The organism is Mycetohabitans sp. B8, assembly GCF_021991875.1.
In the GTDB taxonomy this organism is placed as follows: Bacteria; Pseudomonadota; Gammaproteobacteria; order Burkholderiales; family Burkholderiaceae; genus Mycetohabitans.
On record NZ_JAHLKR010000011.1, the window covers coordinates 1 to 56112 of the forward strand.

General features: G+C 61.0%; 60 protein-coding genes, 4 tRNA genes and 1 pseudogene (1 of these 65 only partly in view). 59 read left to right on the forward strand and 6 right to left on the reverse strand.

Annotated elements, in window-relative coordinates; translation table 11 throughout:
• Window positions 1-701 precede the first annotated feature (701 nt).
• The 12 genes from KQH60_RS04360 (at window position 702) to rplL (ending at window position 7011) form a co-directional block, all read left to right on the forward strand.
• Entirely contained in the window at window positions 702-1610 is a 909-nt protein-coding gene (locus tag KQH60_RS04360; RefSeq protein ID WP_237575351.1) for a hypothetical protein, read from the forward strand.
• A 211-nt stretch (window positions 1611-1821) separates the two neighbouring features.
• Window positions 1822-1907, forward strand: a tRNA-Tyr gene (locus tag KQH60_RS04365).
• Window positions 1908-1943: 36 nt separating this feature from the next.
• Window positions 1944-2017 (forward strand) — tRNA-Gly (locus KQH60_RS04370).
• Between the two features lie 15 nt (window positions 2018-2032).
• Window positions 2033-2107 (forward strand) — tRNA-Thr (locus KQH60_RS04375).
• A gap of 62 nt (window positions 2108-2169) precedes the next feature.
• A complete protein-coding gene (tuf, locus tag KQH60_RS04380) occupies window positions 2170-3360 on the forward strand; it encodes an elongation factor Tu (RefSeq protein ID WP_237575352.1) in 1191 nt (396 codons plus the stop codon).
• 55 nt (window positions 3361-3415) lie between these two features.
• A tRNA-Trp gene (locus KQH60_RS04385) sits at window positions 3416-3491 on the forward strand.
• A 39-nt stretch (window positions 3492-3530) separates the two neighbouring features.
• Window positions 3531-3911, forward strand: coding sequence for a preprotein translocase subunit SecE (gene secE, locus KQH60_RS04390; protein WP_237575353.1), 381 nt, complete (start codon window positions 3531-3533; stop codon window positions 3909-3911).
• A 1-nt stretch (window position 3912) separates the two neighbouring features.
• Complete coding sequence (nusG, locus tag KQH60_RS04395; protein WP_237575354.1) at window positions 3913-4470, forward strand: transcription termination/antitermination protein NusG; 558 nt, start codon at window positions 3913-3915, stop codon at window positions 4468-4470.
• Between the two features lie 145 nt (window positions 4471-4615).
• Window positions 4616-5047 carry a 50S ribosomal protein L11 gene (gene rplK, locus KQH60_RS04400; protein ID WP_237575355.1) on the forward strand — a complete coding sequence of 144 codons (432 nt, stop codon included), beginning with the start codon at window positions 4616-4618 and terminating at the stop codon, window positions 5045-5047.
• Window positions 5048-5743 carry a 50S ribosomal protein L1 gene (rplA, locus tag KQH60_RS04405; RefSeq protein WP_237575356.1) on the forward strand — a complete coding sequence of 232 codons (696 nt, stop codon included), beginning with the start codon at window positions 5048-5050 and terminating at the stop codon, window positions 5741-5743. It abuts the gene before it with no gap.
• Between the two features lie 313 nt (window positions 5744-6056).
• Window positions 6057-6554, forward strand: a complete 498-nt coding sequence (rplJ, locus tag KQH60_RS04410; RefSeq protein WP_237575357.1) for a 50S ribosomal protein L10 — start codon at window positions 6057-6059, stop codon at window positions 6552-6554.
• A gap of 76 nt (window positions 6555-6630) precedes the next feature.
• The gene (gene rplL / locus KQH60_RS04415; RefSeq protein ID WP_237575358.1) at window positions 6631-7011 is read left to right on the forward strand and encodes a 50S ribosomal protein L7/L12; all 381 of its coding nucleotides are present in this window, start codon (window positions 6631-6633) and stop codon (window positions 7009-7011) included.
• A gap of 40 nt (window positions 7012-7051) precedes the next feature.
• Here rplL and KQH60_RS04420 read toward each other — a convergent pair whose 3' ends face one another.
• On the reverse strand, window positions 7052-7255 hold the full coding sequence (locus tag KQH60_RS04420; protein ID WP_237575359.1) for a hypothetical protein: 204 nt from the start codon (window positions 7253-7255) through the stop codon (window positions 7052-7054).
• A 124-nt stretch (window positions 7256-7379) separates the two neighbouring features.
• Here KQH60_RS04420 and rpoB point away from each other — a divergent pair, with 124 nt between their 5' ends.
• From rpoB to dsbD, 40 genes are all read left to right on the forward strand, one after another.
• Complete coding sequence (gene rpoB, locus KQH60_RS04425; RefSeq protein ID WP_237575360.1) at window positions 7380-11492, forward strand: DNA-directed RNA polymerase subunit beta; 4113 nt, start codon at window positions 7380-7382, stop codon at window positions 11490-11492.
• A gap of 21 nt (window positions 11493-11513) precedes the next feature.
• Window positions 11514-15764, forward strand: coding sequence for a DNA-directed RNA polymerase subunit beta' (rpoC, locus tag KQH60_RS04430; RefSeq protein ID WP_237575361.1), 4251 nt, complete (start codon window positions 11514-11516; stop codon window positions 15762-15764).
• A 499-nt stretch (window positions 15765-16263) separates the two neighbouring features.
• Window positions 16264-18168: a type III effector HrpK domain-containing protein gene (locus tag KQH60_RS04435; RefSeq protein ID WP_237575362.1), complete on the forward strand. Its 1905-nt coding sequence runs from the start codon at window positions 16264-16266 to the stop codon at window positions 18166-18168.
• A gap of 20 nt (window positions 18169-18188) precedes the next feature.
• Entirely contained in the window at window positions 18189-18686 is a 498-nt protein-coding gene (locus tag KQH60_RS04440; protein WP_237575363.1) for a GNAT family N-acetyltransferase, read from the forward strand.
• Between the two features lie 118 nt (window positions 18687-18804).
• On the forward strand, window positions 18805-20655 hold the full coding sequence (gene recQ, locus KQH60_RS04445) for a DNA helicase RecQ (RefSeq protein ID WP_237575364.1): 1851 nt from the start codon (window positions 18805-18807) through the stop codon (window positions 20653-20655).
• A gap of 285 nt (window positions 20656-20940) precedes the next feature.
• A complete protein-coding gene (gene rpsL / locus KQH60_RS04450; protein WP_237575365.1) occupies window positions 20941-21321 on the forward strand; it encodes a 30S ribosomal protein S12 in 381 nt (126 codons plus the stop codon).
• 163 nt (window positions 21322-21484) lie between these two features.
• Window positions 21485-21955 (forward strand): 30S ribosomal protein S7, encoded by a 471-nt coding sequence (gene rpsG / locus KQH60_RS04455; RefSeq protein ID WP_013434778.1) that lies wholly within the window; start codon window positions 21485-21487, stop codon window positions 21953-21955.
• Between the two features lie 132 nt (window positions 21956-22087).
• Entirely contained in the window at window positions 22088-24190 is a 2103-nt protein-coding gene (gene fusA, locus KQH60_RS04460; RefSeq protein WP_237575366.1) for an elongation factor G, read from the forward strand.
• Between the two features lie 46 nt (window positions 24191-24236).
• Window positions 24237-25427 (forward strand): elongation factor Tu, encoded by a 1191-nt coding sequence (tuf, locus tag KQH60_RS04465; RefSeq protein ID WP_237575352.1) that lies wholly within the window; start codon window positions 24237-24239, stop codon window positions 25425-25427.
• Window positions 25428-25553: 126 nt separating this feature from the next.
• Window positions 25554-25865 carry a 30S ribosomal protein S10 gene (rpsJ, locus tag KQH60_RS04470; RefSeq protein WP_013434780.1) on the forward strand — a complete coding sequence of 104 codons (312 nt, stop codon included), beginning with the start codon at window positions 25554-25556 and terminating at the stop codon, window positions 25863-25865.
• 209 nt (window positions 25866-26074) lie between these two features.
• Window positions 26075-26731 (forward strand): 50S ribosomal protein L3, encoded by a 657-nt coding sequence (gene rplC / locus KQH60_RS04475; protein ID WP_237575367.1) that lies wholly within the window; start codon window positions 26075-26077, stop codon window positions 26729-26731.
• 2 nt (window positions 26732-26733) lie between these two features.
• Window positions 26734-27354, forward strand: a complete 621-nt coding sequence (rplD, locus tag KQH60_RS04480) for a 50S ribosomal protein L4 (RefSeq protein WP_237575368.1) — start codon at window positions 26734-26736, stop codon at window positions 27352-27354.
• A complete protein-coding gene (gene rplW / locus KQH60_RS04485; protein WP_237575369.1) occupies window positions 27351-27665 on the forward strand; it encodes a 50S ribosomal protein L23 in 315 nt (104 codons plus the stop codon). Before rplD ends, rplW begins: the two co-directional genes overlap by 4 nt.
• Window positions 27666-27667: 2 nt before the next feature.
• Window positions 27668-28495 (forward strand): 50S ribosomal protein L2, encoded by an 828-nt coding sequence (rplB, locus tag KQH60_RS04490; RefSeq protein WP_237575370.1) that lies wholly within the window; start codon window positions 27668-27670, stop codon window positions 28493-28495.
• Between the two features lie 10 nt (window positions 28496-28505).
• A complete protein-coding gene (gene rpsS / locus KQH60_RS04495; RefSeq protein WP_237575371.1) occupies window positions 28506-28781 on the forward strand; it encodes a 30S ribosomal protein S19 in 276 nt (91 codons plus the stop codon).
• A 12-nt stretch (window positions 28782-28793) separates the two neighbouring features.
• Window positions 28794-29123, forward strand: a complete 330-nt coding sequence (rplV, locus tag KQH60_RS04500) for a 50S ribosomal protein L22 (protein WP_013434786.1) — start codon at window positions 28794-28796, stop codon at window positions 29121-29123.
• An 11-nt stretch (window positions 29124-29134) separates the two neighbouring features.
• Entirely contained in the window at window positions 29135-29935 is an 801-nt protein-coding gene (rpsC, locus tag KQH60_RS04505; protein WP_237575372.1) for a 30S ribosomal protein S3, read from the forward strand.
• 2 nt (window positions 29936-29937) lie between these two features.
• A complete protein-coding gene (rplP, locus tag KQH60_RS04510; protein WP_013434788.1) occupies window positions 29938-30354 on the forward strand; it encodes a 50S ribosomal protein L16 in 417 nt (138 codons plus the stop codon).
• A gap of 11 nt (window positions 30355-30365) precedes the next feature.
• Window positions 30366-30560: a 50S ribosomal protein L29 gene (gene rpmC, locus KQH60_RS04515; RefSeq protein ID WP_013434789.1), complete on the forward strand. Its 195-nt coding sequence runs from the start codon at window positions 30366-30368 to the stop codon at window positions 30558-30560.
• Window positions 30557-30829, forward strand: coding sequence for a 30S ribosomal protein S17 (gene rpsQ, locus KQH60_RS04520; RefSeq protein WP_237575373.1), 273 nt, complete (start codon window positions 30557-30559; stop codon window positions 30827-30829). Before rpmC ends, rpsQ begins: the two co-directional genes overlap by 4 nt.
• A 298-nt stretch (window positions 30830-31127) precedes the next feature.
• Window positions 31128-31496, forward strand: a complete 369-nt coding sequence (gene rplN, locus KQH60_RS04525) for a 50S ribosomal protein L14 (protein WP_013434792.1) — start codon at window positions 31128-31130, stop codon at window positions 31494-31496.
• Between the two features lie 9 nt (window positions 31497-31505).
• On the forward strand, window positions 31506-31814 hold the full coding sequence (gene rplX, locus KQH60_RS04530; protein ID WP_237575374.1) for a 50S ribosomal protein L24: 309 nt from the start codon (window positions 31506-31508) through the stop codon (window positions 31812-31814).
• A 14-nt stretch (window positions 31815-31828) separates the two neighbouring features.
• Complete coding sequence (gene rplE, locus KQH60_RS04535; RefSeq protein ID WP_237575375.1) at window positions 31829-32368, forward strand: 50S ribosomal protein L5; 540 nt, start codon at window positions 31829-31831, stop codon at window positions 32366-32368.
• Between the two features lie 7 nt (window positions 32369-32375).
• Complete coding sequence (rpsN, locus tag KQH60_RS04540) at window positions 32376-32681, forward strand: 30S ribosomal protein S14 (protein ID WP_013434795.1); 306 nt, start codon at window positions 32376-32378, stop codon at window positions 32679-32681.
• Window positions 32682-32693: 12 nt separating this feature from the next.
• Complete coding sequence (gene rpsH, locus KQH60_RS04545; protein WP_237575376.1) at window positions 32694-33089, forward strand: 30S ribosomal protein S8; 396 nt, start codon at window positions 32694-32696, stop codon at window positions 33087-33089.
• Window positions 33090-33110: 21 nt separating this feature from the next.
• Window positions 33111-33644 carry a 50S ribosomal protein L6 gene (gene rplF, locus KQH60_RS04550; RefSeq protein WP_237575377.1) on the forward strand — a complete coding sequence of 178 codons (534 nt, stop codon included), beginning with the start codon at window positions 33111-33113 and terminating at the stop codon, window positions 33642-33644.
• 12 nt (window positions 33645-33656) lie between these two features.
• Window positions 33657-34022 (forward strand): 50S ribosomal protein L18, encoded by a 366-nt coding sequence (gene rplR / locus KQH60_RS04555; RefSeq protein ID WP_013434799.1) that lies wholly within the window; start codon window positions 33657-33659, stop codon window positions 34020-34022.
• A gap of 15 nt (window positions 34023-34037) precedes the next feature.
• Window positions 34038-34556 (forward strand): 30S ribosomal protein S5, encoded by a 519-nt coding sequence (gene rpsE / locus KQH60_RS04560; protein ID WP_076785633.1) that lies wholly within the window; start codon window positions 34038-34040, stop codon window positions 34554-34556.
• 15 nt (window positions 34557-34571) lie between these two features.
• A complete protein-coding gene (gene rpmD / locus KQH60_RS04565; protein ID WP_237575378.1) occupies window positions 34572-34754 on the forward strand; it encodes a 50S ribosomal protein L30 in 183 nt (60 codons plus the stop codon).
• 26 nt (window positions 34755-34780) lie between these two features.
• Window positions 34781-35215, forward strand: coding sequence for a 50S ribosomal protein L15 (rplO, locus tag KQH60_RS04570; protein ID WP_237575379.1), 435 nt, complete (start codon window positions 34781-34783; stop codon window positions 35213-35215).
• 44 nt (window positions 35216-35259) lie between these two features.
• Window positions 35260-36594: a preprotein translocase subunit SecY gene (gene secY / locus KQH60_RS04575; protein ID WP_237575380.1), complete on the forward strand. Its 1335-nt coding sequence runs from the start codon at window positions 35260-35262 to the stop codon at window positions 36592-36594.
• Between the two features lie 11 nt (window positions 36595-36605).
• Window positions 36606-36824 carry a translation initiation factor IF-1 gene (gene infA, locus KQH60_RS04580; protein WP_004521905.1) on the forward strand — a complete coding sequence of 73 codons (219 nt, stop codon included), beginning with the start codon at window positions 36606-36608 and terminating at the stop codon, window positions 36822-36824.
• Window positions 36825-36844: 20 nt separating this feature from the next.
• Window positions 36845-36961, forward strand: coding sequence for a 50S ribosomal protein L36 (gene rpmJ / locus KQH60_RS04585; protein WP_041754149.1), 117 nt, complete (start codon window positions 36845-36847; stop codon window positions 36959-36961).
• A 34-nt stretch (window positions 36962-36995) separates the two neighbouring features.
• On the forward strand, window positions 36996-37361 hold the full coding sequence (gene rpsM, locus KQH60_RS04590; RefSeq protein WP_013434807.1) for a 30S ribosomal protein S13: 366 nt from the start codon (window positions 36996-36998) through the stop codon (window positions 37359-37361).
• A gap of 28 nt (window positions 37362-37389) precedes the next feature.
• Window positions 37390-37794, forward strand: coding sequence for a 30S ribosomal protein S11 (gene rpsK / locus KQH60_RS04595; protein ID WP_237575381.1), 405 nt, complete (start codon window positions 37390-37392; stop codon window positions 37792-37794).
• Window positions 37795-37942: 148 nt separating this feature from the next.
• Complete coding sequence (gene rpsD, locus KQH60_RS04600) at window positions 37943-38566, forward strand: 30S ribosomal protein S4 (protein ID WP_237575382.1); 624 nt, start codon at window positions 37943-37945, stop codon at window positions 38564-38566.
• Between the two features lie 122 nt (window positions 38567-38688).
• On the forward strand, window positions 38689-39666 hold the full coding sequence (gene rpoA / locus KQH60_RS04605) for a DNA-directed RNA polymerase subunit alpha (protein ID WP_013434811.1): 978 nt from the start codon (window positions 38689-38691) through the stop codon (window positions 39664-39666).
• Window positions 39667-39824: 158 nt separating this feature from the next.
• Window positions 39825-40223, forward strand: coding sequence for a 50S ribosomal protein L17 (gene rplQ, locus KQH60_RS04610; RefSeq protein ID WP_237575383.1), 399 nt, complete (start codon window positions 39825-39827; stop codon window positions 40221-40223).
• Between the two features lie 156 nt (window positions 40224-40379).
• Window positions 40380-40730: a divalent-cation tolerance protein CutA gene (gene cutA, locus KQH60_RS04615; RefSeq protein WP_237575497.1), complete on the forward strand. Its 351-nt coding sequence runs from the start codon at window positions 40380-40382 to the stop codon at window positions 40728-40730.
• Entirely contained in the window at window positions 40723-42582 is a 1860-nt protein-coding gene (gene dsbD / locus KQH60_RS04620) for a protein-disulfide reductase DsbD (protein ID WP_237575384.1), read from the forward strand. The genes cutA and dsbD overlap by 8 nt, the downstream gene beginning before the upstream one ends.
• Window positions 42583-42800: 218 nt before the next feature.
• On the opposite strand, the gene hemB is transcribed toward dsbD, so the two are convergent.
• Window positions 42801-43802, reverse strand: coding sequence for a porphobilinogen synthase (gene hemB, locus KQH60_RS04625; protein WP_237575385.1), 1002 nt, complete (start codon window positions 43800-43802; stop codon window positions 42801-42803).
• Window positions 43803-43996: 194 nt separating this feature from the next.
• The gene (yihA, locus tag KQH60_RS04630) at window positions 43997-44665 is read right to left on the reverse strand and encodes a ribosome biogenesis GTP-binding protein YihA/YsxC (protein WP_237575386.1); all 669 of its coding nucleotides are present in this window, start codon (window positions 44663-44665) and stop codon (window positions 43997-43999) included.
• Window positions 44666-44881: 216 nt separating this feature from the next.
• Here yihA and KQH60_RS04635 point away from each other — a divergent pair, with 216 nt between their 5' ends.
• The 3 genes from KQH60_RS04635 (at window position 44882) to ccsB (ending at window position 49184) form a co-directional block, all read left to right on the forward strand.
• Complete coding sequence (locus tag KQH60_RS04635; RefSeq protein ID WP_237575387.1) at window positions 44882-45541, forward strand: cytochrome c; 660 nt, start codon at window positions 44882-44884, stop codon at window positions 45539-45541.
• Window positions 45542-45651: 110 nt separating this feature from the next.
• Window positions 45652-47931 (forward strand): cytochrome c biogenesis protein ResB, encoded by a 2280-nt coding sequence (locus KQH60_RS04640; RefSeq protein ID WP_237575388.1) that lies wholly within the window; start codon window positions 45652-45654, stop codon window positions 47929-47931.
• 5 nt (window positions 47932-47936) lie between these two features.
• A complete protein-coding gene (gene ccsB / locus KQH60_RS04645; RefSeq protein WP_237575389.1) occupies window positions 47937-49184 on the forward strand; it encodes a c-type cytochrome biogenesis protein CcsB in 1248 nt (415 codons plus the stop codon).
• Window positions 49185-49409: 225 nt separating this feature from the next.
• On the opposite strand, the gene lysA is transcribed toward ccsB, so the two are convergent.
• Together lysA and KQH60_RS04655 are read right to left on the reverse strand one after the other, a co-directional pair.
• Window positions 49410-50672 carry a diaminopimelate decarboxylase gene (gene lysA / locus KQH60_RS04650; protein ID WP_237575390.1) on the reverse strand — a complete coding sequence of 421 codons (1263 nt, stop codon included), beginning with the start codon at window positions 50670-50672 and terminating at the stop codon, window positions 49410-49412.
• Between the two features lie 180 nt (window positions 50673-50852).
• Window positions 50853-51014: pseudogene (locus tag KQH60_RS04655) on the reverse strand (lipoprotein); the annotation flags it as partial.
• A 35-nt stretch (window positions 51015-51049) separates the two neighbouring features.
• Between KQH60_RS04655 and cyaY the strand changes: the two are divergent.
• Window positions 51050-51385, forward strand: coding sequence for an iron donor protein CyaY (gene cyaY / locus KQH60_RS04660; RefSeq protein WP_237575391.1), 336 nt, complete (start codon window positions 51050-51052; stop codon window positions 51383-51385).
• Between the two features lie 51 nt (window positions 51386-51436).
• Here cyaY and KQH60_RS04665 read toward each other — a convergent pair whose 3' ends face one another.
• Entirely contained in the window at window positions 51437-53845 is a 2409-nt protein-coding gene (locus KQH60_RS04665) for a penicillin-binding protein 1A (RefSeq protein WP_237575392.1), read from the reverse strand.
• 227 nt (window positions 53846-54072) lie between these two features.
• Between KQH60_RS04665 and pilM the strand changes: the two genes are divergently transcribed.
• The 3 genes from pilM to KQH60_RS04680 all read left to right on the forward strand — a co-directional run.
• Complete coding sequence (gene pilM, locus KQH60_RS04670; RefSeq protein WP_237575393.1) at window positions 54073-55053, forward strand: pilus assembly protein PilM; 981 nt, start codon at window positions 54073-54075, stop codon at window positions 55051-55053.
• 113 nt (window positions 55054-55166) lie between these two features.
• Window positions 55167-55769, forward strand: a complete 603-nt coding sequence (locus KQH60_RS04675; protein ID WP_237575394.1) for a hypothetical protein — start codon at window positions 55167-55169, stop codon at window positions 55767-55769.
• Window positions 55766-56112, forward strand: partial view of a type 4a pilus biogenesis protein PilO gene (locus tag KQH60_RS04680; RefSeq protein ID WP_237575395.1) — the beginning only. 700 nt of this gene lie beyond the right edge of the window; 347 of the gene's 1047 nt are visible here — the first part of the coding sequence; it begins with the start codon at window positions 55766-55768; its stop codon lies off the right edge, out of view. Before KQH60_RS04675 ends, KQH60_RS04680 begins: the two co-directional genes overlap by 4 nt.

The window sequence follows — 56112 nt, forward strand, 5'->3', positions numbered from 1 at the left end:
CCCTTGCCCCCCAACGCCCGCTTCCAAATCGAAGCGGGCGTTGGGCTTTTAAGGGCCCACCCCCCGCTTAAGTCCACCCGCTTGCCCAACCCGCGCTCGAGCACCGCCTGGAGCGCGTGGCGTGCTCCGCTGCCCGTTCGCTCCAGTGCCTCCCGTATGGACGAGCTTGATCCAATAAGCCGCGCTAACCCCCAGCAGCGTGTTATGGCCGTCATCGCTGGCGGCACGGGTCCAGTGCGCATTCCACGGCGCGATGAGCGCCGCTTCCATTGCTGAGAAACGCTTGCCGGTCCAATGCCGGCTCGATTGCGATATTCATTGGGGGCGCGATTCGTATCACACTAGCTCGCAATGAGTATGACGTAACCTTCCATGCCACGCGACGTGACGGCCTATTACCCCAGAACCTAACAGCGCTCGTTCCTGCCTGGACATTCCCACTTTCTCACGAAGCGCTAATCAGACGACGCGAAGCCGACATTGAATAAACGAACACGACCCGAGGCGCCGAGCTCCGCATGCATTCCCATTCGTCGCGGCGAGTGCCTTATCAGATAAGCCTGTGGGCCTATACCGTAAGCGGTTGTCCCCGTGTTTCCCGTCGAGTCCCCAAATCTTTGTGCGTTAGCAGACCGAGGTCGCGAAGGCGGTTAAGCAACGATCTGTATCGGATAGCGTAAATCCGGCTCAACGAAACGGAGATGAGAAAAATGAAGGCGGTGTCAATTGCGATTGCGGCCATTTCTGTTGGAATCCTAACAGGATGCAACAGTGGGCTGACGGAAGTTTCACCGGGCGCCTATGCCGGAAGCGGCCCGAATGGGGGGCAGTTCGGTGTGCCGCAGCCCGGTACAAGTGCGAGCAACGCCGATAACGGAGGCAAGGGTACGGGCGGGCGTCCAGGTAATGACGGCAATCGGCCGGTAGCGAGCCTTGCGCAAGGCTACTACGTGGGCATGGCGACACCGGACCAGCGCGAGGTGGGTATTGTTCGGGATGATGGCGTGTTCTGGATCGCCTATGAGCGCGGCACGCCGGGATTGGGCGGCTTCGTCAGCGGCACCAGTACGACGAGCGGCACGCAGGCCAGCGGCACGCTCGTCTCCACCGACGCGATTCGCTATGACTTCGCGCAGCGCACGAGCGACGCGGAACGGGTGGACGCAAATTATGTGTACAAGGACTGCTTGTGCGGCCGCAGCACGAATGCGTCAGGCACGGTGGGGGTGGAGTTCGGCTCGACCTACCAAGGGCTGTATGAGCGGCAGCCGACGCTCGCGGCGTTAGCTGGGACGTACAGTGACGGGGTCGCGCAAACGCTGGTGGACGACCAGGGTGTCACGTTGCAGATCGATGCGGGCGGCACGCTGAACGCCCGGACCACCAATGCTTGCACGCTGACGGGTGTGTTTCGGCCGCGTACGGTGGGCAATCTGTACGACGTGACGGTCACGGCCGGGCCCGCGCCTTGCGCAACACCCGGTACGGTGTACGCGGGCGCGGCGGTGCTGGACGGCAGCAAGCTGCTGGTGATGGCCACCGATGCATCACGCCAGGCTGCGCTGGTGCTCGGCGGCACGCATTCGCCGGATAAGCCCGGTTTTCAGTAATCCTGCCCCAAAACGGTGCGCCGCTACAGCGATTTCGCCGCTTAGAGGCGGGTATTGGCCAGCGATGAGTATATCGCTTGCCTTCGGGGCCCACGTAGTTGACAATTCCTATCTTGCCAGAAGGCAAAGGACTGACGGTCGCTAAGTCGGCGGGTAGTGGCACAGATGTTGACACTCGCACCTAATTAGCCGATAATCGTCAGTTCTCTGCGGAGGGGTGCCCGAGTGGCTAAAGGGGGCAGACTGTAAATCTGTTGGCTTACGCCTACGTTGGTTCGAATCCAACCTCCTCCACCAGAATTTTGCGGCAGCGGTACTGGGTGGAAGCACCTCGCGGGTGTAGCTCAATGGTAGAGCAGAAGCCTTCCAAGCTTACGACGAGGGTTCGATTCCCTTCACCCGCTCCAGCGTTTTAGATGTTCGCCCATGTGGCTCAGTGGTAGAGCACTCCCTTGGTAAGGGAGAGGTCGGCAGTTCGATCCTGCCCATGGGCACCAGCAAGTGTCGGTGATGCGTTTGCGCGCGGCGCAACGGACCAAATTCCTGTTAGGAGTCGAATATGGCCAAAGGCAAGTTTGAACGGACCAAGCCGCACGTGAACGTGGGCACGATCGGTCACGTTGACCATGGCAAGACCACGCTGACGGCGGCGATTGCGACGGTGCTGTCGTCGAAGTTTGGCGGCGAAGCGAAGAAGTACGACGAGATCGACGCGGCGCCGGAAGAGAAGGCCCGTGGCATCACGATCAACACGGCGCACATTGAGTACGAAACAGAGCAGCGTCACTATGCGCACGTGGACTGCCCGGGTCACGCGGACTACGTGAAGAACATGATCACGGGCGCGGCGCAGATGGACGGCGCGATCCTGGTGGTGTCGGCCGCAGACGGCCCGATGCCGCAAACGCGTGAGCACATTCTGCTGGCGCGTCAGGTGGGCGTGCCGTACATCATCGTGTTCCTGAACAAGTGCGACATGGTGGACGATGCGGAACTGCTCGAGTTGGTAGAAATGGAAGTGCGCGAGCTGCTGTCCAAGTACGAGTTCCCGGGCGACGACACGCCGATCATCAAGGGCTCGGCGAAGCTGGCGCTGGAAGGGGACAAGGGCGAGTTGGGCGAGGCGGCGATCATGAGCCTGGCCGATGCGCTGGACACGTACATTCCGACGCCGGAGCGTGCGGTGGATGGTGCGTTCCTGATGCCGGTGGAAGACGTGTTCTCGATCTCGGGTCGTGGTACGGTGGTCACGGGTCGTGTGGAGCGCGGGGTGATCAAGGTCGGCGAGGAAATCGAGATCGTGGGCATCCGTGACACGACGAAGACGACGTGCACGGGCGTGGAGATGTTCCGCAAGCTGTTGGATCAGGGTCAGGCCGGGGACAACGTGGGTATCCTGCTGCGTGGTACCAAGCGCGAGGATGTGGAGCGTGGCCAAGTGCTGGCCAAGCCGGGCACGATCACGCCGCACACGCATTTCACGGCGGAAGTGTACGTGCTGAGCAAGGATGAGGGCGGACGCCACACGCCGTTCTTCAACAACTACCGGCCGCAGTTCTACTTCCGCACGACGGACGTGACCGGCTCGATCGAGTTGCCCAAGGACAAGGAAATGGTGATGCCGGGCGACAACGTGTCGATCACGGTCAAGCTGATCGCGCCGATCGCGATGGAAGAAGGTCTGCGTTTCGCGATCCGTGAAGGCGGCCGTACCGTCGGCGCCGGTGTCGTCGCCAAAATCATCGAGTAAGCCAGTTATTTGACGACTGCGATAGGGGTGGCGATGGCCACCCCGACAGGGTTTTAGGGGTATAGCTCAACTGGCAGAGCGTCGGTCTCCAAAACCGAAGGTTGGGGGTTCGATTCCCTCTGCCCCTGCCAATACAGCGCCGCTTATGCGGCGCGTTCGTTTAGGGTGTTATGGCGAATCCATCCGTCGAAACTGTGAATACCGGAAGCGACAAGCTATTGCTTGTGCTGGGCGTATTGCTCGTCATCGCCGGGATCGCCGGGTTCTACTTGTTGGGCACGCACGAGTGGTATGTGCGTGGCACGGCGCTGGTGGTCGGCATCGCCGCGGGTATCGCAGCGGCGCTCGCCTCTGCGTCAGGCAAAGGTTTTATTGGATTCGCGAAGGACTCGTACCGCGAGGTGCGTAAGGTCGTATGGCCAACCCGCAAAGAGGCTGGTCAAACGACATTGGTCGTGTTCGGTTTCGTGCTGGTGATGGCGATCTATCTTTGGGTTAGCGATAAGACCATCGAATGGGTCATCTTTTCGCTAATTCTAGGTTGGAAATGATATGAGCGATAGCGCAGCATCATCGGGTGGAAAGCGTTGGTACGTCGTGCATGCCTACTCTGGCATGGAGAAAAGCGTGCAACGTGCGCTTCAGGAGCGCATTGAGCGTGCTGGCATGCAGGATAAGTTTGGCCAGATCCTGGTCCCGACCGAAGAGGTGGTCGAGATCAAGGGTGGGCACAAATCGGTCACCGAGCGTCGGTTCTTTCCAGGCTACGTGCTGGTTGAGATGGAAATGACTGACGATACATGGCATTTGGTGAAAAATACCGCCAAAGTGACCGGATTCGTCGGTGGGGCGCGGAATCGTCCGAGTCCTATCTCGCAGCGCGAAGTCGACAAGATCATGTCGCAAATGCAAGAGGGCGTCGAAAAGCCGCGGCCGAAGACGCTGTTCGAGGTCGGTGAGTTGGTTCGCGTCAAAGAAGGCCCATTCACGGATTTCAACGGTAGCGTCATGGAAGTCAACTACGAGAAGTCGCGCGTACGTGTCTCGGTGACGATTTTTGGTCGCGCGACGCCGGTCGAGCTCGAGTTCGGCCAAGTCGAGAAGGTCTGATAGGGGTTTTATGCGTGACGCGTGCGGCGCGTCACGCAGCAAAGTGTTGACAGCCCGCTTTATTGGCTGTTGAGGAGCGCGGGTACGGTTTGCCGGAAAGCGCGTTATCACTCACCGAACGCCAAGCGTTCACCCGGGGTTTCAAATGGCAAAGAAAATCATCGGCTTTATCAAGCTGCAGATTCCTGCAGGTAAAGCCAATCCGTCGCCGCCCGTTGGCCCAGCGTTGGGTCAGCGTGGCCTGAACATCATGGAGTTCTGCAAGGCGTTCAACGCGCAAACGCAGAGCCTTGAACCCGGTCTGCCGACGCCGGTCGTGATTACCGCCTATGCGGACAAGAGTTTCACGTTTGTCCTGAAGACGCCGCCGGCAACCGTGCTCATCAAGAAGGCGGCGAAGATCGACAAAGGCTCGAGCAAGCCGCACACGGACAAGGTGGGCAAGATCACGCGCGCGCAAGCCGAAGAAATCGCCAAGACGAAGATGCCGGATCTCACCGCAGCTGACCTCGATGCGGCGGTTCGCACGATCGCTGGCAGCGCTCGTTCGATGGGCATTACCGTGGAGGGTGTGTAAATGGCCAAGATTTCGAAGCGCCTGAAGGCCCTGGAAGATAAGGTCGATCACCTGAAGCTGTATCCGGTGGACGATGCGCTCGCGCTCGTGAAGCAATGCGCGACCGCCAAGTTCGATGAGTCAATCGATGTCGCGGTGCAGCTCGGTATTGACGCGAAAAAGTCGGACCAAGTGGTTCGTGGCTCGGTCGTGTTGCCGGCCGGCACCGGCAAGAGCGTGCGTGTTGCTGTGTTTGCGCAAGGCGACAAAGCGGAGCAGGCAAAGGCCGCGGGCGCTGACATCGTTGGGATGGACGACCTGGCTGAGCAAGTCAAGGCGGGAAATCTGAATTTCGACGTCGTGATCGCGTCGCCGGATACCATGCGCGTGGTCGGCACGCTCGGCCAAATCCTGGGTCCGCGCGGCTTGATGCCGAACCCGAAGGTAGGCACCGTCACGCCAGATGTGGCGACCGCGGTGAAGAATGCGAAGGCGGGGCAGGTGCAGTTCCGTGTCGACAAGGCGGGGATCATCCATGCAACAATCGGCCGTGCATCGTTCGAACCGACCGCGTTGAAGTCGAATTTAACGGCGCTGGTTGACGCGTTGCAAAAGGCGAAGCCGGCGACAAGCAAGGGCGTTTATCTGCGTAAGATCGCGGTGTCGAGCACGATGGGCGTGGGTGTGCGCGTGGACTCGAGCACGGTTGTCGCGTAACGATCAATAACGCGGCGAGACGCAACGGTGGTTGCGCCTCGCCACACACAAGCTTTGGGCGGCTGTGTCGTTGCTGTTAAACGATGCGGCCGGTTGTCAAAGACCGTTGGCGGAAGGGTGACGAGTATGACCCGACCTTAATTGTAAGCCAACGCAGATGGCGAACCCGAAACAGTTTTGCAGGATGGAAGCAGGACACGGTGACAAGTGTACCGGCGGAAATACTCCTAACAACCTCGGACGCCGTTTATGAAACGCGGTATGCGATGTGGTCGGAAACGACCCCCTAGCATACCGAATCTGGAGGTTAAACGTGCCACTCAGTCGTGAAGATAAGCAGGCCGTCGTGGCTGAGGTTTCCGCGCAAGTCGCGAAAGCTCAGACCATCGTGCTGGCCGAATATCGTGGGATTGCGGTTGGCGATCTGACCAAGCTTCGTGCGAAGGCGCGCGAGCAACAGGTGTACCTACGCGTGTTGAAAAACACGCTCGCGCGTCGCGCGGTCGAGGGTACACCGTTTGCCCCGCTCGCCGAGCAGATGACCGGTCCCTTGATTTATAGCATGTCGGACGACGCAGTCGCGGCAGCCAAGATCATCCATGATTTTGGCAAGACGACCGATAAGCTTGTGATCAAGGCCGGCTCCTACGAAGGCAAGGTGATGGACAAGGCTGACGTGCAAGCGCTGGCTTCCATCCCAAGCCGCGAGGAACTGCTCGCGAAGCTGCTGGGCGTCATGCAGGCACCTGTTTCCGGCTTCGCGCGTGCTCTGGCCGCGCTGGCCGAAAAGAAGCAGGGCGAGGCGGCCTGACAGGCGGCCGGGCGGGAGCCTGGTTGGCCACGGATCGTTGGCTGAGGATTCAAATTCCAAGTTAGGAGTATTTTAAATGGCAATCGCAAAAGAAGACATCCTGGAAGCCGTTGGCGCGATGTCGGTTCTGGAACTGAACGAGCTGGTCAAGGCGTTCGAAGAGAAGTTTGGCGTGTCGGCCGCTGCGCTGGCCGTTGCGGGTCCGGCGGGTGCCGGCGGTGGTGCTGCCGCTGCGGCGGAAGAGCAGACCGAATTCACGGTCAACCTGCTCGAAGCCGGTGCGAACAAGGTGTCGGTCATTAAGGCCGTTCGTGAACTGACGGGCCTGGGCCTGAAGGAAGCGAAGGACCTGGTCGACGGTGCACCGAAGCCCGTGAAGGAAAGCGTGCCCAAGGCCGCGGCTGAAGAAGCGAAGAAGAAGCTCGAAGACGCTGGCGCGAAAGCTGAAATCAAGTAACTTTCGGCATTTTGCGCGAAGGGCTGGCGGTTTCGGACCGTCAGCCTTTTTGCGCTTTCTGGATCAGGCGGGCGCCTTGCAGGTCGGGCACCGCGATGATCGCCGGAGAAGCCAAAGAAAAGGCCACCGTGCACGGCACATGCCCTTTTCTTTGTCTTCTGAAGCGACTGCAGAAGGCAAGTTTGGTCGGGTAGCGGGCAACATGGGCATCCGCTGCCGTCAGCCAGCGGTTGGTAGCGGCCAACCACCAAGCTTCTTGGTCCGTTCGAGCGTCTGGACGGCCACAGGGTCTCAGTCGGTGAACACTCGGGCAATCCGGTTCACTGCTGTTGGAGCAATGAACCATCCCGCCGTGATTCGGAGATCGTATGCACTATTCCTTCACCGAGAAGAAGCGTATTCGCAAGAGTTTCGCGAAGCGCCCCATCGTTCACCCGGTTCCTTTCCTGCTGGCCACCCAGCTTGAATCATTCAGCACTTTCCTGCAAGCGGATGTGCCCGCCCCGCAGCGCAAACCGGAAGGGCTGCAGGCTGCGTTCACATCGGTCTTCCCGATTGTCTCGCACAATGGTTTCGCCCGGCTCGAATTCGTCAGCTATGCGCTGTCGCCGCCGGCGTTCGACGTCAAGGAATGCCAGCAGCGCGGCCTGACCTATTGCTCCGCGTTACGGGCAAAGGTGCGCCTGGTGATCCTCGACAAGGAATCGCCGACCAAGCCGGTCGTCAAGGAAGTCAAGGAGCAGGAAGTGTACATGGGCGAGATTCCGCTCATGACGCCAACCGGCTCGTTCGTGATCAACGGCACCGAGCGCGTGATCGTCTCACAGTTGCACCGTTCGCCGGGCGTGTTCTTTGAGCATGATAAGGGCAAGACGCACAGCTCGGGCAAGCTGCTATTCTCGGCGCGGATCATTCCGTACCGCGGCTCGTGGTTAGATTTCGAATTCGACCCGAAGGACATCCTGTACTTCCGTGTCGATCGCCGCCGCAAGATGCCGGTGACGATCCTGCTGAAGGCCATCGGCTTGACGCCTGAACAGGTCCTGGCGAATTTCTTCGTGTTCGACAACTTCACGTTGATGAACGAAGGCGCGCAGATGGAGTTCGTGCCGGAGCGGCTGCGAGGCGAGGTCGCGCGCTTTGATATCGCCGATCGGGACGGCAAGGTCATTGTCCAGAAGGACAAGCGGATCAACGCGAAGCACATCCGTGACCTCGAGAATGCGAAGACGAAGTACATCTCGGTGCCAGAGGACTACCTGATCGGTCGCGTACTCGCGAAGAACGTGATTGACGGGGACACTGGCGAAGTGATCGCCAATGCGAATGACGAGATCACCGAGAGCGTGCTCGAGAAGCTGCGCGAGGCGAGCGTGAAGGAAATCCAGACGTTGTACACGAACGATCTGGACCAGGGGCCGTACATCTCGTCGACGCTGCGTATCGACGAGACCACCGACAAGACCGCCGCGCGCATCGCGATCTACCGGATGATGCGCCCGGGTGAGCCGCCGACGGAGGAAGCGGTCGAGGCGTTGTTTAACCGTCTGTTTTATAGCGAAGATGCGTACGATCTGTCGAAGGTCGGCCGCATGAAGTTTAACCGTCGTGTCGGTCGTGATGAGATTCACGGTCCGATGACGCTGACCGACGATGACATCCTCGCGGCGATCAAGATCCTGGTCGAGTTGCGTAACGGTAAGGGCGAGGTCGACGACATCGACCACCTCGGCAACCGTCGCGTGCGCTGTGTCGGCGAGCTGGCCGAAAACCAGTTCCGCGCTGGCCTAGTGCGCGTGGAGCGGGCGGTGAAGGAGCGTCTCGGCCAAGCCGAGAGCGAGAACCTGATGCCGCACGACCTGATCAACTCAAAGCCGATTTCGTCGGCGATTCGCGAGTTCTTCGGCTCGTCGCAGCTGTCGCAGTTCATGGATCAGACCAACCCGCTGTCGGAGATCACGCACAAGCGGCGTGTGTCCGCGCTGGGTCCGGGCGGCTTGACGCGTGAGCGCGCTGGCTTCGAGGTGCGCGACGTGCATCCGACCCACTACGGCCGCGTGTGTCCGATCGAGACGCCGGAAGGTCCGAACATCGGTCTAATCAACTCGCTCGCGCTGTACGCCCACCTGAACGAATACGGCTTCCTCGAGACGCCGTATCGAAAGGTGATCGACGGTAAGGTGACCGATCAGATCGACTATCTGTCCGCGATCGAGGAAGGTCGGTACGTGATCGCGCAGGCAAATGCGGCGATCGACGACGAAGGCAAGCTGATTGATGAGTTGGTTTCGGCCCGCGAAGCGGGCGAAACGCTGATGGTCACGCCGGATCGGATCCAATATATGGACGTCGCGCCGTCGCAGATCGTGTCGGTGGCCGCGTCGCTGATTCCGTTCCTTGAGCACGATGACGCAAACCGTGCATTGATGGGCTCGAACATGCAGCGGCAGGCGGTGCCTTGCCTGCGACCGGAAAAAGCAGTGGTGGGCACGGGTATCGAGCGTACGACTGCGGTGGACTCCGGCACCACGGTGCAGGCGTTCCGCGGTGGCGTGGTCGACTATGTCGACGCGGGCCGCGTGGTGATTCGCGTCAACGATGACGAAGCGGTGGCGGGTGAGGTCGGCGTCGACATCTACAACCTGATTAAATACACGCGCTCGAACCAGAACACGAACATCAACCAGCGCCCGATCGTGAAGGTCGGCGACCGTGTCGCGCGTGGCGACGTGATCGCCGATGGCGCGTCGACGGACCTGGGCGAGCTCGCGCTCGGCCAGAACATGCTAGTCGCGTTCACGCCGTGGAACGGCTACAACTTCGAGGACTCGATCCTGATTTCCGAGCGTGTCGTCGCCGACGACCGCTATACGTCGATCCACATCGAAGAACTCAATGTCGTGGCGCGCGACACGAAGCTTGGGCCGGAAGAAATCACGCGCGACATCTCGAACCTGGCTGAAGTGCAACTGGGCCGCCTGGACGAATCGGGCATCGTCTACATCGGCGCCGAAGTCGAAGCGGGCGACGTGCTGGTCGGCAAGGTGACGCCGAAGGGCGAGACGCAACTGACGCCGGAAGAAAAGCTGCTGCGCGCGATCTTCGGCGAAAAGGCATCCGATGTGAAGGATACGTCGCTGCGCGTGCCGTCGGGCATGACCGGCACCGTGATCGACGTGCAAGTGTTCACGCGCGAAGGGATCCAGCGCGATAAGCGTGCACAGCAAATCATCGATGACGAGCTCAAGCGCTATCGGCTGGATTTGAACGACCAGTTGCGCATCGTTGAAGGTGACGCATTCGAGCGGCTGGCGCGGATGCTCGACGGCAAGGTTGTGAACGGCGGTCCGAAGAAGCTGGCGAAGGGTGCCAAGATCACGCGCGAATACCTGGATGACCTGGACCATTATCACTGGTTCGACATTCGGCTGGCCGACGAGGACGCAGCGGCGCAACTGGAAGCGATCAAGGAATCGATCGAGCAAAAGCGCCATCAGTTCGACCTCGCGTTCGAGGAAAAGCGCAAGAAGCTCACGCAAGGCGATGAACTGCCCCCGGGTGTACTGAAGATGGTCAAGGTGTACCTGGCGGTCAAGCGTCGTTTGCAGCCGGGCGACAAGATGGCGGGCCGCCACGGGAACAAGGGCGTGGTGTCGAAGATTGTTCCGGTCGAGGACATGCCGTACATGGCGGACGGCCGCCCGTGCGACGTCGTGTTGAATCCGCTTGGCGTGCCGTCGCGGATGAACGTCGGCCAGATCCTCGAGACCCACTTAGGCTGGGCCGCAAAGGGCTTAGGCTGGCGTATCGGCGAAATGCTGCAGGCCAAGAAAGCGACGCTCGTGCAGGATCTGCGATCGTTCCTGACGAAGGTCTATAACGAGTCGGGTCATCCGGAGTCGATCGACGAGATGTCCGATGATGAAGTTATCGAGCTCGCGCAGAACCTGAGGGAAGGCGTGCCGTTCGCGACGCCGGTGTTTGACGGCGCGCACGAGAAAGAGATTTCGCGCATGCTCGATCTCGCGTTCCCAGATGAGGTGGCGCAGCAGCTTGGGATGACGAAGTCGAAGAACCAGGTGGCGCTATACGACGGGCGCACGGGCGAGGCGTTTGAGCGTCCGGTGACGGTCGGCTACATGCATATGCTGAAGCTGCACCACTTGGTGGACGACAAGATGCACGCGCGCTCGACCGGCCCGTACTCGCTGGTGACGCAGCAGCCGTTGGGCGGCAAGGCGCAGTTCGGCGGCCAGCGCTTCGGGGAAATGGAAGTGTGGGCGCTGGAGGCGTACGGCGCATCGTACGTGTTGCAGGAAATGCTGACGGTGAAGTCGGACGACGTGACGGGCCGCACGAAGGTGTACGAGAACCTCGTGAAGGGCGACCACGTGATCGACGCGGGGATGCCGGAGTCGTTCAACGTGCTGGTGAAGGAAATCCGGTCGCTCGGTATCGATATCGACCTGGACCGGAACTAATCGGACTACTGGAGAGAAGCGATGAAAGCTTTGCTCGATCTATTCAAGCAAGTCCAACAAGAAGAAGTTTTTGATGCGATCAAGATCGGTCTGGCCTCGCCGGACAAGATTCGGTCGTGGTCGTTCGGTGAAGTGAAGAAGCCGGAGACCATCAACTACCGCACGTTCAAGCCGGAGCGCGATGGTTTGTTCTGCGCGAAGATCTTCGGCCCCATCAAGGATTACGAGTGCCTGTGCGGCAAGTACAAGCGCTTGAAGCACCGCGGCGTAATCTGCGAGAAGTGCGGCGTTGAGGTGACGCTCGCGAAGGTGCGCCGCGAGCGCATGGGCCATATCGAGCTTGCCTCGCCGGTCGCGCACATCTGGTTTCTGAAGTCGCTGCCATCGCGCCTGGGCATGGTGCTCGACATGACATTGCGCGACATCGAGCGCGTACTGTACTTCGAAGCCTATGTCGTGATCGATCCGGGCATGACGCCGCTCAAGGCGCGGCAGATCATGACCGAAGAGGATTACTACAATAAGGTTGAGGAGTACGGTGACGAGTTCCGCGCTGAAATGGGCGCGGAAGGTGTGCGTGAGTTGCTGCGCTCGATCGACATTGATGCGCAGGTCGAGCAGCTTCGCACCGAGCTGAAGAACACCGGCTCCGAAGCGAAGATCAAGAAGTACGCGAAGCGCCTGAAGGTGCTCGAGGCATTCCAGCGTTCGGGCATCAAGCCGGACTGGATGATTCTCGAGGTGCTGCCGGTGCTGCCGCCGGAGTTGCGTCCGCTGGTGCCGCTGGACGGCGGCCGGTTCGCGACGTCGGACCTGAACGACCTGTATCGTCGCGTGATCAACCGTAACAACCGGTTGAAGCGTCTGCTCGAGCTGAAGGCGCCCGAGATCATCGTGCGCAACGAAAAGCGGATGTTGCAGGAGGCGGTCGACTCGCTGCTCGACAACGGCCGTCGTGGCAAGGCAATGACTGGCGCGAACAAGCGGCCGCTGAAGTCGCTTGCCGACATGATCAAAGGCAAGGGCGGCCGCTTCCGCCAGAACCTGCTCGGTAAGCGCGTTGACTACTCGGGTCGCTCGGTGATCGTCGTCGGTCCGACGCTCAAGCTCCACCAGTGTGGCCTGCCGAAGTTGATGGCGCTCGAGTTGTTCAAACCGTTCATCTTCAACAAGCTTGAGGTGATGGGCGTCGCGACGACGATCAAGGCGGCAAAGAAGGAAGTTGAAAGCCAGACGCCGGTCGTGTGGGACATCCTCGAAGAGGTGATCCGCGAGCATCCGGTGATGCTGAACCGCGCGCCGACGCTGCACCGCCTGGGGATCCAGGCGTTCGAGCCGGTGCTGATCGAAGGCAAGGCAATCCAATTGCACCCGCTCGTGTGCGCGGCGTTCAACGCCGACTTCGACGGCGACCAAATGGCCGTGCACGTGCCGCTGTCGCTCGAGGCGCAGATGGAGGCGCGCACGCTGATGCTCGCGTCCAACAACGTGTTGTTCCCGGCCAACGGCGATCCGTCGATCGTGCCGTCGCAGGATATCGTGCTGGGCTTGTACTATGCGACGCGCGAAGCGATCAATGCGAAGGGTGAAGGGATGACCTTCACCGGCGTGAGCGAAGTCCTGCGCGCGTATGAGAACAAGGAAGTGGAGCTGGCCTCGCGCGTGAACGTGCGGATCACCGAGATGGTGACCAACGAAGATCGCTCCGAGGGTGCGCCGAAGTTCGTGCCGAAGGTCTCGTTGTATGCGACCACCGTCGGCCGTGCGATCCTGTCGGAGATCCTGCCGCCGGGTTTGCCGTTCAGCGTGCTGAACAAACCATTGAAGAAGAAGGAAATCTCGCGGCTGATCAACACGGCGTTTCGCCGTTGCGGCTTGCGCGAGACTGTCATCTTCGCCGACCAGCTGATGCAGTCCGGATTCCGGCTGGCCACGCGCGCCGGGATCTCGATCTGCGTCGACGACATGCTCGTGCCGCCGCAAAAGGAAACGATCGTGGGCGAGGCCGCCAAAAAGGTCAAGGAATACGATCGCCAGTACATGTCGGGCCTGGTCACCGCCCAGGAGCGCTACAACAACGTGGTTGACATCTGGTCGGCTACCTCCGAGTCGGTTGGCAAGGCGATGATGGAGCAGCTGTCGACCGAGCCGGTGGTGGACCGCGATGGCAACGAGACGCGCCAGGAATCGTTCAACTCGATCTACATGATGGCGGACTCCGGTGCCCGTGGCTCGGCGGTGCAGATTCGCCAGTTGGCGGGCATGCGTGGGCTGATGGCCAAGCCGGATGGCTCGATCATCGAGACGCCGATTACCGCGAACTTTCGCGAAGGCCTGAACGTGCTGCAGTACTTCATCTCGACGCACGGCGCACGTAAGGGCTTGGCGGATACCGCGTTGAAGACCGCGAACTCGGGCTACCTGACGCGTCGTCTGGTCGACGTGACGCAGGATCTGGTGGTCGTCGAGGACGACTGTGGCACCAGCCAGGGCGTGGCAATGAAGGCGCTGGTCGAGGGTGGTGAAGTCGTCGAGGCGCTGCGCGACCGGATTCTCGGTCGCGTCGCGGTGGCCGACGTCGTCAATCCGGAAAACCAGGAGACGCTGTACGAATCGGGTACGCTGCTGGACGAAACCGCGGTCGAGGAGATCGAGCGCCTCGGTATCGATGAAGTGCGCGTGCGCACGCCATTGACCTGCGAAACGCGCTACGGGTTGTGCGCGAAGTGCTATGGTCGCGACCTGGGACGCGGCTCGCTGGTGAACGTGGGCGAGGCGGTCGGCGTAATCGCCGCGCAATCGATCGGCGAGCCGGGCACGCAGCTGACGATGCGCACGTTCCACATCGGTGGTGCGGCATCGCGGGCGGCGGTGGCCTCTAGCGTCGAGGCGAAGTCCAACGGTATCGCGCGCTTCACCGCGACGATGCGCTATGTCACGAACGCAAAGGGCGAGCAGATCGTCATTTCGCGCTCCGGCGAAGTCGTCATCGCGGACGACCACGGCCGCGAGCGCGAACGCCACAAGATCCCGTACGGTGCGACGCTGCTGCAGTTGGACGGCGTGCAGATCAAGGCGGGTACGCAGCTCGCGACGTGGGACCCGATGACGCGTCCGATCATCACCGAGTACGGTGGCACGGTGAAGTTCGAGAACGTCGAAGAGGGCGTGACCGTCGCGAAGCAGATCGACGAAGTGACCGGCCTGTCAACGCTCGTCGTGATCGACTCCAAGCGCCGCGGATCGCAGTCGTCCAAGAGCGTGCGTCCGCAAGTGAAGCTGCTGGATGCGACCGGCGACGAAGTGAAGATTCCGGGAACCGAGCATGCGGTGCAGATCGGCTTCCAGGTTGGCGCGCTGATCACGGTGAAGGATGGTCAGCAGGTCCAAGTCGGTGAGGTGCTGGCGCGGATTCCGACTGAGTCGCAGAAGACGCGCGACATTACCGGTGGTCTGCCACGGGTTGCCGAGTTGTTCGAGGCGCGCTCGCCGAAGGATGCGGGCATCCTGGCGGAAGTGACCGGGACGGTGTCGTTCGGCAAAGACACGAAGGGCAAGCAGCGCCTGGTCATCACGGATCTGGACGGCAATCAGCACGAATTCCTGATCGCGAAAGAAAAGCAGGTGCTCGTGCATGATGGCCAGGTCGTCAACAAGGGCGAGATGATTGTCGACGGGCCGGCCGATCCGCACGACATCCTGCGCTTGCAGGGCATCGAGGCGCTGTCGCGCTACATCGTCGACGAAGTGCAGGACGTGTATCGCTTGCAGGGCGTGAAGATCAACGACAAGCACATTGAAGTGATCGTGCGCCAGATGCTGCGCCGCGTGCAAATCGTCGACAACGGCGATACGCGGTTTATCCCGGGCGAACAAGTTGAACGTTCCGACATGCTCGACGAGAACGACCGGATGATCGCGGAAGACAAGCGGCCGGCAACCTACGAGAACGTGCTGCTGGGTATCACGAAGGCGTCGCTGTCGACCGATTCGTTCATCTCGGCTGCCTCGTTCCAGGAGACGACGCGCGTGCTGACCGAAGCCGCGATCATGGGCAAGCGCGACGACCTGCGTGGTCTGAAGGAGAACGTGATCGTCGGTCGCCTGATCCCGGCCGGTACGGGGCTTGCGTTCCACAAGGCGCGCAAGAGCAAGGAGACGGCGGATCGCGAGCGTTTCGAGCAGATTGCGGCAGAAGAAGAGCACGCGAGCCCATTCGACTTCGTCACGCCGGAGATGCCGGTCGAGCATCCGCATTCGGAAAACGAGTGACGCATGCCGGCGTCGGGTTGACGGCGCCGGCAGCCTCTCGTGACCGCATGACAGCGTGCCCGGTCAGGTGTCCGCGTGTCAGTAGACTGTCAGTCTGCGGCGCCCGATGGTTGAACAATGAACCCTACGTACGAGAGTGCGTAGGGTTTTGTCTTTGTATGGATCGACGAGCGTGTTGAGCGGTTGGAGATTAGAGACAAGGGGGCAAGAGGCAGGGGGTAGGAGGTAGGGCATTAGGGTCGTAGCCAGCGGACATCGGTCGGCAATTGGAAGGTGGAATGGGTGCAGTTGGCATCCGGCCTACACCAGGGTCTTCAAGGCGGCGGGCGCCAACTGTCACATAAGGCGAGACAGGGATTCGCATCAAGCCACGGCAGTTCGCAGTTTCCGGAGCCTGGTTCGGCGGCATGCTGATAATCGATTCACGATCCGTTGCCCCGTTCAGGGCATGTCTTGCGCACCACTGTTGCTGGCGCGCCACCGAGAGGAGCCAAACTCGATGAATACTTTAGTGCAGCAGTGGAGTAGCCCATGGCTCAACACGGGACTACACATTCCTGAAGCCGACGCCAAGGGTGACAAGCCTGACGCGCAGAGTGATAAATTTCCGTCCCACTTGAGCCTGTTGGGGCTGTCCTACCTAGATTTGGAGTGGGAAGACTCCGATGTCGACGACAGCGGCTCGGAGACCGATATATGGGCTCCCCCGGCGCAGACAGCGCACGATGGCATCAAAGCGAACCAGTCCGGCACCGAATCGAATACGCCGTCGAGCAGCGCCAAATCGGATACATCAGCCTTCGGAAACCGCACCTTTGTGATCCGTGCGCCGTTCGTTACCGTCAACGACGAACAGGATTGGTCAGACGACGATTCGACCATCGTAGATGGGGCGGACACGGATACCGACACGACAGAATGTGGTTGTGACGACGAGTTTATTCAAGGCGACCCGAAGTATGCCGCCCTCGATAATTTCATTGACCAGTACGAAGGTGATGACTTATCGAAGTGGAACGACATGGCCTCGGCCGATCAATGCATCCAGTTGGAGCGCCCGATTGCCGCGATGCAGATCCTGAGCGGCCAAGTTGATGGGGCCATGGATGAGATGAAGCAAGCCGCGCTGCAGTATGTCAACGACAATCCGTCGCTCAAGAGTGCACTGCAGCGAACCGGTGCATTGAAGGATGATGGAACGGTCGACCAGGGAAAAATGGGCGACTTTTTAAAATCGGTTCATAAAAATCTGGAACAGGCCGATAACAATATCCAAGAGTATATGAAGAAGCACCCAGACGCCGATCCCGATTCGTTGGCAACGGCGCGCTCGGCTGCACTGCTGCAAGCCTACATCGCGATCACCGGCCAGTCCACGGGCCACCAGGACGCCGGTGGTAAGAACCATAGCTACAACGGCGGAAAGGGCGGCGGCATGGTGGCGACTAAACAGCAGGTCTGCGATCTACAAAATAACAGTGGTTTCAGCGACGCGCTGAAGAATGCCGCGAAGGCATTGTCGACCAACGGCGGGTTCGACGCGATTGACCGCGCCGGCGTCGACAAGGCGACGAACAAGGCCGATAACTTGATCAACGACGATAACCTGACGAGCTTCATCAAGGAAGAAGCACCGACGGACGAACAATCCGACTTGAACTTTTTAAAAGACGCAGGCCTGAAAAACGTCACCGCCAATACAGATATTAGTACGTTGAATCAGGACATCTTTGCTCATCCCGGCAATTACACGGCGGAGCAGAAGGCCGCGGTCATGTGCAAGCTGATGCAGACGCTGATCAACGTACAGGCCGGCGGTAGCGATCATCTGCGCAACGTCGACGAGACGGTCAAAGTGCTCACGCAGGACATCCAGACCCTGGCTAATGATCCGGCCGTGGGCGAGTACCTGAAAAAGAAGCTGCCGCCTGAAATGGAGAGCCTGGCGCAGTTGTTCGAAAAAGCGGGCGGCGGCGCGGCGTCGAACGGTGCCGAAAGCGCCGATTCCAGCGCCAGCGGCAACGGATCGTCCAGCGCGAATCCGCTCGACATCATCGACACGATCAAGGACGCGGTCAAAGATACTAAGGACATTGGCTCATGGCTTACCCGCGGCGCCGGGGCGGCTGGTGAGGCTGCGGCAGAAACGGGTGAAGTCGCCACCAAAATTGCGACGACCGCTGCCCGCGTCGCGGGCAACGTGGCGGGCGAAGCGGTTGCCGGGATCGTCAGCGCGGTATCGACGGTGCTCGATGCACTCGGGCCGATTGGCGAAATTGCCGGTGTGATCGCGACGATTGTGTCGGCGATCGTTGAAGCGGTGCACAAGAAGCAGAATCAGGAAAAGTTTGCCGATAACGTGAATCCGACGCTGCAGCAATTCGGCATTCCATTGCCAACCTGATCCGCTGTTTGAACCCAATCATGCGACGAATCGTGTATCACCGTGGCGACGAAGTCATGCGCTTTGTCGCCGCGGCAACGGGCGAGGCGAGCTACAACGACTGCACGACGATTGGGCTCGAAAAAGACGGCCATATCGTGGCCGGCGTGGTGTACCAAGGGTACAACGGCCCGAACGTGCTGATGCACTGCGCGATGCTGGAGTCGCGTCATCTGCTGACGCCGGCGTTTCTGTCGGCGGTTTTTCTGTATCCGTTCGTGGTGCTCAACTGCCGGCGGGTGACGGGGCTGGTGCGCACGGATAACCTGCGTGCGCAGCGGCTCGACGAGCACCTGGGTTTTCGGCGTGAAGGCATTATGCGCGAGGGTGCCGGAGACGGCACGGATTTCATCCTCTATGGCATGCTCAAGCAGGAATGCCGCTTCCTGCGCGGACGATATTTGCAGGCGCTGCAGCAGGAGTTGGGGCTGATCATGCCCGGGCCGACGCGGACCCAGCGCGCCGAGCCGTCTAAGTGACTCCTACCGAACGGTATCCTTCATCGGCCATCGGGCGGATACCGCTGACTGCGCGCGGTTGATAAAATGTACCGGTCTGAACGCGCACGCTGCGTGCCGTTCCCACCCGTGGAGTTGCATGTCCCGCTGTCTTGCGTTGCTTAAAGAGGTCTTCGGCTATCCGGCGTTTCGCGGGCCGCAGGCCGATATCGTTGAACATGTCGCGGCGGGGCACGACAGCCTTGTGCTGATGCCCACCGGTGGCGGCAAGTCGTTGTGTTACCAGATTCCCGCGCTGGTGCGGCACGAAGCCGGCCTGGGCGCCGGCATCGTGGTGTCGCCGCTGATCGCGTTGATGCAGGACCAGGTCGCGGCATTGACCGAAGCGGGGGTGCGGGCAGCCTACGTGAACTCGGCGCTCACCGCGGCCGAGGCGGCGGCGACCGAGCGCGCGTTCGCGCGTGGCGAGTTGCAGTTGTTGTACGTTGCACCGGAGCGACTGCTGACAGCACGGTTCCTGGAGCTGCTCGCGCGCAGCCGGATAGGGTTGTTTGCGATCGACGAAGCCCACTGCGTGTCGCAGTGGGGCCATGATTTCCGGCCCGAATATATGCAGTTGTGCGCGCTGCACGAGCGTTTCCCGCAGGTGCCTCGCATTGCGTTGACCGCGACGGCAGACGCGCTCACGCGCGAGGAAATCATCGAGCGGCTCGCGCTGAACAACGCTCGAGTGTTCATTTCGAGTTTCGACCGGCCAAACATCCGTTACCGGATCGTCGAGAAGGACAATGCGCGTGTGCAATTACTCGATTTTATCCGGGCCGAGCACACCAACGTGGACGGCACCACCGATTCGGGCATCGTCTATTGCCTGTCGCGGCGCAAGGTCGAGGAGACGGCTGACTGGCTGATACAGCAGGGGCTGCGCGCGTTGCCGTATCACGCCGGCATGGACGCGCAGCTTCGCCAGCGGCACCAGCAGGTTTTCCAGCACGAGGAGGGGGTTGTGATGTGCGCGACGATCGCGTTCGGAATGGGGATTGACAAGCCGGACGTGCGCTTCGTCGCGCATCTGGACCTGCCCAAGAGCATCGAAGGCTACTATCAGGAAACCGGCCGGGCCGGCCGCGATGGCCTTGCGTCCAACGCGTGGATGGCCTACGGGTTGGGCGACGTCGTGCAACAGCGCAAGATGATCGACGAGTCCGAGGCCGACGAGTTGCACAAGCGAGTGCAAACGGCGAAGCTCGATGCGTTGCTTGGATTGTGCGAGACGGCCGGATGCCGGCGCGTGCATTTGCTCGGCTATTTTGGCGAAACGGGCCAACCCTGTGGCAACTGTGATACGTGCCTGGAGCCGCCGGCAACCTGGGATGGCACTCGCGAGGCGCAGATGGCGCTGTCATGCGTGTACCGCGTGCAGCGGGCTAGCGGCTTTGGATTTGGTGCGGGCCACCTGATCGACATATTGCGCGGCAACAAAACCGAGCGCGTCAAGCAACGGGGGCACGATGCGTTGAGCACTTTTGGTATCGGCGCAGGGTTGTCAGAGGCGCAATGGCGGGCGATTTTCCGCCAGTTGATTGCGCTAGGCCTGCTTGCTGTCGATCATGGAGGCCACGGCGTACTGGTGCTCACGGAGGCGAGCAAGCCGGTGTTGAAGGGGGAGCGCAACATCACGCTGCGCCGGTATGCTAAACCTAAACGGGTGCGTGAGGCGGATGGCGCGCGTCGCGGCGAGCGCACCGATCCGACCGCTGGCATGTCGCCGCACCAGCGTGCGCGCTGGGACCGGTTGCGCGCCTGGCGTAGCGAGACAGCCAAGGCCGACGGCGTGCCGGCCTACGTCATTTTCCACGATGCGACGTTAGCCGAGCTGGCCCGCAGCGCGCCGGTTTCGCGCGATGAACTGCGCGGCGTACCGGGCCTGGGCGCGCGCAAATTCGAGCGCTTCGGTGACGAACTGCTCGAGGTGATCAGCGACGACTGACGGCGGTAGTCGCTCCATCGGCGTGAGCCAATGCGCGCAACCTGCTGTTGACGTACTTGCAAATCTTGGATTACTATGCCAGGTTCCGGTATTCGGCGCGATTGCGCTCGCATCGCTGGTCGCCCTCTTGGTTATTGTAGGTCGGCCGGTTGTCAGCATGGCGGGCGCGGCACTATTGCCGCCGATTATTCCGGTGTCGGTTCATCGGGTGGCGTGCGTGCAGCCATTCAGGTCCGCTTGCCCGGGCCTGCGTCGTCCGATTTTGTCTATTTCCAGGAATCAACAATGCCAACCATCAATCAATTGGTTCGCAAAGGCCGCGCTTCGGAGCATGTGAAGAGCAAAAGCCCGGCCTTGCAGGACTGTCCGCAGCGTCGCGGCGTGTGCACCCGTGTGTACACGACGACGCCCAAAAAGCCGAACTCGGCGCTTCGTAAGGTCGCGAAGGTGCGTTTGACGAACGGCTTCGAGGTTATCTCGTACATCGGTGGTGAAGGCCACAACCTGCAGGAGCACTCGGTCGTGCTGATTCGCGGCGGCCGGGTCAAGGACTTGCCGGGTGTGCGTTACCACATGGTGCGCGGCTCGCTCGACACGCAAGGCGTCAAGGACCGCAAGCAGGCCCGTTCGAAGTATGGTGCAAAGCGCGCCAAGGCGGGTAAGTAAACTGCATCGCCCGTCGATGCAAAGGCGGTAGTGCCGGATCGATCGGCGCTATCGAGTAAGTGGTCACCCGGCCAAGCTGGTTAGTCGTGAGATGGATCGGGTTAGTTGGTGGCCGCGGAGTGGGGAACATAACCGCTCCAACTGAACAGTCAAAGGAACAGAAATGCCGCGTCGTCGCGAAGTCCCCAAGCGGGAAATATTGCCGGACCCGAAGTTCGGCAATGTTGATGTTGCAAAATTCATGAACGTACTGATGCTGTCGGGCAAGAAGTCGGTGGCCGAGCGCATCGTGTACGGGGCTTTCGAGCAAATCCAGGGCAAGGCCGGCAAGGACCCCCTGGAAGTGTTCACTGTCGCGCTGAGCAACGTGAAGCCGGTGGTTGAAGTGAAAAGCCGCCGCGTTGGAGGCGCGAACTACCAGGTTCCGGTCGAAGTGCGCCCGTCGCGTCGTATGGCATTGGCGATGCGCTGGTTGCGTGAGGCCGCGAAAAAGCGTAGCGAGAAGTCGATGGCGCTGCGCCTGGCCGGTGAACTGCTCGAGGCCGCGGAAGGTCGGGGCGGCGCGATGAAGAAGCGCGACGAAGTGCACCGGATGGCGGAAGCGAACAGAGCTTTCTCGCATTTCCGTTTCTAACGGCCGTTTAGGCTGGAAAGCCTGGTAAACGGAGAAGAAAATTCCGGGCGGGTGCGCTTCCAAAGCGCCTCGCCCGTTTGTGTTAAGGCGCACCGGGGTTCTCCCGCTGCGCAATCCTCTTGAGAGATTAAAGTGGCTCGTAAGACTCCTATCGAGCGTTACCGTAATATCGGTATCAGCGCTCACATCGACGCCGGCAAAACGACGACGACCGAGCGCATCCTGTTTTACACCGGTGTGAACCACAAGATCGGCGAAGTGCACGATGGTGCCGCGACGATGGACTGGATGGAGCAGGAGCAGGAACGTGGTATCACGATCACGTCCGCTGCGACGACGGCGTTCTGGAAAGGCATGGGCAACAACTACCCAGAACACCGCATCAACATCATCGACACGCCGGGACACGTGGACTTCACGATCGAGGTCGAGCGCTCGATGCGCGTGCTCGATGGCGCGTGCATGGTGTACTGCGCGGTCGGTGGCGTGCAGCCGCAATCGGAAACCGTGTGGCGCCAGGCCAATAAGTACAAGGTGCCGCGGCTCGCGTTCGTGAACAAGATGGACCGTACCGGCGCAAACTTCTTCAAAGTGTATGACCAGCTGAAGACGCGCCTGAAGGCCAATCCGGTGCCAATCGTCGTGCCGATCGGTGCAGAGGAGTCGTTCAAAGGGGTCGTCGACCTGTTGAAGATGAAGGCGATCGTTTGGGACGACGCATCGCAAGGAACGAAGTTCGAATATGCCGATATTCCGGCTGAACTCGTGGACACGTGTAACGAGTGGCGCGAGAAGATGATCGAGTCGGCAGCCGAGGCGAGCGAGGCGCTGATGGAAAAGTATCTCGGTGGCGAAGCGCTGACCGAAGATGAAATCGTCAAGGCGCTGCGCGATCGCACGATCGCCTGCGAAATTCAGCCGATGCTGTGCGGGACCGCGTTTAAGAACAAAGGCGTGCAACGCATGCTGGATGCGGTGATCGACTTCCTGCCGTCGCCGGTCGACATTCCGCCGGTCAAGGGCGAGACCGAGAGCGGTGAGGAGGTGGAGCGCAACGCATCGGATGACGAGAAATTCTCGGCGCTCGCGTTTAAGATCATGACGGACCCGTTCGTTGGCCAATTGATTTTCTTCCGCGTGTATTCGGGCGTCGTCAATTCTGGCGATACCGTGCTGAACTCGACGAAGGGCAAGAAGGAGCGCGTCGGACGGATTCTGCAAATGCACGCGAACCAGCGCGAGGAAATCAAGGAAGTGCGCGCTGGCGACATCGCCGCCGCGGTCGGCCTGAAAGAGGCGACCACCGGTGACACGCTGTGCGATCCGGCCAACCCGATCGTGCTTGAACGTATGGTGTTCCCGGAGCCGGTGATCTCGCAGGCCGTCGAGCCGAAGACGAAGGCCGACCAGGAAAAGATGGGCATCGCGCTGAACCGCTTGGCGCAAGAGGACCCGTCGTTCCGCGTGCATACCGACGAGGAATCGGGCCAGACGATCATCTCGGGCATGGGCGAGCTGCACCTGGAAATCCTAGTCGATCGGATGAAGCGCGAATTCAACGTCGAGGCGACGGTTGGCAAGCCGCAGGTGGCTTACCGCGAAACGATCCGCAAATCGGCAGAGGACGTCGAAGGCAAGTTCGTTAAACAGTCCGGCGGTCGCGGCCAATACGGCCATGCGGTCATCACGTTGGAGCCGAATGAGCAAGGCAAAGGCTACGAGTTCCTCGACGAGATCAAGGGGGGAGTGATTCCGCGCGAGTACATCCCCGCGGTCGACAAGGGTATTCAGGAAACGCTGAAGAGCGGCGTGCTGGCCGGTTTCCCGGTCGTCGATGTGAAGGTGCACTTGACGTTCGGTTCGTACCACGACGTGGACTCGAACGAAAACGCGTTCCGGATGGCCGGTTCGATGGCGTTCAAGGAAGCGATGCGCCGGGCGAATCCGGTGATTCTCGAGCCGATGATGGCTGTCGAAGTCGAGACGCCGGAAGAGTACATGGGCAATGTGATGGGCGACCTGTCGGGCCGCCGCGGCATCGTGCAGGGCATGGAAGACATGGTCGGCGGCGGCAAGATCGTCCGCGCGGAAGTGCCGATGTCGGAAATGTTTGGCTACTCGACGTCGCTGCGCTCGCTGACGCAAGGCCGTGCGACGTACACGATGGAGTTCAAGCACTATGCCGAGGCTCCGCGCAACGTGGCTGATGCGATCATCAACGCGAAAGCGAAGTGATCGGTCGGCAAACTCATTCACGAACCACTATTGAAAGAAGAGAAATATGGCTAAAGGTAAATTTGAGCGGACCAAGCCGCACGTGAACGTGGGCACGATCGGTCACGTTGACCATGGCAAGACCACGCTGACGGCGGCGATTGCGACGGTGCTGTCGTCGAAGTTTGGCGGCGAAGCGAAGAAGTACGACGAGATCGACGCGGCGCCGGAAGAGAAGGCCCGTGGCATCACGATCAACACGGCGCACATTGAGTACGAAACAGAGCAGCGTCACTATGCGCACGTGGACTGCCCGGGTCACGCGGACTACGTGAAGAACATGATCACGGGCGCGGCGCAGATGGACGGCGCGATCCTGGTGGTGTCGGCCGCAGACGGCCCGATGCCGCAAACGCGTGAGCACATTCTGCTGGCGCGTCAGGTGGGCGTGCCGTACATCATCGTGTTCCTGAACAAGTGCGACATGGTGGACGATGCGGAACTGCTCGAGTTGGTAGAAATGGAAGTGCGCGAGCTGCTGTCCAAGTACGAGTTCCCGGGCGACGACACGCCGATCATCAAGGGCTCGGCGAAGCTGGCGCTGGAAGGGGACAAGGGCGAGTTGGGCGAGGCGGCGATCATGAGCCTGGCCGATGCGCTGGACACGTACATTCCGACGCCGGAGCGTGCGGTGGATGGTGCGTTCCTGATGCCGGTGGAAGACGTGTTCTCGATCTCGGGTCGTGGTACGGTGGTCACGGGTCGTGTGGAGCGCGGGGTGATCAAGGTCGGCGAGGAAATCGAGATCGTGGGCATCCGTGACACGACGAAGACGACGTGCACGGGCGTGGAGATGTTCCGCAAGCTGTTGGATCAGGGTCAGGCCGGGGACAACGTGGGTATCCTGCTGCGTGGTACCAAGCGCGAGGATGTGGAGCGTGGCCAAGTGCTGGCCAAGCCGGGCACGATCACGCCGCACACGCATTTCACGGCGGAAGTGTACGTGCTGAGCAAGGATGAGGGCGGACGCCACACGCCGTTCTTCAACAACTACCGGCCGCAGTTCTACTTCCGCACGACGGACGTGACCGGCTCGATCGAGTTGCCCAAGGACAAGGAAATGGTGATGCCGGGCGACAACGTGTCGATCACGGTCAAGCTGATCGCGCCGATCGCGATGGAAGAGGGCCTGCGTTTCGCGATCCGCGAAGGCGGCCGTACCGTCGGCGCCGGTGTCGTCGCCAAAATCATCGAGTAAAATCGCCGGTTTGCTGTAGCGGTATGTCGTAGTGTCCGGAGCGGGCGCCCGTTTCCCGATTGGGGCCCGCTTCATGTTCTTTGGTTATGGCGATGCCATATCGCCTCGCTCTTTACAGGAAATGTCATGCAAAAGCAGAAAATCCGTATCCGCCTGAAAGCTTTCGACTACAAGCTGGTCGATCAATCAGCGCGGCAGATTTTCGAGACGGTACAGCGCACCGGCGCGATCCTCGTTGGCCCGATCCCGCTGCCGCGGCGCATCCAGCGCTTTGACATCCTGCGTTCGCCGCACGTGAATAAGACGTCGCGCGATCAGCTGGAAATCCGCACGCACCTGCGCTTGCTGGACATCGTTGATCCGACCGACAAGACCGTAGATGCGCTCATGAAGCTCGACTTGCCAGCGGGCGTCGACGTCGAAATCAAGCTGCAGTAACGCGGCTTTGCGGCGTACCCTGCACGGCGATGGCGTGGTGCGCCTAAGTCATTGATTGCTTGCAAAAAACGAAAAGCCCTGCTACAATGCCAGGCTTTTCGCGTATTTGCGTTAAAAAGCCGTGTGACAGGTGGGCGTTAGCCTTCTTTCCTGTTCGCCGGTGTTTCGTAATCAGCCCCGACCAATCGCAGTCGGGAATGGAGAAAACGATGAGCCTTGGACTCGTAGGTCGCAAGGTTGGGATGACCCGTATTTTCACGGCTGACGGTGATTCGATTCCCGTGACCGTGCTGGACGTGTCGGACAACCGCGTGACGCAGATCAAGACCGTTGAAACGGACGGTTATACGGCCGTGCAGGTTGCTTTCGGTGAGCGTCGCGCGTCGCGTGTGACCAAGCCGCTGGCTGGTCATCTCGCCAAAGCCGGTGTTCAAGCCGGTGAAATCCTAAAGGAATTCCGCATCGATGCCGACAAGGCGGCCGAGTTGTCGCCAGGCGCGGTGATCAGTGCCGACTTGTTCGAAGTGGGTCAGAAGGTTGACGTGCAGGGCGTGTCCATCGGTAAGGGCTATGCCGGTACGATCAAGCGCTACAACTTCGGTTCGGGCCGCGCGTCGCACGGTAACTCGCGTTCGCACAACGTGCCGGGCTCGATCGGTATGGCGCAGGATCCGGGTCGTGTGTTCCCGGGTAAGCGTATGACCGGCCACCTCGGTGATGTGACGGCCACTACGCAGAATCTCGAGATCGCACGTATCGACGCGGAGCGCAAGCTTATCCTCGTCAAGGGTGCGGTGCCGGGCGCAAAGGGCGGCAAAGTTTTCGTGACGCCGGCCATTAAGGCTCGCGCGAAGAAGGGGGCGTGACAATGGAACTGAAGCTCCTGAACGACCAAGGTCAGGAAAGCGCGGGTGTGAACGCATCGGACATCGTGTTCGGTCGTGACTACAATGAAGCGCTGATCCACCAGATCGTCGTCGCGTACCAGGCGAACGCGCGTAGCGGCAATCGTGCGCAGAAGGATCGCGAGCAAGTCAAGCACACGACTAAGAAGCCGTGGCGCCAGAAGGGCACGGGCCGCGCCCGCGCCGGTATGTCGTCGAGCCCGTTGTGGCGCGGCGGTGGCCGTATCTTCCCGAACTCGCCGGAAGAGAACTTCGGCCAGAAGGTCAACAAGAAGATGTTCCGCGCCGGCGTCTGCTCGATCCTGTCGCAGCTCGCTCGTGAAGGCCGTCTGTCGGTGGTCGAGGACATTAAGCTCGAGGCACCGAAGACCAAGTTGTTGGCGGCCAAGTTCAAGGCCATGGGGCTCGAGTCGGTGCTCGTGATCACCGATACCGTCGACGAGAACCTGTACCTTGCGTCGCGCAATCTGCCGCATGTGGCGGTTGTCGAGCCGCGTTATGCCGACCCGTTGTCGCTGATCTACTTCAAGAAAGTGCTGGTCACGAAGGCTGCGGTCGCCCAGATCGAGGAGTTGCTGTCATGAGCGAAATTCGCAAGAACGATCATCGTTTGATGCAGGTTCTGCTCGCGCCGGTGATCTCCGAAAAGGCGACGCTGGTGGCCGACAAGAACGAACAAGTCGTATTCGACATTGCGCCGGATGCCACGAAGCAGGAAGTCAAGGCGGCAGTCGAATTGTTGTTCAAGGTCGAAGTAGAGTCGGTCAACGTGCTGAACGTGAAGGGCAAAGCCAAGCGCTTTGGCCGTTTCATGGGCCGCCGCAAGGACGTGCGCAAGGCGTACGTAAACCTGAAGCCGGGCCAGGAAATCAACTTTGAAGCGGAGGCCAAGTAATCATGGCACTCGTTAAGCTCAAACCGACTTCGCCTGGCCGTCGTGCGATGGTGAAGGTGGTCAACAAGGAACTGCACAAGGGCAAGCCGTACGCGGCGCTGCTCGATAAGCAAAGCTCCACGGCTGGCCGCAACAATAACGGTCATATCACGACGCGCCACAAGGGCGGCGGTCACAAGCATCACTATCGCGTCATCGATTTCCGTCGCAACAAGGACGCTATCCCGGCGAAGGTTGAGCGTCTTGAATACGACCCGAACCGCAGCGCGAACATTGCCCTGCTGTGCTATGCCGATGGTGAGCGTCGCTACATTATCGCGCCGAAGGGCGTGATGGTGGGCACACAACTGTTGTCGGGTTCGGAAGCGCCGATTCGTGCGGGCAATACGCTGCCGATCCGCAATATTCCGGTGGGTACGACCATTCACTGTGTCGAAATGCTGCCGGGCAAGGGGGCGCAAATCGCGCGCTCAGCCGGTGCGTCGGCGATGCTGTTGGCTCGCGAGGGCACGTATGCGCAGGTTCGCCTGCGCTCGGGTGAAATCCGGCGCGTGCACATCGAATGCCGTGCAACGATCGGTGAAGTCGGCAACGAGGAACACAGCCTGCGTCAGATCGGCAAGGCCGGCGCGAATCGTTGGCGCGGTATCCGTCCGACGGTCCGTGGTGTGGCAATGAACCCGATCGACCACCCGCACGGTGGCGGCGAGGGTCGTACGGCGGCGGGTCGCGATCCGGTCAGCCCGTGGGGTACGCCGACGAAGGGCTTCCGCACGCGTCGCAACAAGCGCACGACGACGATGATCGTCCAGCGCCGTCACAAGCGTTAAGGAGTAGGCAATGGCACGTTCTGTTAAAAAAGGTCCGTTCTGCGACGCCCATTTGCTGAAGAAGGTTGAGGCGGCTGCAGCTTCGCGTGACAAGAAACCGATCAAGACCTGGTCGCGTCGTTCGACGATCCTGCCGGATTTCATCGGCTTGACGATCGCTGTGCACAACGGCCGCCAGCATGTTCCGGTGTATGTGTCGGAAAATATGGTCGGCCACAAGCTCGGCGAATTCGCGTTGACCCGTACCTTCAAAGGGCACGTGGCCGACAAGAAGGCCAAGAGATAAGGGGCAATCAAGATGGAAGTGAAGGCAATTCATCGCGGTGCCCGCATTTCGGCGCAGAAGACGCGCCTTGTGGCCGACCAGATTCGCGGTTTGCCGGTTGACAAGGCCCTGAATATTCTGACGTTTTCGCCGAAGAAAGCGGCTGGTATCGTCAAGAAGGTGGTGCTATCGGCGATCGCCAATGCGGAGCACAACGAGGGTGCGGACATCGACGAGTTGAAGATCAAAACGATCTACGTCGACAAGGCAGCTTCGCTGAAGCGTTTTACCGCTCGCGCGAAGGGTCGTGGCAACCGTATCGAGAAGCAATCCTGTCACATCACTGTGACGGTCGGGAATTAAGGGGTCACACGATGGGACAGAAAATTCATCCGACTGGCTTCCGCCTGGCTGTCAGCCGTAACTGGGCATCGCGTTGGTACGCGAACAATACCCAGTTCGCTGGGATGCTGAAGGAAGACATCGGTGTTCGCGAATACCTGAAGAAAAAGCTGAAGAACGCGTCGGTGAGCCGCGTCGTGATTGAGCGTCCTGCAAAGAACGCGCGGCTCACGATCTTCAGCTCGCGTCCGGGCGTCGTGATCGGCAAGAAGGGTGAGGATATCGAGTTGTTGAAGACCGAACTGCAGCGCCGCATGGGCGTGCCGGTTCACGTCAACATCGAAGAAGTCCGTAAGCCGGAGACCGATGCGCAACTGATCGCCGATTCGATCACACAGCAGCTCGAGCGCCGGATCATGTTCCGTCGCGCGATGAAGCGCGCGATGCAAAACGCGATGCGTCTGGGTGCGCAGGGCATCAAGATCATGAGCGCGGGTCGTCTGAACGGCATCGAAATCGCACGGACCGAATGGTACCGTGAAGGCCGTGTGCCGCTGCACACGCTGCGCGCCGATATCGACTATGCGACGTCGGAAGCGAAGACGACGTACGGCATCATCGGCGTCAAGGTGTGGGTCTACAAAGGCGATACGCTCGGCCGCAACGATGTGCCGGTCGCCGAAGAGCCGGCGGACGACAAGCGTGCGCGCCGCAATGCCCGCCCAGGCGATCGTCGCCCGCGCCGTGATGGCGAAGGCGCACCGGGTGCACGTCGGGGCGGTCCGCGCCGTAGTGGTGCCGGTGCTGGCGGCGACGCGAAGAGTGGAGAATAACTATGCTGCAACCGAAACGCAGAAAGTACCGCAAAGAGCAAAAGGGTCGTAACACGGGCGTCGCAACGCGTGGCAACGCGGTGTCGTTTGGCGAATTTGGCCTGAAGGCGGTCGGTCGCGGTCGTTTAACCGCGCGTCAGATCGAATCCGCGCGCCGAGCGATGACCCGCCACATCAAGCGTGGCGGCCGCATCTGGATTCGCATCTTCCCGGACAAGCCGATTTCGCAAAAGCCGGCCGAAGTGCGGATGGGTAACGGTAAAGGTAACCCTGAGTACTACGTTGCCGAGATCCAGCCCGGCAAGATGCTGTACGAAATGGATGGCGTTAACGAAGAGCTGGCGCGTGAGGCGTTCCGTCTGGCAGCGGCGAAGTTGCCGCTGAAGACGATGTTCGTCGCTCGCCAGATCGGCGCCTAAGGAGTCAAGCGATGAAAGCTTCCGAACTTCGCGACAAGGATCAGGCCGCGCTCAACAAGGAGCTGTCGGACCTGCTGAAAGCCCAATTCGGTCTGCGCATGCAGCTCGCGACCCAGCAGCTGCAGAACACCAGCCAGCTGAAGAAGGTCCGCCGCGACATCGCGCGTGTGCGTACCGTGTTGACTGAAAAGGCGAACCAGAAATGAACGATAGCGTTAAAACCTCGCTTAAGCGGACGCTGGTCGGCAAGGTCGTCAGCAATAAGATGGACAAGACCGTGACCGTGCTCGTCGAGCATCGCGTCAAGCACCCGATCTACGGCAAGTACGTCGTGCGCTCGAAGAAGTACCACGCGCACGACGAAGCGAACACGTACAACGAGGGCGACCTCGTGGAGATCCAGGAAAATCGTCCAATTTCGAAGACGAAGGCCTGGAGCGTGTCTCGCCTGGTTGAAGCGGCGCGTATTATCTGAGTGCAGGTGGCGTGAGCCACCACAGTATCGCAACAAATTGTTGCAAGTCCGGGATTATTTGTTATAATCTCGGACTTCCCTCATATAAGGGATGCCCCGTCGCGGGTAAGTGGTGGGGCTGAGTTGGCCAGTGCGCGTGTGGGTGGCTGTCATCTGCACCGCAGGATTCACCGATTGCGATGGCGGGTTTCGTCTGCCGTCGCTGCTGTTCTAACCCAAGCAGCCGATCGGCTGACGGGACCAAGACTGACCGGCCGCGCCATGGTGGCGTGCCGGATTAAGTTGGGAAAGATAAACCATGATCCAGACCGAAACTCGGCTTGAAGTAGCCGACAACACGGGTGCACGCGAAGTGTTGTGCATCAAGGTGCTCGGCGGCTCGAAGCGTCGTTACGCGAGCATTGGCGACATCATCAAGGTGAGCGTCAAGGAAGCCACGCCGCGTGGGCGCGTCAAGAAGGGCGAAATCTATAACGCCGTGGTGGTCCGTACCGCCAAGGGCGTGCGTCGCCAGGACGGCTCGCTGATCAAGTTCGACGGCAATGCCGCCGTGCTCCTGAACAACAAGCTTGAGCCGATCGGTACGCGCATTTTCGGGCCGGTCACGCGTGAATTGCGTAGCGAACGTTTCATGAAGATCGTTTCGCTCGCGCCGGAAGTGCTGTAAGGAGTCGCGATGAACAAGATTCGCAAGGGTGACGAAATCATCGTCATCGCAGGCAAGGACAAGGGCAAGCGCGGTACCGTGCTGGCGGTTGCGGGCGATCGTGTGACGGTTGAAGGTATCAATCTCGTGAAGAAGCACGTGAAGCCGAACCCGATGAAGGGTACGACTGGCGGTGTGGAAAGCAAGTCGATGCCGTTGCACATCTCCAACGTCGCGTTGGTCGATGCGAACGGCCGTGCGTCGCGAGTGGGCATCAAGGTCGAGGACGGCAAGAAGGTACGCTTCCTGAAGACCACCGGTGCTGTGCTGAGCGCCTGAGTCGGGAGTCGAAAATGGCACGTTTGCAGCAGGTTTACAAAGAAAAGATTGTTTCCGAACTGACGCAAAAGTTCGGCTACAAGTCCGTGATGGAAGTGCCGCGCATCACCAAGATCACGCTGAACATGGGTCTGGGTGACGCGGTCGCTGACAAGAAGATCATCGACAACGCAGTAGGTGATCTAACAAAGATCGCTGGTCAGAAGCCGGTCGTGACGAAAGCGCGTAAGGCGATCGCGGGCTTCAAGATCCGCCAGGGCTATCCAATTGGCGCGATGGTCACGCTGCGTGGTCGCGCAATGTATGAGTTCCTGGATCGCTTCGTGACGATCGCGCTGCCGCGGGTGCGCGATTTCCGTGGCATCTCGGGCCGGGCATTCGATGGTCGCGGCAACTACAACATCGGGGTCAAGGAGCAGATCATTTTCCCCGAGATTGATTACGACAAGATCGACGCGCTGCGTGGGCTGAATATCAGCATCACGACGACTGCGAAGACTGACGAAGAAGCGAAGGCACTGCTCGCCAGCTTCAAGTTCCCGTTCAGAAACTGAGGTTACCGTGGCTAAACTGGCACTGATCGAACGTGAAAAGAAGCGTGCTCGTCTCGCAGCGAAGTATGCGCCAAAGCGCGCGGCGCTCAAGGCGATCATTGACGATACGAGCAAGTCCGACGAAGAGCGCTACGAAGCGCGCCTGAAGCTGCAGCAACTGCCGCGCAACGCGAACCCGACCCGCAAGCGCAATCGCTGCGCGATCACCGGGCGTCCGCGTGGCACGTTCCGCAAATTTGGCTTGGCGCGCGGCAAGATTCGCGAAATCGCATTCCGCGGCGAGATTCCCGGCCTGACGAAGGCGAGCTGGTAAGGAGCAACATAAATGAGCATGAGTGATCCTATCGCCGATATGCTGACTCGCATCCGCAACGCGCAGATGGTCGAGAAGGCGGCGGTGACGATGCCCTCGTCGAAAGTGAAGGTCGCAATCGCGCAGGTCCTGAAGGACGAAGGCTACATCGACGACTTCGTTGTGAAGGCCCAGGGCCCGAAGGCGGAACTGAACATTGCACTGAAGTACCACGCCGGCCGACCGGTCATCGAGCGTCTGGAACGCGTGTCCAAGCCAGGCCTTCGCGTGTATCGCGGCCGCAACGATATCCCGCAGGTCATGAACGGCCTGGGCGTCGCCATCGTGTCCACGCCCAAGGGTGTGATGACCGATCGCAAGGCGCGCGCCACGGGTGTGGGCGGCGAAGTCATTTGCTACGTCGCGTAAAGCCCGACAGGAGAGTGAAACATGTCTCGAGTAGGTAAGAGCCCGATTCCTCTGCCCAACGGTGCTGAGGTGACGCTGGGCGATACGCAGATTACGCTAAAAGGGCCGTTGGGCACGATTTCTCAGGCGCTAAACCCGCTTGTGAAGGTGATCAACGACAACGGCGAACTGAAGTTCCAACCGGTTGATGAGTCGAGCGAAGCGAACGCGCTGTCCGGCACGATGCGCGCACTTGTCGCGAATATGGTGAACGGCGTGACGAAGGGCTTCGAGCGCAAGCTCACGCTGGTCGGCGTTGGTTACCGTGCGCAGGCGCAAGGCGACAAGTTGAATCTGTCGCTGGGCTTCTCGCATCCGGTCGTGCATCAAATGCCGGAAGGTGTGAAGGCGGAAACGCCGTCGCAAACGGAAATCGTCATCAAGGGGATCGACAAGCAGAAGGTCGGCCAAGTTGCCGCGGAAGTGCGCGGCTACCGTCCGCCTGAGCCCTATAAGGGCAAGGGTGTGCGCTACGCCGACGAAGCCGTGATCCTCAAGGAAACGAAGAAGAAGTAAAGGTGCGCAATCATGGATAAGACTCAATCTCGCCTGCGCCGTGCTCGTCAAACGCGTATCAAGATCGCTGAGCTGCAGGTTGCGCGTCTGGCCGTGCACCGCACCAACCAGCACATCTACGCGCAGGTGTTCTCGCCGTGCGGTACGAAGGTGGTGGCGAGCGCATCGACCGTCGAGGTCGAGGTGCGCCAGCAACTGGCCGACAAGTCGGGCAAGGGCGGTAATGTCGCCGCGGCCCAGTTGATCGGCAAGCGTATCGCCGAGAAGGCCAAGGCTGCCGGTATCGAATCCGTCGCCTTCGACCGCTCGGGCTTCCGCTATCACGGCCGCGTCAAGGCGCTTGCCGATGCCGCGCGTGAAGCCGGGCTCAAGTTCTAAGGATAGGGATTCGTCATGGCAAAGATGCAAGCGAAGGTTCAGGCCGACGAACGCGACGACGGCCTGCGCGAAAAAATGATCTCGGTCAATCGTGTGACCAAGGTCGTGAAGGGTGGCCGGATTCTCGGTTTCGCCGCGCTGACGGTGGTCGGCGACGGTGATGGTCGGGTTGGCATGGGCAAGGGCAAGGCCAAGGAAGTACCGGTCGCTGTCCAGAAGGCGATGGAGCAGGCTCGCCGCAACATGTTCAAGGTACCGTTGAAGAACGGTACGCTGCAGCATGAGGCGCACGGCAAGCACGGCGCGTCGCAGGTGTTGCTCGCACCGGCCAAGCAAGGTACCGGCGTGATCGCCGGCGGCCCGATGCGTGCGGTGTTCGAGGTGATGGGCGTGACGAACGTCGTGGCGAAAAGCCACGGTTCGACGAACCCGTACAATCTCGTTCGTGCCACGCTCGACGGTCTGCGTCGCCAGTCCACGCCGGCCGATATCGCGGCCAAGCGCGGCAAGAGCGTCGAAGAAATTTTGGGTTAAGGCGGGGTGGTCACCATGTCTGAAAAAACTGTCAAGGTCCAGCTCGTCAAGAGCCTGATCGGTACCCGCGACACGCATCGCGCGACGGTGCGCGGCCTCGGCCTGCGTCGCCTGAACTCGGTGAGCGAATTGCAGGACACGCCGGCGGTGCGCGGCATGATCAACAAGGTCTCGTACCTGATCAAGGTCATCGGCTAAGCGCGACACGAGCTCAAGGAGTGAATATGGAACTGAACAACCTGAAGCCGGCCGCAGGCTCGAAGCACGCAAAGCGTCGCGTCGGCCGCGGCATCGGCTCCGGCCTGGGCAAGACGGCGGGCCGTGGGCACAAGGGGCAGAAGTCGCGTTCGGGCGGCTTCCATAAGGTGGGCTTCGAAGGCGGTCAAATGCCGCTGCAACGCCGCTTGCCCAAGCGCGGATTCACGTCGCTGACGAAGGAGTTCGTGGGTGAAGTGCGCCTGGGCGACCTGGAAAAGCTGCCGGTCGACGAAATCGATCTGCTGGCGCTGAAGCAAGCAGGTCTCGTGGGCGAGTTGATCAAAAGTGCGAAGATCATCGCGACCGGCGAGATCAAGCGCAAGGTCACGATCAAGGGGGTAGGCGCCACGAAGAGCGCGCGTGCTGCGATCGAAGCTGCGGGCGGTTCGTTTGCTGAGTAAGTCGTTGCAGACGCGGTCACTCGGATTTGCTACGGAGAAGGTTCTTGGCTAACAGTCCGACTTTCGCAAAGACTGGACGCGGTGGGCCGAAGTACGGCGATCTGCGCCGGCGGCTGGTCTTCCTGCTGCTGGCGCTAATCGTCTACCGGATCGGCGCGCATATCCCGGTGCCGGGAATCGATCCTGATCAACTGGCCAAGCTGTTCCAAAGCCAGTCCGGCGGCATCCTAGCCATGTTCAACATGTTCTCGGGTGGCGCGCTGTCGCGGTTCACGGTGTTTGCGCTAGGGATCATGCCGTACATCTCGGCATCGATTATCATGCAGCTGCTCGCGATCGTGTCCCCGCAGTTGGAAGCGCTGAAGAAGGAAGGGCAGGCGGGTCAGCGCAAGATTACCCAGTACACGCGCTACTTCACGGTGGCGCTGGCGACGTTCCAGGCGTTCAGTATCGCGGTTGCGCTCGAGAATCAGCCGAACTTGGTGATCGATCCAGGCATGATGTTTCGGCTTACAACGGTGGTAACGCTGGTAACCGGCACGATGTTCCTGATGTGGCTTGGCGAGCAGATCACCGAGCGCGGCTTGGGCAACGGGATTTCGATTATTATCTTCGGCGGTATCGCGGCGGGCTTCCCGAACGCGATCGGCGGATTGTTCGAACTGGTGCGCACTGGATCAATGAGCATCATCTCGGCGATCGTCATCGTCGTGCTGATTGCTGCGGTCACGTATCTGGTCGTGTTTATCGAACGGGGGCAACGCAAGATTCTTGTGAATTATGCGAAGCGCCAAGTCGGTAATAAGATCTACGGTGGCCAGTCGTCGCACCTGCCATTGAAGCTGAACATGTCGGGTGTGATTCCGCCGATTTTCGCGTCGTCGATCATCCTGTTGCCGGCGACGATCGCGAACTGGGTCAGCTCCGGCGCGAACATGCGTTGGCTGCATGATCTGGCGTCGACGTTGGCGCCGGGGCAGCCGGTGTACGTAATGTTGTACGCGTTGGCTATTGTTTTCTTCTGTTTCTTTTACACCGCATTGGTGTTCAACAGTAAGGAAACGGCCGACAACCTGAAGAAAAGTGGTGCCTTTGTGCCGGGGATTCGCCCGGGCGAGCAGACCGCGCGTTACATCGACAAGATTCTCACGCGTCTGACGCTGGCCGGTGCGATCTATATCGTATTCGTGTGCCTCTTGCCCGAATTCTTGGTGCTGCGCTGGAACGTGCCGTTCTACTTTGGCGGCACTTCGCTGCTGATCATCGTCGTCGTGACGATGGACTTTATGGCGCAGGTGCAGTCGTACGTTATGTCGCAACAGTATGAATCGCTGCTCAAGAAAGCTAATTTCAAGGGCGGCAATCTCCCGATGCGTTGAGCACAAGGAATATGGCCAAAGACGATGTCATTCAGATGCAGGGCGAGGTCATTGAAAACCTCCCGAATGCAACATTCCGGGTCAAACTGGAAAACGGCCATGTCGTGTTGGGGCATATCTCCGGAAAGATGCGGATGCACTATATCCGGATCCTCCCGGGCGACAAGGTGACGGTGGAATTGACGCCTTACGATCTGTCTCGTGCGCGGATCGTGTTCCGGGCGAAGTGATTGAGAAAAAGGGTAATATCATGAAAGTGATGGCATCGGTTAAGTGCATTTGCCGCAATTGCAAAATCATCAAGCGCAAGGGCGTCGTGCGCGTCATTTGCAGCTCGGATCCGCGTCACAAGCAGCGCCAGGGCTAAGGCTACGCTTGCGCTTTTTGTTTGAGGAAAAACAATGGCTCGTATCGCAGGGGTTAACATCCCAGTTCACAAGCACACCGTGATCGGCCTACAGGCGATTCTCGGTATTGGTGCCTCGCGCGCACGGTTGATCTGTGTGGCAGCTGGCGTGGACACTTCGAAGAAGGTTAAGGAACTGACCGACGCGGATCTCGAAAAGCTGCGCGATGAAGTCGCGAAGTTTGTCGTCGAGGGCGATTTGCGCCGTGAAGTGACGATGAACATCAAGCGCAAGATGGACATCGGTTGCTACGAAGGTGTCCGCCATCGTAAGGGTCTGCCCATGCGCGGTCAGCGCACGCGCACGAACGCCCGTACCCGTAAGGGTCCGCGTCGTGCAGCCCAAGCGCTGAAGAAGTAAGCGGAACTGACAGTTACAGGAAAACGTAATGGCTAAGGCTTCGAACAGCAGCGCGGCGCAACGCGTTCGCAAGAAGGTCAAAAAGAACGTCGCTGAGGGCGTAGTGCACGTCCATGCGTCGTTTAATAACACGATCATCACGATCACGGATCGTCAGGGCAACGCACTGGCATGGGCGACGTCGGGTGGTCAAGGGTTCAAGGGTTCGCGCAAGTCGACCCCGTTCGCTGCGCAGGTAGCCGCCGAGTCGGCTGGCCGCGTTGCGATGGAGTATGGCGTGAAGAACCTCGAGGTCCGGATCAAGGGGCCGGGCCCAGGTCGTGAATCGGCGGTTCGCGCGCTGCACGGCCTTGGCATCAAAATCACGGCGATTTCCGATGTGACGCCGGTGCCGCACAACGGATGCCGTCCGCCGAAGCGCCGCCGCATCTGATGTGGGCAAGTGTATTGGAGCCTGTTGCCGTGCGCGGCAACAGGCTCGCTGTATTGAGTTTATCGACTAAGTCCACCGTTCGGCCCAAAGGGTGCGAACTAGCGCGGATCGGCCAGATCCGTGTAAATCAACGTTAAGGAATTGCAAAGTGGCACGCTATACCGGTCCGAAAGCAAAACTGTCCCGCCGCGAAGGCACCGATTTGTTCTTGAAGAGCGCGCGTCGCTCGCTCGCCGATAAGTGCAAGCTCGACAGCAAGCCGGGGCAGCATGGTCGCACGTCGGGCGCACGCACGTCCGACTACGGTCTGCAGCTGCGCGAAAAGCAGAAGGTGAAGCGGATTTACGGCGTGCTCGAGCGCCAGTTCCGTCGTTACTTCGCCGAAGCTGATCGCCGCAAGGGCAACACCGGCGAAACGCTGCTGCAACTGCTCGAATCGCGTCTGGACACAGTCGTGTATCGCATGGGCTTTGGCTCGACGCGCGCTGAAGCGCGTCAGCTGGTCAGCCACAAGGCAATCACCGTGAACGGTCAGGTGGCGAACATCCCGTCGTTGCAGGTGAAAGCCGGTGATGTGGTTGCCGTGCGCGAGCAAGCGCGGAAGCAAACGCGAATTCAAGAGGCGTTGTCGCTGGCCGAGCAGAACAGCTTCCCGGGTTGGGTGTCGGTCGACGCGAAGAAGTTCGAAGGCACCTTCAAGCACGTGCCCGAGCGTAGCGACATTGCCGGTGACATCAATGAAAGCCTGATCGTCGAATTGTATTCGCGCTAATCGTATCGAGGCCGAGCTGCTTGTCCGCGCGCGTGCGTCGGTGGCTCGGCTGTTCGTCTTTCAGGTTGTCACCGGTCAGCCTTATCGGTGTAACGAGCCGAGGGTATTGAAAAGGAAAACCTATGCAAACCAGTTTGTTGAAGCCCAAGATCATCGCAGTGGATTCGCTTGGCGACAACCACGCGAAAGTGGTCATGGAGCCGTTTGAACGCGGTTATGGCCACACCTTGGGCAATGCGCTCCGGCGTGTTTTGCTATCGTCGATGATCGGCTATGCACCGACCGAAGTGACGATCGCTGGCGTCGTGCACGAGTATTCGACGCTCGACGGTGTGCAAGAGGACGTGGTCAACCTGCTGTTGAACCTCAAGGGCGTGGTGTTCAAGCTGCACAACCGCGATGAAGTGACCGTCACGCTGCGCAAGGAAGGCGAAGGTGTGGTGATCGCCGGTGATATCGAGGTGCCACACGATTGCGAGGTCATCAATCCGGAGCACGTTATCGCCCATTTATCCAAGGGTGGTAAGCTCGACGTGCAGATCAAAGTCGAGAAGGGACGTGGCTATGTGCCGGGCAACGTACGCCGCTATGGTGACGAAAGCGCAAAGGTCATCGGCCGCATCGTGCTCGACGCGTCGTTCTCGCCGGTTCGCCGGGTCAGCTACGCGGTCGAGAGTGCACGCGTCGAGCAGCGTACCGACTTGGACAAGCTTGTGATGAACATCGAGACCAATGGCGTGATTTCGCCGGAGGAAGCGATTCGTCAATCGGCCCGCATCCTGGTCGACCAGTTGTCCGTGTTTGCGGCGCTGGAAGGCACCGAAACGACGGCTGAAGCGCCGTCGCGCGCGCCGCAGATCGATCCGATCCTGCTGCGTCCGGTGGACGATCTCGAACTGACGGTCCGCTCCGCGAACTGTCTGAAGGCCGAGAACATCTACTACATCGGCGACCTGATCCAGCGTACCGAGAACGAGCTACTGAAGACGCCGAACCTGGGCCGCAAGTCGTTGAACGAGATCAAGGAAGTGCTTGCTTCGCGTGGCTTGACGCTCGGCATGAAGCTGGAGAATTGGCCGCCGGCTGGCCTCGACAAATAATCGGTGGGCATCGCTGCCCATTGTAATGAACTGGCAATGACGTGGATATTCTTTTAGAATCCGCGTCTTGTCGTATCCTGTACCGGCCCGTGCACGTTCCTCGTATCGAGTCGCGCAATAGAAGAGCTGGATCAAAACTCTGAATCAAGGAAACTGAAATGCGTCACCGTCACGGTTTGCGGAAACTAAACCGCACGAGCAGCCACCGCTTGGCCATGCTCCGTAATATGTCGAACTCGTTGATCGAGCACGAAGTCATTAAGACGACGTTGCCCAAAGCAAAGGAGCTTCGCAAGGTCGTCGAGCCGCTGATCACGCTGGGCAAGAAGCCGTCTGTCGCGAACCGCCGTCTTGCTTTCGCGCGGCTGCGCGACGACAAGTCGGTATCGAAGTTGTTCGAAGTGCTCGGTCCGCGCTACGCCACGCGCCCGGGCGGCTATTTGCGAATCCTGAAGTTCGGCTTCCGCGTCGGCGACAATGCACCGATGGCACTGGTTGAGTTGGTTGACCGTCCGGTTGTCGAGGAAGCAGCGGCGGAAGCGGTAGAAAGCGAATAAGCGCTGCCGTCAGCAAATCAAAAGGCCAAGCTCCGCTTGGCCTTTTTTTGTTACGCGGCGCACCGAATGCTGGTTTCGCGCACGAACACGATCGTGCGCGGGTGTTACGATATTGCGGTAGAGGCGGCGTGCCCGGCAAGCGCCGCTCATCGTTCAATGATGCGGGAGGAAGGGGTGTCATCGACCGTTATCTTAATGCTTACGACCTTGCCCGATGCCCAGGCCGCGGCGACGCTTGCGCGCGCCGTACTGGACGCGCGGTTAGCGGCCTGTGCGACGCAACTTGCGCCGTCTCACTCGGTCTATCACTGGCAAGGCAGCCTCGAGCACGCGGACGAGGTGCCGCTGTTGTTCAAGACGGCGATGGCGCGCGCGTTCGAGTTGGAAAAATTTATTGCCGCAAACCATCCGTATCAGACGCCGGAGATCCTGTCCTGGTCCGCTGCGTCGTCGCCTGCCTACGCGTTGTGGGTTGACACGCAGACATCACGTCCGACACATGTTTAGTCTGTCTTTCAAACGTTCGGTTGCTGCGTCATGGTTGACCGGGATCGCGCTGCTCATCGCGGTACTGTGGGCGACTGGGGCGTCCCGCGCCGCGTGGGCGAGCGACGATTTTCTCGATCCACAAGACGCGTTTCAATTCAGCTCGGTCGAAAAGCCGGGGACGGTCGAGTTGCATTTCAGCATTGCCGACGGCTACTACCTGTACCGCGAGCGCTTTGCGTTTGCTATCAAGTCGGGCGATGCCGCGCTGGGGGCGCCACAGTTGCCGCCTGGCAAGATCAAGTTCGACCCAACCTTCAATAAAGACGTCGAGATGTACCGTGGCAATCTTGTCATCACGGTGCCCATTAGCCGCGCGGGCGGCGCGTTCGATCTTGTCGTGACGTCGCAGGGCTGCGCGGACCAGGGGATCTGTTACCCGCCGGCCGAGCACGTCGTGCATCTGAACGGCCCGGCGCTCAAGGCTGGCGTGGCAGGTGCGACGGCGACTGGTGACAGCAATGCACGATCGGGTTCGTTGATCGAGCGCTTCTTCAGCGCCGACGATGCGCGAGCAGTGTTGCAACAGGATGGATTGTTTGCTGTGCTGGCGTTCTTTTTTGCCGGTGGCATCGTGTTGAGCTTGTTTCCCTGCTCGCTGCCGATGATCCCGATCCTGTCATCGATCATTGTTGGCCAAGGGGCCCACGTGACACGCGCGCGCGGCTTCGCGTTGTCAGTAGCCTATGTACTTGGCATGGCGCTGGTGTACGCGTTGCTCGGCGTAGCAGCCGCGGCGATCGGCCAAAGCCTCGGGGCGTGGCTGCAGAGCCGATGGGTGCTCGGTGCCTTCGCGGTACTGATCGCGGGGATGGGGGGCGTGTTGTTGGCTGGTCGGGATATTCAGTTGCCACAGGGGCTGCAGGACCGCGCCAATGCGCTGTCGCAGCGCCAGGCAGGGGGCCGGTTTGCGGCCGCCTTTATCATGGGGGCGTTGTCGGCCGTCGTCGTCGGCGCATGTATGACCGCGCCGCTGGCTGCGGTCCTGCTGTTCATCGCGCATACCGGCAACATCGGCGTGGGGGCCGCATCGCTGTTCGCGATGGGGCTCGGCAATGGCGTGCCGCTGCTGGTCGTTGGAATCGGGGCCGGCGCGCTGCTGCCACGCGCGGGTCGCTGGATGGACGCCGTCAAGCGCATTTTCGGCATGATGCTGTTGGCCGTCGCGCTATGGCTCGTGACACCGGTGTTGCCCGGCACGATCTCGATGTCGCTGGCGGCGCTATGGCTACTGTTCACAGCAGCGCTACTGCGGCTTTTTGATCGCTCGACCGGCGCGGTATCGATCGGCGCGCGATTGAGCAAGGGCCTGGCCGCGGCGCTTGCCGTGTGGGGTGTCGCGCTGCTGGTCGGGGTGGCCGCCGGTTCGTCGGATCCGTTCAGACCGCTCGCTGTCTTTGCCGGCGCGCGGACCGGGCCCGGGGCTGCGGCAATGATCACTGCGCCTACCTTTACCCCGGTCACGTCGACGGCACAGTTGGATCAGACGCTGGGCGCGGCGCGGCGGCCGGCGATGTTGGATTTCTACGCGAACTGGTGCACCAGTTGCAAAGAAATGGAGCAGTTTACGTTCAGTGACGAGCGTGTGCGGACAAGATTGGCGTCGATGAGCCTGCTGCGTGCCGACGTTACGGCGAACAACGCCGACGACCAGGCGTTGCTGCGGCGCTTCCGGCTGTTCGGGCCGCCCGGAATCATTTTCTTCGACGCTCAAGGCCGGGAACTGGCTCGGGTCGTCGGCTATCAGTCGCCGGAGCTTTTCTTGAAAAGCCTGGACCGCCTGATCGGCGCCCCATCCCCGATCGCCGGCTAAAAGTCTTGGAACGAGCGCTGCCGGCGACGTGACGCTGGACCATGCCAGAGGCGGGGCCCGCTGCTAGCTCACCGGCGCTGGACTGCCTCCCGTGGATAGTTCCCGCCGGATGATTTTCGCCGATCGCGCCCGCTGCATCGCTGAGGCCGGGTCGCTCAGACTTGATCACTCAGGCCGGATTACTCAGGCTGGATCACGCCCGTGCGAGGTGGGCGGTATCAGCGACGCTGTTCCCGCAGGATACGGGCGGCATCCAGTGCAAAGTAGGTCAGCACGCCATCCGCGCCAGCCCGCTTGAACGCCAGCAACGACTCCATGACGACCTTATCGTGGTCCAGCCAGCCGTTTTGCGCGGCGGCCTTCAGCATCGCGTATTCGCCGCTGACCTGATAAGCATAGGTTGGGAAGTGAAATGCTTCTTTCACGCGATACACGACGTCCAGGTACGGCATGCCAGGCTTGACCATCACCATGTCCGCACCTTCCTCGATGTCCAACTGGACCTCGCGCAGCGCCTCGTCGCCATTGGCCGGGTCCATCTGGTACGTCATCTTGTCGCCCTTGCCCAGATTGCCCGCTGAACCGACCGCGTCACGAAACGGGCCGTAAAATGCCGATGCATACTTGGCCGCATAAGCCATGATCCGGGTATGGATATGGCCTTCGTGCTCGAGCATTGTGCGGATCGAGCCGATCCGGCCGTCCATCATGTCCGATGGCGCCACGATATCGACGCCGGCCTGCGCTTGCGTGCGTGCCTGCTCCACGAGGATTGCCGAGGTCACGTCGTTGATGACGTAGCCATGCTCGTCCAGCACGCCGTCTTGTCCATGGCTCGTGTACGGATCCAGCGCGACGTCGGTTAGCACGCCGAGCTCGGGAAAACGGCGCTTGAGTTCGCGCACTGCCCGCGGAATCAGCCCGTCGGGGTTGGTCGCTTCCCGGCCGTCCGGCGTCTTCAGTGACGGCTCGATCGCCGGGAACAACGACAGCACCGGAATGCCGGCCTGGACACATTGTTCAGCCACGCCCATCAACAAATCGACTGACGTGCGTTCGACGCCTGGCAATGAGGCTACCGGTTGGCGAACCTGCGTGCCTTCGACGATGAATACCGGGTAGATCAGATCATCCGTCGTCAGGTGGTTCTCACGCATCAGGCGGCGCGAGAAATCATCACGACGCATGCGGCGCGGACGGTATTGGGGGAAGAAGCTCATGGGGATGCGTATTCGAGTACGTTATTGGACAGATGGCGGCGCCCAAAACTTTTTAGGCCATTGGTATATCATACCGAGCGAGCGCCGCACAATGTGCGGAACTCCCCGCTTCTCCTCCCTGAGCGGGTGCCTGTCGTTCTACGATTAGGCTGTTGGCCCGCCGCGTGACGGCGGGTTTTTTTATCGGCGCACGCTTATTCGCTCGCCTCGGGACCGGATGGCGCACCCGCCTGCGAAGCGCCGTCAGGTGCCAGCCAATGCTCCAGCAGTGCATGAGCCTGGTCTAGACCGGTACGCTTGAGGGCCGAAAACAACTGTATCGTGATCTCGCTGCGCAGACCGCTAGCCTGGTAAGCGGTGGCGGCTTTTTGCGCGTCACGCAATGCATTCATGCTTTCCTGCCGTGTCAATTTGTCGCATTTGGTCAGCAGCACGTGGATCGGCCGCGCGGTCGCGCCGAACCACTCGACCATGCGCCGGTCCAGTTCCGTGAATGGCCGCCGCGAATCCATCACAAGGATCATGCCGCGGATCTGCGGCCGCGTCGTCAGGTAGGTGCTCAGTAACGCTTCCCAATGCGCCTTGGCGGCGCCGGGCACTTCGGCGTACCCGTACCCAGGCAGATCGACTAGGTGCGCGACGGGCGCGTGCGCCGGCCCGATCGCAAAGTAATTAATATGCTGGGTGCGTCCGGGCGTCTTGCTTGCGAACGCAAGCCGCTTCTGGTTGCACAATACGTTGATCGCCGTGGACTTGCCGGCGTTGGAGCGGCCGGCGAACGCCACTTCCGGCTGTATCGTCGCGGGCAGGTCGCGCAGATGGTTGACGGTCGTGAAAAAATGGGACTGATGTAGCAAGGGCATGAGATCACCAACGGGGCGGCGCAATGCAAGGGCAGTGGCCGGGCAACCCCGGGCTGGCATCATCGCGAATAGCGCGTTATTGTACAATGCGACGGTTTACTGACGATCCGATTGTGACGATTTGATTGCGTGCCCGCCAGGTCGGCGGAGGATGCCTACCGTCGTTTGTTGCAGAACCTCCGTTCTCTTTCCTACAAGACGAAACAAGGTGTGCGAATGAACCGATTGAGCAGGTCTGTGATCGTGCTTCAAATGTTGGCAGGAATCGGTACGGTGTTGGCAGGGGCAGGGGTGGCGGCAGCGGCGGATGCGCTGGCAAAGCCGGACCTCAATCGAGGACAGACCATTGCCGTCCAGGTGTGTGCGACGTGTCATGGCACGGACGGCAACAGCGCGGGTGGGGCATTCCCGAAGCTTGCCGGGCAGCACGCGGACTATACCGTTAAGCAATTGGGCAATTTCAAGACGCAACCGGGCACGAAGCAACCGGAGCGCAAGAACGACGTGATGGCACCTTTTGCCGCCGTGCTGTCGGAACAGGACACAGCGAACGTGGCGGCCTATTTCGCGTCCCAGCAGCAAACGCTCGGATTCGCGAGCGACAACGCGTTGGTGGCGGTGGGCCAGCGGATCTGGCGCGGCGGCCTCCCCGAAAAGGGCGTGCCGGCGTGCGCGGGTTGTCACGGGCCCGCCGGCGCGGGGATCCCGGCGCAGTATCCGCGCCTGGCCGGACAGTGGAGCGACTACACAATTGCCCAATTGAGGGCGTTCGCGCAAGGCACGCGCAACAACAACGTGCCGATGAGCCAAATCGCGGCGCGGCTCAGTGATCATGAGATCAAGGCGGTGGCCGAGTACATCAGCGGCTTGCGGTAATACGACGGCGGGCCGCCGGTGAAAACCGCAAAGGGTGAGGGCCGGCGATGCCAGTGCCGTCACCCTTTTTTGCTGGCAGGGGCGCAGGCAGCGTCCGAATGGAGTGTGAATTGAGTGTTTCAACATCGGGCGTGCAGATTCGTACCGAACACCGGATTGTGCGCGATGCGATCGAGTTGCTCAGCTCGATGCGCTTTGCGATCAGCCTGCTGGTCATTCTTGCGATCGCGAGCGGCATCGGCACGGTGCTGACGCAGGAAGACCCGTACCCGAACTACGTTAACCAATTTGGTCCGTTCTGGGCCGACATCTTCCGCGCGCTCGGGCTATACACGATGTACAGCGCGTGGTGGTTCATGCTGATTCTCGCGTTTCTGATCGTGTCGATCTCGCTGTGTGTGATCCGCAATGCGCCAAAGATGATCGCCGACATGAAAAGCTGGAAGGAGCGCGTGCGCGAGGGCAGCTTGCGTGCCTTTCACCACAACGCGGAGTATGTGGCAACAATGGATCGGGAGCACGCGGCGCAGACGCTCGGCGCGCTCGTGCGCCGGCTCGGCTACCAGATGCGAGCCGTGCCGCGTGACGAACCCGACGGGACGGCAACGCTGATCACGGCCAAGCGTGGCGCATTCAATAAGCTTGGCTATATCTTCGCCCATCTGGCGATCGTCGTGATTTGCCTTGGCGGGCTGCTCGACAGCAACTTGCCGATTAAGCTGCAAATGTGGCTATTTAACAAGACCCCCGTGCAGTCCAACCAGGTGATCAGCCAGATTGGCCCGGAGCACCGATTGTCGCAGTCCAATCCAACCTTTCGAGGCTACGCGTGGGTGCCGGAAGGCCAGCATGTGTCCACGGCCATACTGAACCAGCAGAACGGTTCCCTGATCCAGGATTTGCCGTTTTCGATCGAGTTGAATAAGTTTATCGTCGACTATTACTCGACCGGCATGCCCAAGTTGTTCGCCAGCGACATCGTCGTGGTCGACCATAACAGCGGCAAGCGCATCCCGGCACGCGTCGAAGTGAACAAACCGTTCGTCTACGACGGCGTGGCCATCTACCAATCCAGTTTCCAGGATGGGGGCTCGACAATGCGCATGACCGCTTACCCAATGACCGGCACCGGCAGCCAGCCCGTGCCGCTTGCCGGTACGATCGGCGAATCGATGCCGCTGGGATCACTCGGGCAGGACGACACGGTCGAGTTTACGGATTTTCGTGCCATCAATGTCGAGAACGTGTCGAACGGCGCCGGGCAGAAGGATGCGCGCGGCGTATCGCATCAATCGCTTAAACAGGCGTTTGACGAACGGTTGGGCTCGGGGGCGAAGACCTCGAAACCGGTCGAGTTGCGCAATGTCGGTCCGTCCGTGCAGTTCAAGATTCGCGACAAGAATGGGCAGGCGCACGAATATAACAATTACATGCTGCCGGTGCTGATCGATGGCCAGCGCTTGTTTCTGGCAGGCATGCGCAGTCGTCCCGATGATCCGTTCCGTTACTTGCGCATTCCGGCGGACAACGCCGGCTCCGTCAATGAATGGATGCGGCTGCGCGCGGCGCTGGCAGATTCCGCCGTGCGCGACGAGGCAGCGCGCCGATTCGCCGTACAGTCGATGCCATCGGCCGACCATAGCGCATTGCAGGACCCTTTGCGCGACAGTGCCGAGCGCGTGCTGAATTTGTTCGCCGGCGGCGCGCGCATCGACGGCATGCCCGCCGGAACGCCCTCGAGCGGCGGATTCCAAGCTGTGGCCGAGTTCATTGACCATTCGGTGCCGAGCGCGGAGCAGCAAAAAGCAGCCGAGTTGTTGTTGCGGATGCTCGAAGGAGCGATCTGGGAAGTGTGGCAGATCGCACGGGAGCGCGCCGGTGAGCCGCCCGCGCCGCCCAACGCCGACAACACGCGTTTCATGCAAAGCGCCATTAACGCGTTGTCGGACAGTTTTTTCTATGGCGCGCCAGTGTACCTGCAACTTGACTCCTTTAAGCAGGTCCAGGCGTCGGTGTTTCAGCTGACCCGTGCGCCCGGCAAGCATCTCGTGTATCTTGGCAGCATCCTGCTCGTGCTGGGCATCTTTGCGATGTTCTACGTGCGCGAACGTCGCTTGTGGATCTGGCTCAAGCCTGAGGGAGCGCACGGCGGCACTCGCGTCCTGATGGCTATGTCCACGGCGCGCAGCACGCTCGATTTTGCTGGCGAATACGCGCGCATGCGCGACGCGTTCGGTGCGGCGCTGGGTGCGCGGCCGCTCGATGCAGGCCCGTCGCATGTTGCCACGTCCCATGCCGATACGCGTTCGTCCGATGCCGGCGACGACGCACCGTCGTCGCAAACGGGCGGCACGTCGGCACCCACCTCCTTGCGATCTCCGCAAAAGTAAAGATCATGGATTTAACTCATTCGTCTTCCCGGCCCGCCCGGGCCTCAGTGGCGGATACGGCGTCACGCCCGCCATCCGTCGCCCAAGCCACTGCGTCGGTTGAGGGGCCGCTGGCCGGGCTACCCGACTTCGAAACCCGTGCGCTGCTGCGCCGCCTGACGCTGCTCGACGGGTTGTTCGCGTTGTTGGTCATCGTGGGTGCGGGCTTTGCGCTGTCGCGCTATCACGCGTATATGAACGTGTATGACGTGGGCGTGTTGTGCGGTACCGTGCCGGCGTTAGTCGTGCTGGGCTGGCGCTGGAAGCCGATTCGATGGCTGGCGCTGGGCATCACGGTGCTGGCACTGTCCGGCGTGGCGCTATATCGTGGCGACTTGGCACGGGCCGAGTCGACGTTTTTTCTGAAGTACCTGCTGTCGAGCCAGTCGGCGATCCTATGGATGAGCGCGCTGTTTGTCATCGCGACCGTGTTCTACTGGATCGGCACGCTGACGCGCTCGGCCTCGGGCGGCGCGATCGGCTCGAAGCTGACGTGGGCGGCGGTACTGATGGGATTCGTGGGGATGATGGTACGTTGGTACGAGTCGTACCTGATCAGCCCGGATGTCGGCCACATTCCGATGTCGAACCTGTATGAAGTGTTCGTGCTGTTCTGCCTGATCACCGCGTTGTTTTATCTGTATTACGAATCGCATTATCGCACGCGGGCATTGGGTGCATTCGTGCTGCTGGTGATCAGTGCGGCCGTCGGATTTCTGATGTGGTACTCGATATCACGCGACGCGCAACACATTCAGCCGCTCGTGCCGGCGTTGCAAAGCTGGTGGATGAAGATCCATGTGCCGGCGAATTTCATCGGCTATGGCAGCTTTGCGTTGTCGGCGATGGTATCGGTGGCCTATCTGCTCAAGCAGCGCGGCATGCTGGACGATCGGTTACCTTCGCTCGAATTGCTGGACGACGTGATGTATAAGTCGATCGCGGTCGGCTTCGCGTTCTTCACGATCGCGACCATCCTCGGTGCGCTGTGGGCTGCCGAGGCTTGGGGAGGCTATTGGAGTTGGGACCCGAAGGAAACCTGGGCGTTGATCGTCTGGTTGAATTACGCGGCTTGGCTGCACATGCGGCTGATGAAAGGGTTGCGTGGCGTGCCGGCGGCATGGTGGGCGCTGACCGGTTTGCTCGTGACGACTTTTGCATTCCTCGGCGTCAATATGTTCCTGTCCGGCTTGCACAGCTACGGCAAGCTCTAGGCGCCGCCGCCGCACGGCGATGACTCGCATCGCGACCGGCGCACGTCGGCGGGTTTTTGGGCGGGGCCCCGATGCAGCGCAATATGAATGAGCACGCTCGCTCACGTCGCTAGTTGGCACTACGTCGTTGAGTTGCCCACGCCGTCGGAGTGCCGCCCGTTTGAGAGGCGAATCATCCGGTGAGGAACGCGCCGCGCGGCGCTACCTTCCGAGTCGTCATCCGGTTCAGTCGGGTAGCGCTGATTCGCCGTCCATCAGTTGCGCGAGCGTTTCGCGTCGGCGGGCCACGTGCACCCGCTCGCCGTCCACAAGCAATTCGGCGGCGCGGGGGCGGGTGTTGTAGTTCGAGCTCATCACGAACCCGTACGCACCAACGGACCGTATCGCAAGCAGGTCGCCGGACTCCAGCGCGAGTGACCGATCGTGAGCCAACCAGTCGCCACTCTCGCACACCGGGCCGACGATGTCGTAGGTCTCCAAAGGCTGGCCATCGCGCGGTGCGACCGCGTCGATCGCGTGATACGCATCGTACATGGCGGGGCGAGCAAGGTCGTTCATCGCCGCATCGACGATCGCGAAATGCTTGACTGCTCCCGGCTTTAAGTATTCGACGCGGGTCAGCAAGATTCCCGCATTGCCAACCAGCGAACGGCCAGGCTCGAACCAGATTTCACGATGGCCATGTCCACGTCGACCAAAATGGTCCAGTATTGTTTTCACGAACGTGCCGATGTCCGGCGGCGTTTCGTCGTCGTAGCGAATGCCCAGGCCGCCACCGACGTCGATATGGCCGATTGGCGCGCCGTCCGCCTCGACTTGCTCGACTAACTCGAGTACCTTGTCGATGGCATCGAGGTAGGGGGAAATCTCGGTGATCTGCGAGCCGATGTGGCAGTCGATGCCCGCAATGCGCAAATGTTTCATGCCCAGCGCCGCGCGATACGCCGCACGCGCATCGTCGAAGGCGACGCCGAACTTGTTCGCCTTTAGACCCGTCGAAATATACGGATGAGTCTTCGCATCGACATCGGGATTGACACGCAGCGATATCGGTGCGATCCGACCTGATTCACCGGCGACCTGGTTCAGTCGTGCCAATTCGGCCAGCGACTCGACGTTGAAGCACCGCACGCCCGCATCCAACGCAATGCGCATGTCGGCTGCGTTCTTACCGACGCCGGAAAACACCACGTCGTGCGGCTTGCCGCTGGCGGCGAGCACGCGCGCGAGTTCGCCGCCGGAGACGATATCGAATCCGGCGCCCAGGCGGGCGAACACGTTCAGCACGGCAAGGTTGCTGTTGGCCTTGACCGCGTAATGGATCTTGGCGCGGCGGCCGACGGCCGCGCCCGCGTAGGCCTGGTAGGCGTCGGTTAGCGCGGCACGCGAATAGACGTAAAGCGGCGTGCCGTATTGTTCAGCGAGTTGGTTCGCTGGTACGCGCTCAACGTGCAGTTGACCGTCGATGTAGGCGAAGGCATTGACCATGAATCAGCGGGCAGATCAGCGTGCAGGTTGGGCGGTATCGGGGGCAGACCGTGGAGCCGACAGGTCTGGCGCAATCCGAAGGCCGCGCTGCGATGGGTTGGGGGAGGGCGTCGCGGATGCGCCCGTGGCGCTGCTAGCCGATGACGTAGCGGTGGCGCTTGCTGATGGTGCGATGAAGGCTGGCCGTTCGGGCAGCGGCGGCACACTGGGCAAGTACAATGGGCCACGCTGTCCACAGCCCGCGAGCACGGCGACTCCCCAGGCCACGATACCATACGATACGGCGCAGGCACGTGCGCGCGGACTCGCTACAATGCCCGACAACCCTGAAACGACACGCATGACAAACCTTGTCAATCTAACCGGTGGAGTTTAGCATGACCGATACCGAATACCTGGAACTCGCTGAGCAGACGCTCGACGCCGTGCAGACGGCGGTCGAGGACGCGGCCGATAAGGCGGGCATCGACGTCGAATGCGAGCGCAGTGCAAACGTGCTGACGCTCGAATTCGACGACGACTCGAAAATTATTGTGAACCTACAGCCGCCGATGCAGGAAATCTGGATCGCGGCGAAGTCCGGCGGGTATCACTTTAAGTATGTCGAGGGCGCGTGGCGCGATACCCGCGCGTCGACCGAGTTTTTTGCGACGTTGTCCGCCGCGATGTCGCAGCATGCGGGCCAGCCGATCACGCTAGCGCGTGCGTCGTGAGCCGCTGTGCGGTGCACCGCGTTCCGTGCGCGCCGCGCTTGTGCGGCGTGCTCACTGGCCTTTGAACAGGTTCATGATGTCCTGTCGTTCGGATTCGTTTACGCTCGTGTTGACACCCGAGTCCGGGGCTGCGTTCGCCGATTCGTCAGCTAGCGCCGAAACAGGCACGCCGACTGTCGACACGAACCCTGAACCCGGCAGCATGTTGGCGTAGTACAGTTCGCCGCCGATGTCCTCGATGCCCGGTGGGCGGGGCATTGTGTAGGTGGGTTTGCCCTTGAGCGCCCGGCCCATGTAGTCAATCCAAATGGGCAATGCGAGGCCGCCGCCGGTTTCGCGATCGCCCAGGCTGCGCGGGCTGTCAAAACCGATCCATGCGACTGCGACCAGCGTGTGCTGATAGCCGGCGAACCAGGCGTCGCGCGAGTCGTTGCTCGTGCCGGTCTTGCCGCCAATGTCCACGCGCTTGAGCGCGTTCGACTTGGCGCCCGTTCCGCGCTGGGCGACGCCAATCAGCAGGTTGTTCATGATGTACGCATTGCGCGGATCGATCGCGCGCGGCGCATTCTGGTCGGCCACCACCGGCTGCGCGCGCGCGGCGAGCGCGCCGCGCGCATCGGTGATCTCGGCAATCAGGTAGGGATTGATCCGGTAGCCGCCGTTGGCGAACACTGCATAGCCGGCGGCCATCTGCAATGGCGTGACGAGCCCCGCGCCAAGCGCCATCGGCAGGTAGGCGGGATGTTTGTCCGCGTCGAAGCCGAATTGCGTGATGTACTGCTGTGCGTAATGCGTGCCGATATGGCTCAAGATCCGGATCGATACGAGGTTCTTCGACTTCTGCAGTGCGGTGCGCATCGTTATCGGACCATCGTAGCTGCCGCCGTAGTTCTTCGGCTCCCACGCTGGGCCGCCGGGCGTGGTTGGCGGAAAGTACAGCGGCGCGTCATGGATGATCGTCGCCGGACCTAGCCCCTTGTCCAGTGCGGCCGAATAGATGAACGGCTTGAAGCTCGAACCGGGCTGGCGCCACGCCTGCGTGACGTGATTGAATTTGCTCTTGTTGAAATCAAAGCCACCGATCAGTGCGCGGATCGCGCCGTCCTGCGGCGAGAGCGCGATGAGCGCGCTCTCGACCTGCGGCAACTGCACGATGCTGAATGCACCATCCGCGGCCTTGGTGATTCGGATGATCGACCCGGGGCGGATGCGCTGGTTCCGCTGCGCACGCCCGGACAAGGCCGCGGCAGCAAAGCGCAGCCCGTCGCCTCGGATGGTGACGGTGTTGCCGTCGAGCATCGAAGCTTTGACCTCGTGCGGGCCAGCTTGCGTGACGACGGCGGCGACCAGGTCACCGTTGTCCGGATGTTCGAGCAATGCGTCATCGATCGCCTGCTCGCGCTCGGCAGCATCCTGTGGCAATGCGACAAATCCTTCCGGTCCACGGTAACCGTGGCGGCGGTCGTAGTCCATCACACCTTTGCGCACGGCGCGGTATGCGGCCTCCTGGTCCGCCGAATCGATCGTCGTCACGACTTCGAAGCCGCGCGTGTAAGTCTCGTCGCGATACTGCGCATGCATCAACTGCCGCACCATCTCGGCCACGTACTCGGCGTGCACGCTGTACGGGGCGCTGACCGTGTTGAGTACGATCGGCTCGTGTACCGCCGCGTCGTATTGGTCCACGCTGATGGCGTGCAACTCGAGCATACGTTTCAGGATGTACTGCTGGCGTATCTTCGCGCGCCGGGGGTTCACCACGGGGTTGTATGCGGATGGCGCCTTGGGCAGCCCGGCGAGCATGGCCGCCTGAGCGAGCGTTATGTCCTTCAAATCCTTGCCGAAGTACACGCGCGCCGCGCTGGCGAAACCGTACGCACGTTGTCCGAGATAGATCTGATTCATGTAAACCTCGAGAATCTGATCCTTCGTCAACGCCGACTCAATCTTGTACGCGAGCAGCATCTCGTACAGCTTGCGGGTGTAGGTTTTCTCGCTGGACAAAAAGAAGTTGCGCGCCACCTGCATCGTGATCGTACTGGCGCCTTGCGCATTGCCGCCCCGAGTGAAATTGGCCACGCCGGCGCGCAGGATGCCGGTCAGATCGACCCCGCCATGATCGTAAAAGCGGTAGTCCTCGATCGCTAGCACCGCCTTTTTCATCACATCCGGGATGTCGTCGAATCGCACGATACGCCTGCGCTCCTCGCCGAATTCGCCGATCAGCACATGGTCCGCCGTATAGATGCGCAGTGGCAACTTGGGGCGATAGTCCGTCAATGCGTCCAACGGCGGTAGGTTGCGCTCGGCGACGAGCACCGCGTAGCACACCACCAGCGTCAGTGCCAGTAGCGTACCGATTAGCAGCGTGCCCAGCCCGAGCAGAGCCCGCCACCATAGCGCGCGCTTGCGCTTCGGGCCGGCCGGGGGAGGAGAGGCGTCAGGCGTCGTTGATTGCATGGGAATACCAAAAACACGAACTCGCGATTATAGCGGGGCGTGCTGACAGGACGGCCCGCCTTGTCCGCAAGGATGCCCATTGTGGACGCGACGTGGTGTGAGCGAGCCGCCGCTGGCCGATCAGCCGAATGTTCGGCGGCGGCGCGGCTCGCAACAATGTCGGCATGCTTCGTTGAGCGCAGAGCCGGAGCGGTTTCCGGCCGACGTGGCGCAGCAAGGGAGGGAACATGCAGAATGCTTTATTGTCTGTCGGACGCCGGTTCGCGGCGGGAATCGACATTACGCCGTCGGAAATCCGGATGGCGGTGGCCAGCCGTAGGCTGGCTGACGGCGCCGACGTGCGCGTCGAACACCTGGCGGCGCAACCGCTGCCGGCGGGCGTGGTGGATGATGCCGAAATCCTGCGGCCCGAATGCGTGTCGCGGGCATTGAGCGTATTGCGTGACGGTATTCCAATACGGCGCTCCCTCGCCGGTGTGCGATACGCGATGGCGTTGCCGCCGGCGGTGACCTACACGGGCGTGACCTCGCTCGCCGAACTGGCACGGCGCACGCCCGGCCTCACTTCGGCGCAGCATGCGTGCGCCGCGTTCGACGAATTGGAGCCGGCCGTGCTGGCCGAGGCCGAACGCCTATTCGGTGTGGATCCATCGTCGATCGTCGTCGATTGGCTCATGGCAGATCGGGATGACGATCCCGACGCGGTGACGATCACCGCCGCTTCGCGTGATTGGCTCGATATCCGGATTGCCACGGCAGCGGCTGCGAACATCGTGCTCAGTACGGTGGACGGCGAGGCAGCGGCTGCACTGCGTGCGTGCCGGCTGCATGGTGCACTCGTGCTGCCCGCCGGTTGTTGCTGGTGCGCGGTATGGGTCGGCGGTGGCACTGTGTATGCATGGCTGCTGCGCGGCACGATGGTACGGCGCGAGTGGCATGCATTAGCTGGGCACCGGGGCCCGATATTGGACGCGCTGCGTGACGCGCTGGCCTCTGACGACCTCTCGGGCGCCGTGGTGAGCGGCGAGGTGGCCGCGATCGCGGCCGCGGGACTTGATTTCGATGCGTTGCGCGGCGCGCTCGGATGCGATCCGCAGCTATTCCAGTGTGCGCCGTTTTGCCGCGCGTCGATTGCCGCACAACCGTGCAGCAACAGTCCGGCGTATGCCGTCGCCTTCGGGCTCGCGATGCGCGGGGTGCTCGAATGAGTGGCGTGTCAGCGAGGGCTCGTGACGGGCGTTGCCGCGCGGCATGTGCGTTGCTGCTTAGGGACCTTGGCGGTTTCAACCTGTTGCCCCATCGCGCGCGGCGCCGAGGCAGAATGCGTCAACGCAGAGCGTTTGGCGCCGCGTGTGCCGCGTTGGGCGGCGTTGGGGTCGCGGCGATCGTGGCCGCTGCCGTCGGACGCAATGACATCGCGGCTGAGCAGAGCCGGCAACGGCTCGAAAGTGACCTTGCGGCTGCAGCGATTCCGATGGCCGAGCACGCCGGCCTGCAGGCCGAGTTGGGCGCCTACCGCGCGTTTTGCGAGCATGCGACACAGCGCGCGGTGCGCAGGGATCAGTTGCTCGCGCTGCTCGACCGTCTGTCGAGGGCCACAGCCCATGACGTGCGCCTGACCGAGCTGAGTCGGCATGGCGACGAGACGTTCGTCAGCGGGCAAGCCACTGGCCAGTCCGCTTTATCTGCATGGTTAAATGAAATGCGGCATGCGCCAGGCGTAGTTTCGACCAGCGTCCTGTCATTTCGGCGCGTGCTGCCTGATCGTGAGGCCGCCGACACAGGTCGTACCACGCCTGCTGGCGCGTTCAACTTTACCGCGCGCTTGACCCACGCCGGTACGCGGCCGCCGGTGTCGCCGCATGAGCAGCGTGTTGCGGCGAGAGGTGTGAAACAGTCCGTCCACGCTGGAGAGGCTTCATGATGGCACACACAATCGATGCTTCCCTTTACGGCTTACGCGGCCAGGCGGCGCTGCTTGCATCGTGGCGGGCATTGGCGCGGCCGCTGGAGCAGTGGCCGGCCATGCAGTTCCGTATCGCGATGGGGGCGTTGGCCACGCTGTCGTTCGGCGGCACGCTGTACGTGTCGCAATCCTCGCATGATGAGCGCATGCGCGCCGAGGCCGTGGCGGCGGCTGGATTGCGTGCAAAGACTGCACAAGCCCATCGGCAAGTCAGCGCGTTGCCCGCCCTCAGGCGCGAGTTGGAACAGATGCGTGCTATGCGGATCGATCCGGATGTCGCACAGCACATGCAACGGCTCGA

Bases quoted from the DNA above. Each gene is read 5' to 3' on its own strand.
- KQH60_RS04360 (WP_237575351.1), top strand. From the start codon at position 702: ATGAGAAAAATGAAGGCGGTGTCAATTGCGATTGCGGCCATTTCTGTT.
- tuf (WP_237575352.1), top strand. From the start codon at position 2,170: ATGGCCAAAGGCAAGTTTGAACGGACCAAGCCGCACGTGAACGTGGGC.
- secE (WP_237575353.1), top strand. From the start codon at position 3,531: ATGGCGAATCCATCCGTCGAAACTGTGAATACCGGAAGCGACAAGCTA.
- nusG (WP_237575354.1), top strand. From the start codon at position 3,913: ATGAGCGATAGCGCAGCATCATCGGGTGGAAAGCGTTGGTACGTCGTG.
- rplK (WP_237575355.1), top strand. From the start codon at position 4,616: ATGGCAAAGAAAATCATCGGCTTTATCAAGCTGCAGATTCCTGCAGGT.
- rplA (WP_237575356.1), top strand. From the start codon at position 5,048: ATGGCCAAGATTTCGAAGCGCCTGAAGGCCCTGGAAGATAAGGTCGAT.
- rplL (WP_237575358.1), top strand. From the start codon at position 6,631: ATGGCAATCGCAAAAGAAGACATCCTGGAAGCCGTTGGCGCGATGTCG.
- rpoB (WP_237575360.1), top strand. From the start codon at position 7,380: ATGCACTATTCCTTCACCGAGAAGAAGCGTATTCGCAAGAGTTTCGCG.
- rpoC (WP_237575361.1), top strand. From the start codon at position 11,514: ATGAAAGCTTTGCTCGATCTATTCAAGCAAGTCCAACAAGAAGAAGTT.
- KQH60_RS04435 (WP_237575362.1), top strand. From the start codon at position 16,264: ATGAATACTTTAGTGCAGCAGTGGAGTAGCCCATGGCTCAACACGGGA.
- KQH60_RS04440 (WP_237575363.1), top strand. From the start codon at position 18,189: ATGCGACGAATCGTGTATCACCGTGGCGACGAAGTCATGCGCTTTGTC.
- recQ (WP_237575364.1), top strand. From the start codon at position 18,805: ATGTCCCGCTGTCTTGCGTTGCTTAAAGAGGTCTTCGGCTATCCGGCG.
- rpsL (WP_237575365.1), top strand. From the start codon at position 20,941: ATGCCAACCATCAATCAATTGGTTCGCAAAGGCCGCGCTTCGGAGCAT.
- rpsG (WP_013434778.1), top strand. From the start codon at position 21,485: ATGCCGCGTCGTCGCGAAGTCCCCAAGCGGGAAATATTGCCGGACCCG.
- tuf (WP_237575352.1), top strand. From the start codon at position 24,237: ATGGCTAAAGGTAAATTTGAGCGGACCAAGCCGCACGTGAACGTGGGC.
- rpsJ (WP_013434780.1), top strand. From the start codon at position 25,554: ATGCAAAAGCAGAAAATCCGTATCCGCCTGAAAGCTTTCGACTACAAG.
- rplC (WP_237575367.1), top strand. From the start codon at position 26,075: ATGAGCCTTGGACTCGTAGGTCGCAAGGTTGGGATGACCCGTATTTTC.
- rplD (WP_237575368.1), top strand. From the start codon at position 26,734: ATGGAACTGAAGCTCCTGAACGACCAAGGTCAGGAAAGCGCGGGTGTG.
- rplW (WP_237575369.1), top strand. From the start codon at position 27,351: ATGAGCGAAATTCGCAAGAACGATCATCGTTTGATGCAGGTTCTGCTC.
- rplB (WP_237575370.1), top strand. From the start codon at position 27,668: ATGGCACTCGTTAAGCTCAAACCGACTTCGCCTGGCCGTCGTGCGATG.
- rpsS (WP_237575371.1), top strand. From the start codon at position 28,506: ATGGCACGTTCTGTTAAAAAAGGTCCGTTCTGCGACGCCCATTTGCTG.
- rplV (WP_013434786.1), top strand. From the start codon at position 28,794: ATGGAAGTGAAGGCAATTCATCGCGGTGCCCGCATTTCGGCGCAGAAG.
- rpsC (WP_237575372.1), top strand. From the start codon at position 29,135: ATGGGACAGAAAATTCATCCGACTGGCTTCCGCCTGGCTGTCAGCCGT.
- rplP (WP_013434788.1), top strand. From the start codon at position 29,938: ATGCTGCAACCGAAACGCAGAAAGTACCGCAAAGAGCAAAAGGGTCGT.
- rpmC (WP_013434789.1), top strand. From the start codon at position 30,366: ATGAAAGCTTCCGAACTTCGCGACAAGGATCAGGCCGCGCTCAACAAG.
- rpsQ (WP_237575373.1), top strand. From the start codon at position 30,557: ATGAACGATAGCGTTAAAACCTCGCTTAAGCGGACGCTGGTCGGCAAG.
- rplN (WP_013434792.1), top strand. From the start codon at position 31,128: ATGATCCAGACCGAAACTCGGCTTGAAGTAGCCGACAACACGGGTGCA.
- rplX (WP_237575374.1), top strand. From the start codon at position 31,506: ATGAACAAGATTCGCAAGGGTGACGAAATCATCGTCATCGCAGGCAAG.
- rplE (WP_237575375.1), top strand. From the start codon at position 31,829: ATGGCACGTTTGCAGCAGGTTTACAAAGAAAAGATTGTTTCCGAACTG.
- rpsH (WP_237575376.1), top strand. From the start codon at position 32,694: ATGAGCATGAGTGATCCTATCGCCGATATGCTGACTCGCATCCGCAAC.
- rplF (WP_237575377.1), top strand. From the start codon at position 33,111: ATGTCTCGAGTAGGTAAGAGCCCGATTCCTCTGCCCAACGGTGCTGAG.
- rplR (WP_013434799.1), top strand. From the start codon at position 33,657: ATGGATAAGACTCAATCTCGCCTGCGCCGTGCTCGTCAAACGCGTATC.
- rpsE (WP_076785633.1), top strand. From the start codon at position 34,038: ATGGCAAAGATGCAAGCGAAGGTTCAGGCCGACGAACGCGACGACGGC.
- rpmD (WP_237575378.1), top strand. From the start codon at position 34,572: ATGTCTGAAAAAACTGTCAAGGTCCAGCTCGTCAAGAGCCTGATCGGT.
- rplO (WP_237575379.1), top strand. From the start codon at position 34,781: ATGGAACTGAACAACCTGAAGCCGGCCGCAGGCTCGAAGCACGCAAAG.
- infA (WP_004521905.1), top strand. From the start codon at position 36,606: ATGGCCAAAGACGATGTCATTCAGATGCAGGGCGAGGTCATTGAAAAC.
- rpmJ (WP_041754149.1), top strand. From the start codon at position 36,845: ATGAAAGTGATGGCATCGGTTAAGTGCATTTGCCGCAATTGCAAAATC.
- rpsM (WP_013434807.1), top strand. From the start codon at position 36,996: ATGGCTCGTATCGCAGGGGTTAACATCCCAGTTCACAAGCACACCGTG.
- rpsK (WP_237575381.1), top strand. From the start codon at position 37,390: ATGGCTAAGGCTTCGAACAGCAGCGCGGCGCAACGCGTTCGCAAGAAG.
- rpoA (WP_013434811.1), top strand. From the start codon at position 38,689: ATGCAAACCAGTTTGTTGAAGCCCAAGATCATCGCAGTGGATTCGCTT.
- rplQ (WP_237575383.1), top strand. From the start codon at position 39,825: ATGCGTCACCGTCACGGTTTGCGGAAACTAAACCGCACGAGCAGCCAC.
- cutA (WP_237575497.1), top strand. From the start codon at position 40,380: ATGATGCGGGAGGAAGGGGTGTCATCGACCGTTATCTTAATGCTTACG.
- dsbD (WP_237575384.1), top strand. From the start codon at position 40,723: ATGTTTAGTCTGTCTTTCAAACGTTCGGTTGCTGCGTCATGGTTGACC.
- hemB (WP_237575385.1), bottom strand. From the start codon at position 43,802: ATGAGCTTCTTCCCCCAATACCGTCCGCGCCGCATGCGTCGTGATGAT.
- yihA (WP_237575386.1), bottom strand. From the start codon at position 44,665: ATGCCCTTGCTACATCAGTCCCATTTTTTCACGACCGTCAACCATCTG.
- KQH60_RS04635 (WP_237575387.1), top strand. From the start codon at position 44,882: ATGAACCGATTGAGCAGGTCTGTGATCGTGCTTCAAATGTTGGCAGGA.
- ccsB (WP_237575389.1), top strand. From the start codon at position 47,937: ATGGATTTAACTCATTCGTCTTCCCGGCCCGCCCGGGCCTCAGTGGCG.
- lysA (WP_237575390.1), bottom strand. From the start codon at position 50,672: ATGGTCAATGCCTTCGCCTACATCGACGGTCAACTGCACGTTGAGCGC.
- cyaY (WP_237575391.1), top strand. From the start codon at position 51,050: ATGACCGATACCGAATACCTGGAACTCGCTGAGCAGACGCTCGACGCC.
- KQH60_RS04665 (WP_237575392.1), bottom strand. From the start codon at position 53,845: ATGCAATCAACGACGCCTGACGCCTCTCCTCCCCCGGCCGGCCCGAAG.
- pilM (WP_237575393.1), top strand. From the start codon at position 54,073: ATGCAGAATGCTTTATTGTCTGTCGGACGCCGGTTCGCGGCGGGAATC.
- KQH60_RS04675 (WP_237575394.1), top strand. From the start codon at position 55,167: ATGCGTCAACGCAGAGCGTTTGGCGCCGCGTGTGCCGCGTTGGGCGGC.